Genomic DNA, 57671 nt, shown 5'->3' on the forward strand with positions numbered 1-57671 from the left:
ATATTCCTCGGCGCGAAGTCCCAGGCCAGGCCACGGCTAAAGCCTTCAATAGCGGCTTTTGTAGCCGCATAATCAGCCATGTGCGGGGTACCGATCTTTCGCCCGCCAACAGAGCCAATATTGATGATGCGCCCGCCGTCCGGCATATACTTTTGTACCGCTCTAACCGCTTCTGCAACAGCGCGAATGTTTACGTCTATCTGACGATCATAGTCCGCAGACCGATCTGCGGCAGTCTCGATTGGCCCAGCTACAGCAATTGCTGCGTTATTAACCAGTATATCTATCTTTCCAAAGGTCTTTGCCGCTTCTTCAATAGCGTTTGCTACGGCATTCTTTATTGCAGCATCGGCTTTGATCGCAAGAGCCTTGCCACCACGCTGCCTGATCTCCGCAACGATCGCCTGTGCCTTGTCATCAGATTTCGCGTAAGTAAAGGCAACAGCAGATCCCTCTGCGACCAAACGGTTTACGATTGCCAGTCCCATGCCGCGGGTACCGCCGGTCACAAAAGCCACTTTTTCATTTAATGTCAACATACTTGTTTGTTTTAGAATTATGATGTATCACAAGCGCCAGCTTCTTATGGGAAGCAGTAGTTGTGCGTTTATTTGGAATTGTAGTTCCAAAATTACAGACTATTTTGGAATTGTAGTTCCATAAATGGTTTTTCAGAGGAAATTTACATTTCTATGATAATTGGAATTGTAGTTCCATAATTCGTATATTTGTATGAAGCATTTAAACAAAGATGGCCAGATCAAGAAATTTTGACGAAAGCGAGGTGCTGGATAAAGCAGTCGGCATTTTCCGCCGACAGGGATTTAAGACAACGACGCCGGAGGAGCTGGTAACGCATTTAGGTATCAGCAGGTCAAGTTTATATAATACTTATGGTGACAAGCATTCACTGTTTGTAAAATCATTGGAGCGTTACCAGGAGCAGACATCAAAAGCGTTGAACGATATTGCACACAGCTATAAAGACGCTATGAGCGCTATCTGTCACATATTTGAGTTCACTGTGGATAATTGCCTGGAGGATGCAATGCCAAAAGGATGTTTCCTTGTGAATTCGATCGTTGAATTCGGGAATGAAGATACTGAGATAATCGCCATAGTTAAAGAGAGCATGGAAGCGAACAGGGCCACGCTATTGAGTCTCGTGAAGAGAGGGCAAAGGGAGGGATCGATCTCCAATATCGCCAAACCAACCGCATTAGCCGATTACCTGGTGAACTGTCTGTCCGGTATCAGTGTGTCCACAAAGGCTGGTGCCGACAGGGCCGCCTGTGAGGCGATCATTAAAAACTCACTGGCTATACTTAAGCCCTGACATCTGCAAATGTAATTGTTGGTTAGATAAGGCTTATAACTATTTTACCTGTTGTGTGATTATTCTCAATTTCTTTGTGTGCCAATGGTATTTCTTCCAGTCTGAAAACTTTCGACACGTGTGGTTTAACTATTCCCTTTCTTAACAGATCGGCAAGGGCGGCCATATCTGCTCCACTTGATTCTACAGCGTTGTAGAACGCATATATACCCCTTTGTTTTGCCTGTTGCGCCCATGTATTTCCATTAACATTAGTCCACAAACTCAATAACTTTCCTCCGCTTTTTACCAATCGCATGGTTTTGCTTACATGATCGTCACGAAGTCCTTCAATAACGTAATCAACAGGTGCCAGTACGTCAAGAAAGTCAGTAGTTTGATAGTCGATAAATTCATGTGCGCCGAGCCCTGTTACAAGGTCACGCTTTGAACCTGAAGCCAGCGCTATTACATAAGCTCCGAAATGCCTGGCGATCTGTACCGCAAAGTGACCAACTCCGCCGCCTGCAGCAGTAACGAACACTCTGTCTCCTGGCTTAATTCGCACTTTATTGAGCGGTTGCCAGGTGGTCAACGCAGCCATGGGCACCGCGGCCGCCTCTTCATGTGTGATGTTGTCGGGCTTTAACGTTATATCTTTAGTCCTGGCTATAACATATTCTGCGTATCCTTTTGCATGCCCCGGTGTGGTATGGGTGGGAAAATTCAATAAACCAAACACAGCGTCTCCTAAATTATAAGTGGTCACATTTTCCCCGCGATATACAACCTCGCCAGATACATCCCATCCCAGTATTTTAGGATCTTCATTATTAAAAATGTAATCTAAGCCGATGTTTTTTCTTGCATATACATCGGTTGGATTTATACCAATCGCATGCACCTTGATTAGCACTTCGTCTTTTTGAGGCTTTGGTATGGGGAGTTCAGCGACTGCCAGTTGATCAACATCTCCCTGTGACTTTAAAACAATTGCCTTCATGTAATAATATTTGAACTTTGTTTTTATTTACGCAACAAAAGTACAATGAGGCTGGTATAACTTTGTAACCAGTATCACCAATGATACCAATAATGTCTCTTAACAAATTAAGAATCAATTAATAATGATTTAGAGCATAGACGGCATCGAATTGCCAAAGAAGGTGAAATGATATAGCTTTGCAACATTCAAAACATAAATGCGCCCGAATTACTATGGCCAGGGGTAAGAAAACAGAAATCGATAAAAGCGATATAAAGGCTTTACAGGATACAATATTCGTGGTGGGAGGGAAATGGAAGCTGCCGATCATTTACTCCATTTGTAACGGCAATAAACGTTTCCGGGATATAGAACGTAGTATCCCCGGCATCACAACACGGATGCTTTCCCGAAACCTTAAAGAGCTGGAGGATAACAAACTGATCACCCGTAAGGTCTATACTGATCTTCCGGTCATTGTGGAATATGAGTTTACAGAATATGCAAAAGAATACGGGGCTTTAATAAAGCAAATGATTGAATGGGGAAAAAAACATAAGAAAATATTGGTTCAGAATTAGTGCCGCTTTTTTTCGATGACTGATCGATCAAAGCAGGCTTTACTGCTCATCAGCCAAACGATTGCCGGAACTCCAGTGGTGACAGATTTGTTTTTCGCTTGAACAGTTTATTGAATGATTGAGGATGTTCAAACCCCAACCGATAGGCTATTTCTGCAACCGAAAGGTCACTGATAGATAAAATTTCTTTGGCCTTTTCGATGATCTTGTTCTGGATATGCTGATTGGCCGCCAGCCCCGTCAGAGACCGAAGCATGTCGCTCAAATACCTGGGTGAATAATGAAGTTGTTCAGCCAGATATTGTACAGATGGCAAGCCCCTTTGCAGTGGTGAATCTGTGTCGAAATATTCGTTCAATAGTCGTTCAAGGTTGTCCAACAGGTCATTGCTAACTACATTGCTGCGGGTAATAAACTGACGCTTGTAATAACGATTACAGTAGGTAAGCAGCAATTCAATTTGGGCAATGATAAGATCATGCGAGAAATTGTCAATATTTTCTTTCAATTCATCGTTCAAATTCTGAAAAATATTGATAATAATGCCTTTCTCTTTATCAGAAAGATGCAATGCTTCGTTTGCCGAATAAGAAAAAAAGCCGAATTTGTTGATATTCTTTCCAAGCGGATACTTTCTGAAAAAATCAGGATGCACGAGCAATGAATAACCAGCATTTGGCAACTCATCTTCTACTGCGGTTACCTGACCGGGGGCCACAAACAACATAGTACCTTCTTCAAAGTCGTAATAATGTTGACCATATTTTATTTTGCCCGGCAGGTCAGCTTTATAAGAGATAATATAGAAATCAAACAGGAAGTTAGCAGGCAGTTTTTCCTTTGCCCCTTCTATTTGCACACTTTCCAACACGCTTACCAGCGGATGCAGCGGTTTCGGCAAACCTAATATACGAAGGAAAGCAGAAATGGAATCAAATAACTGAGGTTTCATAAAAAATGAATTCGCCGTATTAAAGTTAAATATATAGCTAATATCAAAAAAATCTCCGCCAACAGGCGGAGATCCGTGTTTATTGATTATCAAAATCCGTGGAGAGCGTTAGGTGTTTCCATTCCTCGAGATCTTTCATATCGGCTTCTGATTTTTCCTTTCTGATATGGTAAGCATCTGGCCCGGCAAAGAAGTGTACAGGGGGATTTTTTTCTCCTGTTATGTCCACGAGCAGCTTGGCGAGTTTTTGCGGATCACCCAATTGTTTACCGTCCATTTCTCTCATCCAACTTTCGATACCTCCGGTATTATACCCTTGGATCCGGTTGGCTGCCATTTTCATGGAACCTTTGTCCAGAAAGGAAGTCCTGAAAAATCCCGGGGCCACCACGGTGACATGCACACCGAACAACTTCCCTTCTTCTGCCAATGCTTCCGATAAACCAACAACAGCGAATTTAACTGCACCATATGCCCCTGCAGATCCATAACCTCTGTACCCGGCTATTGACGAAAAGTTAATGATGTGACCGCTTTTTTGTTGTCGAAAATAGGGCATTGCATTTCGTACGGTATTGACCATAGCAAAAAGATTGATCTCCACTGAATCCCTGAATTCCTGGTCAGAAAGTTCTTCTACGCTTCCATAAATGGCATAGCCCGCATTATTGACAACGACATCTAATTTACCAAAGTATTTTGCGGTCTGTTGTATTGCAGCTTTTACATCTTCGTTACTGGCAATATTTACCTGGAGAGCAAGGAAGTTTTTATTAGGCCCGCCTACCTGCTTCTCCAATTCTACAACATTCCTGGAGGTTGCCGCCACTTTATGTCCTGTATTTAATAATAGTTTAACGAGCGTTAATCCCATTCCTTTTGAAGCGCCGGTTACAAACCATACCTTGCTGTTCATAATTTGTGCTTTTAATTAATTGTTTAATTACAACACAAATTTCATTCATTGTGATATCACTAAAGTATCCAAAGGAGCGATAGTTGTATCTAAAACGCAGATTAACATAACGACAAAGCTTTATCGAAATCCCGATAAAGCAGTCATAATAGTAAGAGATGTAAAGGCCCGGGGAACGACAGATGTAGACATTTGTCGTTTCCCCTGACCTTTACCTTTATAGTTATTTCATATAAATAACTCTTTTCGTTAACTGTCAGCCCACTATTGCCAATACGATGTTGGTAGCGACACAGTCTGTTTTACACTCTCTTTTGGTCAGCCCCGTTTAAGCTGGCAGCTTGATTGACTTGATGAGATAAAAACGGAAAGCCCTGATTATAACCTCCTTCAGTTGCATCAGGCAGTGAAAGCCGCCCGGTTTTTATCTATGAACGCTGCTAAAGTCATGGGGCTTTTGCCAGTAATTCTTTCTATTACGTCATTGATATTCGGTGTGCCAAAAATGTCGTCGTTGATGACACATGCAACGTGTTTTTTAAAGTGATCAGCTTCCCCCAGGCCAATGGAATCTGCCATTGATTGGATGCTAATTTGTTTGTAAACAATGTCCTTGTTCAACGTACGACTGAATATTTCACCTATTTCAGCATAACTTAAAAGTTCCGGACCAAAAAGCTGATAAACCTTGTTAACATGTGCGGCTGGTTCGGCTAATATGCTAACGACAGTTCGGGCAAGATCTTCTCCGGCTACCGGCGCATGTTGGGCATTTTTGGGGAAGGACATCTGTAGTTTTCCTGCTTTAATTTGATTGGCGACATACAGGAACCATTCTGCGAAGAAAGTCGGTCTTAAATGGGTGGTTGGAATACCTGACCATTTGAATACTTCTTCTGATAAAAAGTGGCGTATCGTTGCGGGACTTTTAACTGTAGGTGCAACTTGTTTCTGCGACATATTGACGATGAATTCAGCGCCGGCCTCTTTTGCCGCCTGTGCGAAAATGACGGTTACATCTAATAGGTCGGGGCTTAACGGATAACAGAAGTATCCTCTTTTTGTACCTGCCCATGCTGCACGAACATCTTCCATGTTCTGCATATCACCCACAATTATTTCCGCGCCGAGGGCTTTTAAGCGATTTGATCGTGCATCCTCCTTATGAACCAGTGCGCGCACCGGATAATCCTTTTGTAATAACATCTCTACCACTGGTGCACCTGTTGAGCCAGTTGCCCCTGTGACCAAAATTTTTTTCTTTTCCATGTTTTTATTTTTTTCATATTTTCTGATTGAGTTATTGATAGAATAGTCCCAATGTTAGTATTCAGCAGGCGGCAAATATTAATATACCGATCGGTATATTGTTGTTTAAAAAAAATCAAAGCTCGTAAGATTCCAGTTCGTTCTTCAAGCTTTTGATCAATCCCTGCATTGGCCGCTCATCATTCATCGCACGGCACATAATAATAGCACCTTCTACCGCTGCAAACATTTTAAATGCATATGCGTCGGGATCAAGAGCAGATGAAAATTCGCCGTTTTTAATGCCCTGTCGTAAAATAGAGGCGAAGTTTTTTTGTGAAACAGATAAAATCTCACTGATCCTGGATTTAATACTGGAATTATTGTCATCAGATTCTACCGCCATATTGAAGATGGGGCAGCCACCTTTTATATAGGTATTCAATGGTTTCTTGTTAAAATCCAGATAAGCAAAGATCTTTCCTTTGGCAGTAGTCTGTTTTTGGATAACCTGTTCAATACCCTGACAGATTTTTTCCAGCAAATAGTCCGTCACCTGCATAGATAGGTCGTCTTTGTTTTTGAAATGACTATATATAGCCCCTTTGGTCAATTTTGTAGCCTCCAAAACGTCATCCACATTGGTTCCCGCAACTCCTTTTTCATTGTAAATGGGAGCGGCTTGTTCAATGATGAATTTTTTTGTTCTTTCTGCCTTTGTCATCGTTTAATTATTGCTCCTACAAAAATATACTAAAAAGTATATTAAATGAATTATTTTTGCCTTTCCAGTTTAAAAAAATCAAAAAGACAGCTAGAAAAGATGAGAAAAATCGGAGTTTGTATTGTTTTGACTTTCCTTTTGGCTAACACAGCACTGAATCACTTCCGGCAACATGGCATTGCCAGAAGCGGTGCTGGAACGTTGTTAACTTCAGCTACAGTTTGCTATCAGCTGCGGTTCGGACAGAAGGAATTCAAATCGGCAGTAGGTCTTATCTTCAGCTTTTTGTAACTTTTATTGTCTTTAGTTCCTGGCTGAACGTTCAATGAATACCCCGCCTTCGGTAAACACTAACTCATGTTAACATAAACTAAAAATTAATGCAGATCTCTGATCACTTTAGATCCTGAACCATTTCGTAATATATCCAGGTCTGCACCGAGATGTGCCTGTTGTACATGGTCAATATAAAATTTTACATACCCACGGGTAGCCATAGGAAGTGGTGCCTGCCAGCTTGCTTTACGTGCAGCCAGTACTTCTTCACTAACATCAAGATGCAGCTTTCTTGCAGCCACATCCAGCTCGATGATATCGTCATTCTTTACCAAGGCCAGTATACCTCCTATTGATGATTCAGGCGATACATGTAAAATCACGGTACCACCTGCTGTACCACTCATGCGACCATCAGAAATACGCACCATATCTTTGATCCCTTTTTTCAATAGTTTCATTGGTAGATCCATATTTCCGACTTCAGGCATACCGGGGTAACCTACTGGTCCTACTCCTTTCAAAACCATCACACATTGTTCATCAATATCCAGGTCCGGATCATCAATTCTGGCAAGATAATCTTCTATACTTTCAAATACGACTGCACGGCCGCGATGCTTTAATAAATGAGCGGAAGCTGCAGCTGGTTTAATAACTGCTCCGTGCTCGCATAGATTACCTTTTAGCACTACAATACCGGCTTTCGGTTGAAAGGGTTCCTGTAGTGTTGCGATTACATCTGTATTGTAGCAGGGGGAAACAAGACAATTAGCACCGAGACTTTTTCCATTGACAGTTAAGACGCTCGTTTGCAGATAAGATTCCATTTCACGGATAACGACAGGTAATCCACCTGCATAATAAAAATCTTCCATCAAAAATTTACCGGATGGTTTCAGGTTTACTAACAAGGGGATTCTGCTGCCTATGGTGTCGAAATCTTCCAGTGAAAGCGGAACGCCGATACGACCGGCAATGGCCAGTAGATGAATGATGAAATTGGTAGAGCCACCAATAGCAGAATTGATTACAATAGCATTTTCAAAAGCATTTCGGGTAAGTATGCGAGAGAGTTTGAGATCTTCCTTTACCATCTCTACAATACGACGGCCACTCAGCTGAGCCAGCAGTTTCTTGCGTGCGTCCACAGCTGGAATGGCAGCAGCACCGGGCAATGTCAATCCGAGAGCTTCTGACATACAAGCCATTGTACTTGCAGTACCCATGGTCATGCAATGTCCCTGGCTACGCGCTACTCCCGTCTCTACTTCCTTAATGTCCTGTGCAGTGTAATCTTCCACACCTTGCTTTTCCTTTATTATCCAGTTGAAAGTACCACTGCCAATGCATTCCCCACGAAAGCGACCGTTGAGCATTGCTCCACCGGGTACTACGATCGTCGGGAGATCTACACTGCAGGCACCCATAATGGTACTTGGAGTGGTTTTATCGCAACCCGTGAGCAACACCACTCCATCAACGGGATTGGCACGGATGGTTTCTTCTACATCCATACTGGTCAGGTTACGAAACAACATGCTAGTTGGACGCATGATCGTTTCTCCGAGAGATGTAACAGGAAATTCAAATGGAATGCCTCCGGCTTCCAGTATTCCACGCTTTACCACTTCAGCTATTTCACGTAGGTGTGCATTGCAGGGAGTCAGCTCACTCCAGGTATTACAAATGCCGATGACAGGTCTGTTCATGAAATAGTCATCGGGATAACCCTGGGTACGGAACCATGACCGGTGTACAAATCCCATTTTATCCTGTTTCCCAAACCAGTCTGCGCTTCTTAACTTCATGCTGGCTATTTTTATTGTTTATCCCACCAGATCCTTGTACTCAATTTATCAGGTCCCTGCCTGGAAATGGCCTCGTTCACATTTTCGCTATTCACACTCAATTCGGAGGTAGGATAGGTGAGTCGCCTGATAAAAGTGCCATTGGGCACATCCGGATTATTAGGTTGCCCGTATGGGTTAGGAGTGAGCGTCGGAAAACCACTTCTCCTGAAATTAGCAAAGGCTTCCGGACCATTTAGAAAGGAGGCAATCCAGTATTGGGTGTTGATCTGCTCCAGTTCATTGCCGGCTGTAAGCGGATTGGCGGCTATGTAAGCATCACGCGCTGCCGTACTAACAGCAGAATTCATATCATAGACTACCATTTGGTCCATATGGGCACTAATACCGTCAGCAAAATATTGAGCAGCGCTGCCGGAGTTGATCCAGCCCCGGAAACGGGCTTCTGATAGTAAGAGGTTGGTTTGTGCGGCAGTCACCAAAAACACCGGAGAAGAAATTTTGAGCATTCTTCGACGGTCAACCTGACTATACTCATAGAAGCTGGCCAGACCATCAGCTGCGGCTGCAGCAACAATGGTACCGTTGTCTTTGCCAATAGGCATACCAATTTGTTTAGTGGGGTCTGTAGTGCCTGCTGCTACGGTTTGTCCGGCACCGCTGGTAGCACCAACATACCTGATGGCTATGGCCGTTAGTCGCGGGTCGGCAGTGTTCTTCAGCTGATCTGCAAATGGTTTGGCAAGGTAAAAATTGGCAGCCTCACCTCCATTCAGTGTATTGCCAATGGGTTGAGTGTAATTGGCATCATGTCGTATATATGCATTGTCGGCATTAGCAGTAATTACCCCGCCTTCTACAGCTGCCTGCACGATACTTTGTGCCTGGATAGGATCTACTTTACTCAATCGCATACCGGCTCTCAGCAACAGGGAATTGGCAAATTTTTTCCATTTAGCCACATTGCCGGCATACAATATGTCGCCGGTTTCAATAACAGCCGTTGTGTTAAGCGCTGCTGCGGCATCTCTCAGCTCCTGAATGAGTAATGGGTAAATATCCTGCTGCCGGTCATATTTGGGAAACAGAGCGCCTTTAACTAACCCTGCGCCACCATCCGTATAGGGGATGTCTCCATATTCATCTGTCAGGATCATAAATACGTAAGTCTGGTAAATGCGTGCCATGTTATACATATTGCTCCTATTCGGCAGATCTTTAGATCGGGTAAGGGCATCATGGGTATTTTTGATCACGCTTTGATAGTAAACTGTCCACAGCGGTTGTGTGGTTATATCGCGACTGTCCTGGTTAAAATTGGCACCCGCCAGCACACCACCATTAGGTGATATCATTTGCTGTACTACTCCAACATCGAACACCAGGGATTTCACCGGGAAAGAGGTATTGATAATGGCCTGGTTTAGTAACAGGACAGGGTCGAGTGAAGTGGAATTTGTTCCATTTATATTCAGATCGCTCAATCCCTTGTCACAGGAAGCGAAGAAAAATATTGCAAAGATGAGTTTTTTCATGACTAGAGTTTAATATTCAGATTCAATCCAATGCTGCGGGTAGTAGGTAATCCGGGAGATTCAAGCCCTATTTGGTTGTCAGAGCCAAAGCCAAATGTTTCCGGATCAATATTATCTACCCACTTCTTTAATAGCAATACATTGTTGGCTACAAGGTCAAGCTTTATCCCTTTAACGGGCCATCTGACCGGAATATGTTTGGTAAGATCATAACCCAGGGACACCTGCCGCAATTTCCAGTAACCTCCGTTGTATACAGCAGGAGCGATAATCTGTTGTGAACGAAGGTGTTCCCAATAGGTTTGCACAGCTGCCACGGCATTATTGGGATTGCCACCAGCATCTACACCCACACCTTTTACACCGCCCTCACGCCCTTCCAGCGTCATTTTGTGCAGTCCATGTCGCACTGCATTGAAGTTGGTGCCCGACAATATTTTATTACCAAGTTTGTAATCTATGAAAACGCTTAGTCTAAATCCTTTGTAATTGACAGTATTCAGAAAGCCACCTACCCATTTTGGTAGGGCGCTGCCATATAACATAAAGTCGGAGCTACGCTGCGGCAAACCGTTTGATTGAAATATTTGCTGGCCTTTTTCATTATACGCATACCCATAGCCGGCAATCTGCCCTATTTCCTGCCCTACTACATGTCTGGTTTCTCCGTTAAATACATGTGTACCGGTGGTGATACGTTCGCCTGGTTTATTAGTAATAATGCTGAGTACTTTGGTAATATTGTAAGAGGTATTGGCGGTAAACTCCCAGCTCCAGTCAGCGCTTTTAACTGGTACCAGGTTCAGCATAGCTTCAAACCCATGGTTACGGCTTTTGCCACTGTTGATTGGTCTGTTCAGATAACCAGATGCATCGGAGATTTGTACCAGTACAATCTGATCGCTGGTAATCTTTCGGTAAACTGCCAGATCAATATTTACCCGGTTGTTGAAGAGCCGCATTTCCAAACCGGCTTCCACTTCGGCTATACGGCTAGGTTTCAGATTAGCATTAGGTAGGGTAGTGCCGGTCACATTATTACTGATGGTACTGGTGCCAACAGGTACCGGCTGTCCATTGGGGTTGTTAATGAAATTGGCATTAGGAATATAAAACAGTTGGTTGGAATATGGAGCTACATCTCCATCGCTGCCCACCTCGGCATAACCAATCCGGAGTTTACCAAAATTCAACCATTTAACATGAGTCAGGTGTTCAGAAAAAATATAACTACCGGAAACAGATGGATACATAATACTTCTATTCTCCGGTGAAAGAGTAGAAAACCAGTCGTTGCGCAGGGTACCGGTCAGGTAGTAAGTTTGATTAAAATTCAATTCAGCAGAACTATACAGAGAGTTCACACCCTGTTCTATCAATGTATACACAGGGTCTTTGGATCGTCCGTTTTGTACGGTATATATTCCCCGGGTAATAAAATCGGTTACAACTACATTGTTGACGTCAGTCCGTTTGCGCATGCGGTTACCACCGGCATTCAGGTTCACTTCAACTACACCGAACTTTTTATTTGCATTTACCAGGTAGTCAAGGTTGGTTTCCCGGAAACGGCGGGACTCCTGCGTATATAAGCCATTTACAAAACCCGGTGGCGCGGCCGCCCTGGAAGCCTGACCGGTAGGGAAGTTGTTTACGTCTTCGTCCCTGGACCAGTAGTCCTGCCCAAACCGACCCTGCACACTCAGCCACGGCCGTAAATTGTATTTCAGGGTTACATTACCGAAAATGCGATCCCGTTTTATATTATGGAATTGTTCTGCCATTACCCAATACGGGTTGGTGCGGTTGGTGAACCTTGACCAGTTGTATTCATCACCCGTTGCATTGTATTTGTTTTCATCCAGCACATGCAATGGCATAGAGGTAGACATCGCCATCAGCGTAGTAGGAATGGAATTATCCTGGTTGGCAATGTTTGGAGGGTTTGTATTGATTTCCCGTGAATAATTTACATTACCTGATATCAGAAATTGTTCAGACAGATTGTAACTAAAGCCGAGGTTTATGGATTTGCGGTTAAACTTATTATTGGGCATTATTCCCTGATTACTGGTATTGTTTAATGACATCCGGAAACCACCTTTATCGCTGCTGCTTTCAAAGGCAATCGTATTAGCAATATTTTGCCCATGGCGATAAAATTCTTTTATGCGGCTGCCCTGCGGTGTATAGGGGACAGTTAAATTGTTAAAAAGGACCTGCGTCATACCTGGCTGAAATTTTTCACCAAACGACCATTGGCCCGAAGTAGGGTTGGGCACTGTAGGACGAACGCCGTTTTCACCCTGACCGTATTCATGCTGGTAATCAGTGTAGTCAAGTGGTGTATCGTTAGTATAATTGAGGTTATAGGTAACACCTATCCCTTTCGTTTTGCCTTTCGTTTTTGTCGTGATCATGATCACCCCATCTTTGGCACGTGACCCATAAAGGGCAGAGGCCGGGGCCCCTTTTAAGATGGTCATGTTTTCAATGTCGTCAGGATTAATGCTTGACAATCCGTCTCCACCATCTGCAAACACACCACCACCTTTTACACTAATGGTATTGTCGTTAAAATTGGTGTTGTCAACCGGAACACCGTTTATAACGATCAGCGGATTATTCTGTCCTGAAATTGAAGACTGGCCGCGGATGCGGATCTTTGAAGTACCGCCGGGGCCTGTGCCCAGCGAGGAAATATTTACGCCGGCCACCTTGCCCTGCAATGCATTCATGACATTACTGCTGCGGTTTACACTTATTTCTTCGGGTTTAACGCTGGTTGCAGCATATCCGAGACTACGTGCCTGTTTTTTAATACCCAGGGCGGTTACGATCACCTCCCCCAGGTTCTGGTTATCCATAATCATGGATACGTCTATCACCGTTCGGTCTGCAATTTTTACTTCTGTTGTTTTAAATCCTACAAAACTGAACACGAGCGTAGCATTAGCAGGAGCATGAATGTTGTATCTGCCGGTGTTATCAGAAGTGGTTCCCAGCGAGCTGCCTTTTACTATAACTGAAACCCCTGGCAGTTTTGTTCCCTTATCATCCGATACAATGCCTGTAATATTTTGTGCATACGTAGCAGCGTAGATTAAATTGAAAATGATAAATAGCCAGCACCTCGCAAAACGGGATGCACTACAGTAGAAATACTTTTTCATAACGCAACTTAGTGTGGTGAGGAATTCTTAGGGCTACAAATTATCTGGTATTACATTTAAAAACTTCCAAAATAGAACGGTGGTGAATTTTGTACGTGCAATTAGAACAAATTTCTTTTCTTTATAGAAGCCTATACAGCGAATTAAGATTCCATGACAATTTGTATATAACCTATATGAATCAATTTGTGCTACAACATGGTAAATCGGCAGAAATGCTTCTGTTTCCGCATATTCTGGAGTTGGGCATGAAGAAGAATGACTCCATCCAGCTGAATATGTTTCCTACCACGATTATGGAAGGATTACGCATATATCATATATTAGAGGGGCGGTTTGAGTGGCACATCAATCATCAACCATATGTTTTTTATCCCGGTGATGTGGCGCTGATAATGCCTGATATCCCATTTGGTTGTGACAATGATGTACTGAAGATCGGTTCTTTCACCTGGATACATCTGGCCTTACCTAAGAAGGATGGACATATACAACCAGGTAAATGGAGTGGGCTGTCTGATAGTGAGGCTGCCGCCATCGGGAAGATCCTATCATTAAACAATTTGCCTGCATTGAGTCGCTTCAATGAAGTGGGCAGGATTATTAAATGCATTTATACGGAATTATCAGAGATGGAAGTGGCTTTTCAGGCTCGTGTCAATCACCAGATAGATGAATTACTGATACAGATTACCCGTAAAATGACGCAACAAACACATTCTACCCGTGATTTCCCTAAAACTTTTACGCAGCTGGAAGTATTGTTACGTCAGGATCTGGCACATCAGTGGACGGTAGAAGAAATGGCTGGTCTGGTAGGTATGGGCACAACGTTGTTCACGGAGAAAGTAAAAAGCTATTCAGGTTTTTCACCTATTAATTACCTGATTAATGTCCGCATTTCAGAGGCTATTAAATTATTAAAGCGTGCAGATATTACGGTAACTAATATAGCGCTGGATACTGGATTTTATTCATCCCAGCATTTTGCAACCACTTTTAAAAAACTAACTGGTTACCGTCCCAGCGAATTCAGAAAAAATCATTTGCGTAATATATAATATCCATTAATATGGAATGCATCATAACAGTTGAGTTAGGAACAAATGGGATACGGGTATTTGCCTATGATCTCCATGGCTGCATCATTGGCTATATGAAGGGCCACTATCCTACATTTCATATCGAACCTGATCACAGTGAGCAGGATCCCGAGCAGATCTTTATTACAACTTTATATGTACTAAAGAATATTCTGAACGAACATATACACCCGAAAAAATACAAAGTGGCCAGTATATGTTTCTGCGCATCCATGCACAGCGTACTGGCTGTCGATAAGAATGGGAATCCAATCGGCAATGCTATTACCTGGGCCGATAACCGGGCCAAAAAAGAAGCGCAGGAGTTGCGTAATTCGCAGCTGGGGAAAAAGCTCTATGAGTTGACGGGTACGCCTATACATCCCATGTCGCCTCTGGTGAAAATAGCATGGATCAGAAATCGTGATGCAGATCGATTCAGGCTTACCAGCAAGTTCCTGTCCATCAAAAGTTATGTTATTTATCAGCTCACCGGCGAATATATGATCGATTACAGCATTGCTTCTGCCACAGGTTTATTGAATATTCATACAGTGCAGTGGGAAGATGATGCATTACAGTTCGCAGGTATTACCGCAAATCAATTAGCTATGCTGGTGCCTGTGTTTACAAAAGCAGGTAAACTGAAAAACGCGTATCAGCAATCATTACGTTTGTCTGCAGACACGAAGATACTTATTGGTTCCAGTGATGGTTGCATGGCTACTTTAGGCGACGGCATCATAAAAGGAGAAGAGAAAGCCAGCATAACAATTGAAGACAGTGGTGCTGTAAGGGTAATGGGGCCCAATATATTGAAAGATGAACAAATGCGGTTCTTCAATTACCTCCTTACTGATAATTGTTATGTATCAGGTGGACCTACGAATAATGGCGGAAATATTTTTGAATGGTTCACCCGGCAATTCGGAGAATTTACTAATCCGTTTGATATGGAGAACAGCATACAGCAACTGATGGAAGAAGCAGCCAATGTGCCAACGGGATCAGATGGATTGTTGTTCCTGCCTTATCTTTTAGGTGAACGTGCGCCGATCTGGAATGCGAATGCCCGTGGCGCCTATTTCGGACTTAACATTAAACATGAACGCAGGCATTTTATAAGGGCTACAATAGAAGGTATTTTGTATGAAATTTACAGCATCGGTAAAATACTTAGCGAACAGCAAACCATCAACAGTCTTTCAGTAAATGGTAGTTTTGGTACGATTCCTTTTTGCAGCCAGCTGATTGCTGATATATTCAGTAAGCCAGTGCAGGTTAGGCCACAATTTCATAGTGTAAGCTTTGGTACCTATTTGTTAAGTGCTACCGAAATGGGAATTTATACATCACTGGATAATGTAGCACCGGTGGCTGAAATTCCCAATGTTTTCAAACCGAATGAACAGCGTCATACAATCTATGCTGATTACTTCTGCATATTTGAAAAGTTAAGTGTCAAATTGTTCGATGAATTTGAAGCGATCGGCAATCTGCAGCAAAAATATGCTCATCCATAAAACACATATAAATGAAAACCCATCACTCAAGAAGGTCTTTTATAACTCAGACCGCTATTACCGGTGCGCTGGCTCCTCTATCCATTTTCGGCCAGGTTTATGAAACAGCAATTGACCGGACACCTAAAGCGTCCTCGCCATCTGATCTGAAGATCACAAAAGTCAAATGCGGTTATATTAGAGGCAGTTTGTTTGTAAAGATTTACACCAACCAGGATATCTGGGGGTGTGGGGAAGGAGTGGATGCTATTGCCGGTACATATTACCTGGTAAAGAATTTTGGCGAACGCATAGTAGGGAAAAGTCCGCTGAATGTGCACCGTTTGTTTGAAGACATCCGGAAATCAGGCTTTTTTCAGGGTGCTCAGTCAGGGATGTATGTAGCAGTATTGTCGGCCATAGAAACAGCGTTGTGGGACCTTGCAGGCAAAGCTCTGCACCTTCCCGTTTACCAGTTGCTGGGTGGTAAGTTCCGTGATAAGGTACGCGTATATTGTGATACCGCGCTGTATCAACATAATTTGCCTACACCCGGTGATTTTGCAGAAGCAGCACTTAAGGCCAGAAAAATGGGATTCAATGCCATCAAGTTCGATCTCGATCAGGCAAACGATCCCAATAAGTATGATCTATATAACTGGACAGCCAGCCCGGCAGAGCTGCAACGTATGTATGATCAACTGGCAGCTGCCCGTCAGGCGGTAGGCCCGGACATTGATATCTGTGCAGATATGCATGGCCGTTATGATGCAGTCACTGCCCGCACCATTGCCAAACGACTGGAACCCCTGAACCTGATGTGGCTGGAAGAACCAGTACCGGCTGAAAATATAGAAGCCTATAAATTAATTGCTGATGCCACCAGTACACCTATTTGCGTTGGCGAAAACCAATATCTTGCTTATGGGTTCAGAAGAATGCTTGAGACAGGTGCGGTAGATATCGTTATGCCTGACCTGCAAAAATGTGGAGGGCTAGGCGAAGGCCAACGGATTGCTAACCTGGCCAACCTTTACTATGTGCCGTTTGCACCACATATGGTAGCATCTTTTCTTGGCGCTATGGCCTCGGCACATGTCTGCGCTGCTGTACCTAATTTCATGATCCTGGAATGGCAGAGTTATTTTCATACACAACCTATGTTCAGAGAAATCGTATCGTATGACGGCGAATGGGTAGATAACGGTTTCATCACCGTTTCAGAAAAGGCTGGTATTGGTGTAGAGATCAATGAAGAAGGAATGAAAAAGTACGCGATAGCGGGAATGCCGTTTTTTGAATAAGGATTTAGCGGACATAAGAAACAGGAAGAAGCCGGAGGTATTACGTCCGGCTTTCGCCAATTATGTGCCCAGTAGCGGAATATTATCGAACCATTTGCTTGAGATAATTAATAAGCTAATTCATATATAACTTATAATACTAGTGTCTGGACATAATTTATTAGCCGTTTAACCAATTTTCAGATTCAATTCTGATGGGTGGGGGATTTTTCCTGTATTCTTGTAGGAAACTACTCAAATTTGTTATGATGCTTTAGCTTTGAAACATAAACATCAAGATGTTAATTAAATTAATCCCGGATTCCGAAATTTAATCCTTCGTGTAAGAATAGTTCCTTACTGATAAAAATTTGAATGTATGTCATTGATGTCCTTGGAAAAAAGTTAGCATTTCTCTATTTAAAAAACGGTTTAATGATTGATAGAATAAAACTATTTATTATTTCACTTTGGTTTTTGTTTTTGATACTCTTCATCATAAAGGCAGATATACCTATTTCCTTTGCGAAAGAGAGTAAATTTATTGGTTTTAAAAGGTTGATTGCTACTAATGGTATTCCTTTGTTTGCGCTAACATTTATGATTTTGGGAGCATTCTTTTATTTTGATTTTAATAACAATTTATCTAAAGGAGCTCCACTATTACCCCGAAGGATCTTAACCATAAAAAACATTAACTCTAAAACATTGGCATTTCTGGCTACTTATGTAGTCCCTCTTGCATGTATTGATATGGATAAATCGAGAGCCTTGCCACTATTAGTTCTATTAATTTCTCTGATTGGATGGATATATATCAGCACTAACCTGTTTTACACTAATCCCACGTTGGCAATAATCGGATTCAAGACTTATCAGATTGATACCGAAAGCGAGAAAGATATTATAATTATTACTAAACATACACTGAAAGCCAATGACTCAATTCTACCTAGGCACATTAGTGAAAATATTTACTTTGTTAAAAAGTCACGTATATGACCTTAGAACAGCTAAGAAGTAGACTCGCATTTTTAAATGATGGAAATGAACATATCGGACTATCGATGTATATTATTTTTAAGAATGGCGATATACGTTTTTCAAATTTGGGAGATTCTGCAAGGGAGGAATTAAAAGATAACTTTATTAAATATTTGAACAATAGAATTAATAAAGGATCCGAACTGCACTATTCCAGTTTGACTGATTATACCGACAAGACGAATTCGGTTTGTCACTATGATTTGCCTGAACGGTTAGATGGGTTTGAGCCTCTGAATGTAGTCACAACCGAGGAAAAACAAAAAGAATTTTCGTTTAAGGAAGATAATTTCAGTGATATCCAAGCATTTGTTTTTTTAATAGGAAATGAAGGAAATAAGGTCGCTTTGTATAAGAAGCAATATCCTTTAAGTTTAATAAAGAGAGATAGTTCATTTGTTGGATTAAGAAAATCTCAGACGGGATTGGTGAAAATTGAGAGTGATATATTGAAGATTAATGAAAAGTTTGAATTTCTTCAAGTAGATAATCAGGTTATCGTTTTCGATGTAAGAAGCTTGGAAAACAGTTTTGGCTACAATGGTATTTTAATGCGAGCTGCTAAAACTAAGTTTGAATTGATTCAAGAGGCGGAACTAATCGACAATGTTGAGGAGTTAGAGGAGTTGATTAAAGAGAAGAAATATGCTAAAAAAATTAATAGAGTTAATGCGAGTACGCCCGTATTAGCATTGCCATTTAATAAATTAAAAAGTTTTATTCTCGCGCATCCCAAATTGAGGAAGAAAATAAGGTTCAATAATGTAGGTGACAAAATTAAGTTTCATACAAAACGCTCAAAGGAGCTATTCTTGAAGTTGTTGAGCGATAATTATTTGAAATCAGAATTAACAGAGCTTCTTTATGAATCTGACGAAAAGGAACAACTTACCAACGATGAGGAACACTGAATATCGTGAATGTCTGTAATTTCCCGGTTGGTCACGTGGGACGGGTATTGCTTGTGATGTAAGACAAATTCTGCTTGTCATTGACTGTCAATAATAAAGATAGAAAGGGTTAAACCTGTGAAAAATTGACAAGCATAAATTAAAAATGTCGCTGTAAATCAATTGATTACAGAGCCATTACGTGCCTGGTAGGGGAACTCTTTCGAACCAACTTGCATTGATTTTTAAGAAGTTGAGTGCGTAAATTCAGGAGATTATTTTTACATGGGTGCGTTATCTAATATGGGAACGAATATCTTCTATAAAAGATTTTTTTTCGCTTATTGCATATACTACAGAAGATAATAGACCATTATCGCCAAGTACTTGCGTACCACCTGCAATAATAAACTTCCACGTACTTTTGTTGGGATCATCAAAAGATTGCATGCCTTTGTATTGAAACATGCCGTCCCCAAGACTAACACTTGTCAGCTTGGTAGCATTAAGACTAAGATTACGTTCAAAAAATTCCTCGCCGCCCTTTGCTGTGGTAATCGCCATAAAATCATAGTCCAAAGGAAGGTGTAGATTCCAATGATGAACAACAAGTCCTCGAGCGATAAGAGCAAACAGATCATGATATTTTTTTCCATCGAAGGGAAGTGTCATTTGTCTTGCTAAGATGCCGTCCTTTTCAACCCATCGATACTCCATACTGCTTGCCAAACTACGATCCAACTTATTATTTCTTTTAAGTCTTTTTGAAACATTATATCTCAGATTAATTTCAGCATTCTTCGTTTGTGATCCGAATGGTAAAACAGTCGTAAGGTAATGTTCGAGTTTTGATTTCTCATTATTGCAATTTTCACAGGGAGGAATTTTGGGGAGATTGTGACGATGTTTCTCATCGAAAAATTCCCGTGCAAATACATGATCTCCAGTAGTTGCAGAATTCGGAGTACTACAATAGGCGCAAGTTTTATTTTTAAACTTCTTACTCATTGTTATCTTCTGTTATGGAATAATTAAAAAAACGAATTGTTATATGTTACATGGTATCCGCAGTGAGGTTGATTTATTGACTCATGGGTTGTCTTGATCATACATTGCGCCACCAAAATAGTAACCTCTCTCTATGCTTTCCATAACCATTTCAATTGCCCGATCAATACCAGGAATTCCATTGCGTAGTTTATATCTGTCACTTTCTTCGTAAGTAATAGAGAAAAGGTCCTTCGTCGCCCGATTGCCATTAGCAAAGTAGGTGGTAAGAACATAGGCATGATCAAGCGGCTCCACTTCAATCACGAATTCAATGTCAGAATGTATAAATGACTTTCTCTTGTATGCTGTCATTTAGGACTATTTAAAAAATATTTATTAAATAAAAATCCCTTATTGTTTGCCGTGATTAAATTAAGCAGCTTCACACCCTACATTCAACGGTGGCTGAAATGAGACACGGCTGACAATCTTTAGGAGATAGTGTTTATATAATTTCTCAATCTAAAGCTAAAAAGCTTGTGGTTCTTCCTCAGATCGCTCAAGCTCCTCCTGCTCACGCCTGCGCTCTTCTTCTTCCTCTTCCTGTTGTTGCCGGCGTTCGCGCCGATCCTCCTCCACACGTTCCTCTTCTTCTTCTCTTTCTTCCCTTAACCGCTGCCGCTCTTCTTCTTCATCTTCCTCCTGCTGTAGAAGGTTATCCTCATCTTCAGCGTAACCGGAAAGCCCACAGTCACCTTCTTCACCAATAATTTCTACAGTATAGTCTACTCCACGGTCACTGGTAAAAGACGCGGAACCGTCGGATATATCAGGCGGTGTAAAATGTGTATTATCCAGCCATCCTCCATTAGGCCAGTGAATGACTGTAAGCTCGTTGTCTTCCACTTCTACTTCAAGTGTGTAGGTAGACCTGGTGCCGGTAGCAGCATAGTAGTATTCTACGGTGGCACAATAGGTGCCATCAGCGTATCCACCCTCCTCATTTACATTTTCATAACTTCTATAGTAAATGTGTGGTGGAGGAAAGGCAGTGGTGCCTTGGTTATTATTGCTGTTCTGCTGTGAACAGCCGCTGACGATGGCCGAAAGTAAACCGGCAATAATAGGGAAGGTATGCTTCATGTTGGTTATTTGAATACATGCGCTTAGCATAAGCGCTTATTTTTAACAAAAACCCACTACGTTTGCATTCCTGCATGCCACGGAAGATAGTGAGGGGGTTATAGTAATAAATATAAACTAAATCTTTCCGATTTCATAGGAAAAGTAAAGTGAAGTATTGACTGCTCCGTCTGGGAAAAGTGTGTGTGTACCAAATAGCGGAAATATTTCGCAATATGAACCCTACCAGTTAATCTAGAGATACCTCTCCCTAATTCGTGCACGAAGCCTTATAGTGAAAGATACTTTAAAGGATAAAGTAAACGGGGCTATTTTTTTAATTAGTCATTGTTATACTATGCAAGAAAATCAATACGATCGAAAAAACTCCTTATTTGATGGTGAATTTCGCTTTGTTTAAGCTCCGGAGCATTTTTTATCTATGTCAGTGTGTTAATAGGGAGGAAATTTAAATATTTAAGTTTGATCCTTTAGATATTTGGGACAGCGATGCGTCTCGACATATTTAAGGAGGTTTGTTTTCTTTATTCGGGCATATTCTCCCTTGACTCTAAATATCCATAGAGTTGTCGGGGGGCGGCTTATAACTCATCTTTTAAAACTATTATATTGTATTGATCGAACCTTTTTCTGATTGATTATAAACAATTTAGTAAAGGGCTTCAAATATGCTAAAACACTAAACCCGCTCATAGAGCGGGTTTAGTGTTTTAGTGCCCAGAACAGGAATCGAACCTGCACTCCTAAAACGACGTTTTAGCCCCGATCCCCGATCTCCATCTAAGCAATACCTATCTCCCCTCAACCAATGCCCCAGGACATCCCCCAACCACATCCTGTCCCGAATGACAGGCTACCCAGCTCAATCCTCCCCTCCAAACATCCCATTTTTTAATAATAATATAAACCCCACCCCAAATTATATAACACATTCTCGCATATTACCTCTATTTTTGCCCTGTATGAAGAAGCTACTCACACTCATACTGGCTATTCTTTACATGGGTTCGTCTACCGGTGCGACCTTCCACATGCATTACTGCATGGGAAAGCTGGTAGAAGTGAAGCTATGGCATAAGGAAGACCAAAAATGCAGCAAATGCGGCGCCGAACCTAAGTCGGCATGTGCTAAGAAATGCTGCAAGGATGAGCATAAAACGGTAAAACTGGAGAAAGACCAGAAAGCTGTTGAGAATAACTTCTCTTTTATCCAGGCGCCTGCTGTAATTACGCCTGTTATTTATCCTGACCAGCCGGAAGTATATATTGTCTCCCTGCTGGAAGAGTTCCCGGTCGGTAATGCTCCGCCACGAAGTAGCAAAGTACATACACATATATTGAACTGCACATTCCGCATCTGATACCCCATCAGGCGTACAACCCATATCTCCTTATTCGTACGCCATCATCTCCACTAGTATAATTATCTGATATCAGGCCCGCGCCTGCCGGATAAACGTCCTCAATTAATTTTTAGCATATTCACGCACATGTGCGTTCAAAAGCACCTGTATGGTACATAGAATAATAGAATGGTCTTTACGCAACCGGTTCATCGTGTTGCTGATGGCAGCAGGCATATTTGCCTGGGGGATCTTTGCTGTAAAAAAGAACCCTATTGATGCCATTCCCGATCTCTCAGAAAACCAGGTGATTGTATTTACTGAATGGATGGGCCGTGGCCCGCAATTGATTGAAGACCAGATCACTTATCCACTGGTCACGAACCTGCAGGGAATGCCCCGTATTAAATACGTGCGCGGTACCTCCATGTTCGGCATGAGTTTTATCTACGTGATCTTCAACGACGATGTCGATATCTACTGGGCCCGGGAAAGAGTACTGGAAAGATTAAGCACCGTTACCCGCACATTGCCAACTGGTGTAACGCCTCAGCTGGGACCTGATGGAACCGGGGTAGGGCATATACTGTGGTATACATTGGATGCTCCTGAAATGGACCTCGGTGAACAACGCGCGGTGCAGGACTGGTATGTAAAATTCGCTTTGCAGAACGTGGAAGGTGTCAGCGAGATCGCTTCCTTCGGCGGGTTCCAGAAACAATACCAGATCACGGTAGATCCTAATAAACTGCTCTACTACCGATTGTCGGTAGCAGAAGTCATCAACGCGGTACGCACCAATAACAATGAATCAGGTGGCCGTAAGTTTGAGCTCAGCGACATCGGCTATATCATCAAAACTTCCGGCTATCTGAAATCAGTAGCCGAAATAGAGAATATCCCTGTCAAAACGCAGAACAGCATTCCCATCAGGGTAGCAGACGTGGCCACTGTACAGATGACGGGCGAAACACGCCTGGGTATCTTCGACCAGGATGGCCAGGGAGAACGCGTGGGTGGTATTGTTGTCATGCGCTATGGCGAAAATGCCGACGCCGTAATAGATAAGGTCAAGGAAAAAATGAAGGAAGTGGCCAAAGGCTTTCCCCAGGGTGTAAAGTTCGACATTGTCTACGACAGGGGGGCGCTTATCAAAGAATCGGTGGATTCCATCAAACGCACGCTCATTGAAGAAATGATCGTTGTATCGGTGGTAGTGATCATCTTCCTTTTCCACTGGCGCAGCGCACTAAGCATTATCATACAGATTCCTATCACGCTGGCTGCCAGTTTCATCCTGCTGAATGCTTTCGGTATTTCTTCCAATATTATGTCCCTGACAGGCATCGCCCTGGCTATCGGCGTGATAGTCGACAATGGCATCATCATGAGTGAGAACGCCTACAAACACCTGGCAGAACGCTATGCAGGATGGCAGGAACAACAAAAAAGTAAATAACATGAACTGGCTCAAAAATAAATTTAAAAGATCACCGGAATGGATCACGGAAGAAGAGCGCTTAAAGGTGATAGAACAGTCAAGCAAACAGGTATCCCGTGGGGTATTCTTTGCCACTATCATCATTATCACCTCGTTCCTGCCTGTTTTTATGCTGACAGGGCAGGAGGGTAAACTCTTCCATCCACTGGCATACACCAAAACATTCATCATGATCGTGGATGCCCTGCTGGTCATCACACTGGCGCCGGTGCTTATCTCTTTCTTCATGAAGGGAAAGTTCAGACCGGATCATGATAATCCGGTGAACAGGGTATTGGAAAGGGTCTATGAGCCCATCATCAACGGTGTCTTAAAATGGCGTAAAACGACGATCGCTATTAACGTTATCGCACTTGTGATCACCATTCCCTTACTGAAAAGCCTGGGCAGCGAATTTATGCCTCCGCTTGATGAACAGAGTATCCTCTTCATGCCGGTTACACTCCCAGATATCTCCAATGCGGAAGCAAAACGTATCCTGCAGGTGCAGGACAAGATCATCAAGTCTGTACCCGAAGTAGATAAAGTACTGGGAAAGGCTGGACGCGCCAGTACCGCCACCGACAATTCCCCCATCAGTATGATAGAAACCATCATTATGCTGAAGCCAAAATCGCAATGGCGGGACGGGAAAACAAAGAAAGACATCATCAATGAACTGGATGCCAAACTGCAGATACCAGGTGTTGTGAACGGCTGGACACAACCGATCATTAACCGCATTAACATGCTGGCCACCGGTATCAGGACAGATGTGGGCGTCAAAATATACGGACAGCAACTCGATTCTATTGCACTTGTATCCGAACGTGTGAAGAAAGCGCTGGAAGGAACGCCGGGCGTTATGGACCTGTACGTGGAACCGGTTACCGGCGGAAAATACCTGAGTATAGATGTGCGCAGGGCCGACCTGGCCAGGTATGGCCTGAACGTGGACGATGTGAATCAGACGGTGGAAACGGCCCTGGGAGGCGCGCCTGTTGGCAACACGATAGAAGGCCGTCAAAGGTTTTCTATCAGCGTGCGACTGGCACAGGATTACCGCAACAGTGTTGAGCGTATAAAACGTATCCCACTGATGTCTGCATCCATGGGCGAAGTGCCTTTGTCATCCGTAGCAGATATAAAGTTCACCGATGGTCCTCCTATGATCACTTCTGAAAATGCCATGTTGCGCGGCGCCGTATTGTTCAATGTACGCGGACGTGACCTGGGCAGTACAGTGAAGGAAGCCATTGATAAAATGAGCCAGGCCAAAGGCATACTGCCTGCCGGTTACTACCTGGAATGGAGCGGTCAATATGAAAACCTCATCCGTGGTCAGCAAACATTGATGTGGATCGCACCGATTGTGCTGCTCATCATTTTCTTCTCCCTCTATTTTGCTTTCAAATCGATCAGGGAGGCTTTCCTGAGCCTGATCACCGTGCCTTTTGCACTGATTGGCGGCGCGTATATGATCTACTTCTGGGGCGTGAACCTCTCTGTAGCAGTAGCGGTGGGCTTTATCGCCTTGTTTGGCATCGCAGTAGAAACCGGGATCGTGATGGTGATCTATCTCAACGATGCCATGCAGCAACTGGTGAAAGCGAAGGGCAACTCTTCGCAGACTATCACGAAAGAAGATCTCCGCCAACACGTGATATATGGCGCAGCGAAACGTTTGCGCCCGAAACTGATGACGGTATGTGTTTCCCTGTTTGGTCTTGTACCAGTGTTGTGGGCCACCGGAGTGGGAACTGATGTCATGAAGCCGATCGTACTGCCGATGATCGGTGGGGTGTTGACCTCCTCCACACATATATTGCTGGTAACACCACTGATCTTTTTAATGTCGAAAGAATATGAATTACGCAAGTACGGAAAATTGGAGATCCATGAAGTACATCACTAAATATATCGTATGGATGCTGTTATGCGTTCCCGCTGGTTTATCTGCACAACAGGCGCCGGTGCTGACGCTGGACAGTATCATACAACGGGTTGACAGGAATAATGTCCTGCTGCAATCCTACGGACTAAAAGCGGAAAGCTATAAATACAACGCAGACGCGGCTACTGCCTGGATGGCGCCCATGGTAGGAGTCGGCACATTCATGACGCCCTATCCCGGCCAGAAGGTAATGGATGAAAGGGATAAAGGGAACATTATGCTGCAGCTGGAACAGGACATTCCTAATCCGGCGAAATTGAACGCAAAGAAGCGCTACATCGCTTCACAGGGCAATATTGAACTGGCGACAAGAGATATCACCCTGAACGACTTTAAAGCCCGCGCCAGGCTACTTTATTACAGCTGGCTGGTGGCCCGGCAACGTATTGCAGTACTGCAGGAAACAGAGAAGATCATGCTGACGATGAAGAAGATAGAAGAGGTCAGATACCCTTATAATCAATCGCAGTTAAGCGGTGTATACAGGACTACTGCGAAGATTGAAGACAACCGCAACATGATCCGGATGCAGGAAGGTACCATTGCCAAAGCAAGGTCCTGGCTCAATAGTCTCATGAATGCCCCGGGCAACGAGGCCTTCGAAATAGATACCACCTACGAGCCGCGTTTTATGCCAGCTGCTTCGTACGACACCAGCAGCCTGTCTGCTGTGAGAAAAGATATCGTCAGGATGGATGCAAACATTCATTCCATGCAGCTGAATATCGAAAGCATGAAACGTGAGAAGAAGCCTGATTTCAGGATACGCTTTGATCACATGTCTCCCCTGGGCGACATGATGCCGAAGGCCTACAGCGCTATGGGCATGGTGAGTATACCGATCGCTCCCTGGGCCTCGAAGATGTACAAGTCCGGTATAAAGGCCATGGAATACAATGTACAGGCAATGGAGAAAGAAAGATCCGCTATGCTGCAGGAAACGCAGGGCATGTTGTATGGTATGCAGTACGAGATACAGACCATGCAGAAACGTATTGCCACAATGGAAGAGAAAGTGATCCCTGCCTTGCAGCAGACGCTCGATGCCAATTTCCTGAACTATCAGGAGAATAAACTGGCATTGAGCAATGTGATCGACTCCTGGGAAGCACTTACCATGATGCATACCAACGTACTGGACGAAAAATTAAAACTCTACGAAATGATAGTGGATTATGAGAAACAGCTATATCGTTAGTATCATACTGGGCCTGGCCATTATCCTTTCAGGTATGGCGGGCTGTAAAGGCAGGACAGGAAAAGACACGCATGCCGGTCATGCGCAGCATCAGCAATACACTTGTCCCATGCACCCGCAGGTCGTGAAAGAGCAACCTGGACAATGTCCTATCTGCGGAATGGACCTGGTGTTGAAAGATGCCAATAAAGAACTGGTGATTGACAGCGATATCACACGACTGACAAAGCCAGTGAATGAACACGTAATTGCCAGCATTCCTGCTATCAGCGCAGAAAGCGGTACGCGTATCTATTCGTCTGAAGTGAACGGTGTTATCACTTATGATACCCGTCGCCAGACAAGTATTGCCAGCAGGGTCGGCGGACGCGTGGAAAGGTTATTGATAAAGTACAATTATCAGCCAGTCAGAAAAGGGCAATTGATCATGGAGATCTATTCACCTGACCTGGCCGCCGCACAACGGGAGCTGTTATATGTAGCTAAGAATAGCCCGGAGATGTTACCCGCTGCCAGACAACGTTTACAACTGCTGGGTATGCAGCCGGCACAGATCGCGCAGGTGCTGCAGTCAGGTAATATATTGTACCGTGTGCCGGTATATAGTAACAGCGACGGTTATATCCTTGAAAAGTCTGCTCAACCTGTTACTGCCGCAACTACAGCAGCTCCCGCTGCCTCTTCCGGCGACGGTATGGGCGGTATGCAAGGTGGTGGAACGACTCAACCGGCAGCAAGTCCTGCGCCCGCAACTTCGCCGGTATTGCTGCGCGAGGGACAGTATGTAACTGCTGGTCAGTCCTTGTTCACTATTTATCAGTCCTCCGGACTGGTGGCGGAGTTTGCTTTTCCACCTCAACTGGCGGCCCGGATCAGGAAGGGGCAGAAACTGCTGTTCTACTCCGGGAATGATATCAACAACATGCAGGTGGGTAATATCGGCCTGATAGAGCCTGTCTTCCGTAATGGGCAGAATTTTACGCTGGCCAGGGTATACCTGCAGGATGGTCGTCTCCAGGTAGGAACGCTGATCACTGCTAACATTCCACTGATGTATACAGACGGTTGGTGGCTGCCGAAGCAGGCCGTATGGCGACTGGGGAACAGGTCTGTTGTCTTTAGACAACAGCAGGATGTATATGTGCCAGTTGAAATTACAATTGCTGCGGAAACGAAAGACATGATACAGGTAACGACAGATATCAGTAACTGGAAAGTAGCAGCCAATGCTTCTTACCTGGTGGACAGTGAGAGCTTTATCGAAGTAAACAGGAACATACAGCAGTAGCTTGTTAGCGATTGGAAGTAGCCGACAATCCGTTCTACCTGGTAGACAATGAAAGCTTTATCGAAACAAACAAGAACACGCAACAATAGCGATATATGGAAAGAAAGAAATTTATCAGATCAGTTGCAGTCGTTGCATTAATGCCAGCCTTACTGCTGACAGCCTGTAAGGAAGCCTCTAAACAAAAGGCGGCCAAAGTGCAGGAGCAGACATATACCTGCCCCATGCATCCGCAGATAGTGCAGAACAAACCCGGTACCTGTCCCATCTGTGGTATGGACCTGGTACCGTTTGATAAGAGTAACAAAGATGCTTCGCTGACACTGGGCGAAAGCCAGATACAACTGGCCAATATCACCACCATAACGGTGGGCAGCGCTGCCTTGTCTGACTATAAACAACTGAACGGGCGACTGGTAACTGATCCGGAACAGACGGCCGTCATCTCCAGCAGGGTGCCCGGACGCATAGAAACACTGTTCATAAAAGAGACCGGAGTGAAAGTAAGTAAAGGTCAACCTTTATACCGCATCTACTCCGAGCAGTTGGCATCCCTGCAACAGGAATACCTGCTGGCAGCGGCCCAGGCAAAACATTTTCCGGAAGATGTTCGCTTTCAGCAGATAGAGAAGGCGGCGCGACAAAAGCTCGCATTGTATGATCAGTCAGACCGGCAGATCAGTCAGTTGCTTCAATCAGGTAAAGCCAATCCTTATATAACTTATCCGGCCAGTGTCAGCGGCGTAGTGGCGGAACTATCCGTATCGGAAGGGCAGTATGTGGCGGAAGGCGGCGCCGTCATGCGACTGGAAGGATATCACCAGCTATGGGTGGAAGCAGATGTTTATCCTGCAGAAGCCACAGCCGTTCGTGTGGGGCAATCCGTGAAGGTGGTTGTTGCCGGCTGGGAGAACGAACCGCAAACCATGAATATCGCATTCATCAACCCGGTATTACAGAGTGGCAGTCAGCTGATGCAGATCCGGGGAACGGTAGCTAATCCTGATAATCGTTGGCAACCCGGATTACAGGCGAACATTTTCCTTCCCCTGAAAACCGGCGGAGATGTATTGAGCCTGCCTGTAGATGCTGTGATCAGGGACGGTAAGGGCGCACATGTCTGGATTGAAACTGCCCGCGGAAAATTTGAACCCCGTAAGGTGACAACCGGCATGGAGAACTTTGACAAGGTAGAGATCACCGACGGGCTGGAAGACGGCGATAAAGTAGTGATCTCAGGCGCTTACCTGTTGTACTCAGAATTCGTACTGAAGAAAGGCGCAAATCCGCTGGCTGGCTTGTAGGGCTTATGTCCTGCATAATGCCTGAAAGTACCAGACAGGTACTGAAGCCTTGCGATCCGTAGTAAACAATATTAAACAACAACATTAATCTATCAGTAAAATCAAAACTATGAAACAATTAATCAGAGCGGCAGTACCCGTATTCACAGTTATCTTATTCGCGGCGTGTAATAATCCCGAAGCAGGAAAAAGCGAACATACAACAGATACCATGGCTCATGAAGGTCATCAAGGTCACGACCACAGCAGCATGAGCGAAAGCAGTGCCCCTGCTGCCGCTGCTGTACAGCTAAAAGACGATAAGCTGAATGCTGTGTACCAGCATTATGTACATCTTACCACCGCACTTATCAATGGTGATGCGGCAGAGGCAAAGATTGCCAGCAATGCCATTGAAACCGGCGCCGCAACAGTGGCAGACGGTAAGGCACTGGGTGCATCAGCAGCTAAGGTTACTGCAGCAGGAGATATTGAGGCACAAAGGGCGGCATATGCAGATCTCAGCAACAGCTTCATTTCACTGGTAAAAAAGTCAGGTCTGAACAGCGGTGCTTTGTATGTTGATTATTGCCCGATGGCCATGAACGATAAAGGCGCTTACTGGTTAAGTGCAAACAAAGAAGTAAGGAACCCTTATTTCGGAGAAAAGATGATGACCTGCGGGGAAGTAAAAGAAACGATCGAATAAGTATGGCAGCCAGTATTAAAATCCTATCATTTTTAAAACCCATAGTATGGAACACAAGCATGAACATCACGAACACCGGCACGAGCCGCCACACAGGGAAGTGGCTCATCAACATGATCATACCAGTAATGAACATGCGCCTGCGTCTGCGAAAGGACATGAACATCATAAGGAACATGACAGCAAAGGTGGTCATGACGAGCATGCGGGTCACCATACTATGGACTTTCTCAAACGTTTCTGGCTGTGTATCGTTTTAACTGTGCCGGTGCTGTTGTTATCGCACGTGATACAAATGTGGCTCGGTATCGAAATATCCTTTCCGGGAGATAAATACTTACTGCTGGCCCTGAGCAGCTTTATTTATTTCTACGGCGGATGGCCTTTCCTGGTGGGCATGATACGCGAACTGACATGGAAGAATCCCGGTATGATGACACTGGTAGCGGTGGCTATCAGCACAGCCTATATCTATAGTGTGGCCGTGGTGTTTGGCCTCCGGGGGATGGACTTCTTCTGGGAACTGGCTACACTGATCGACATTATGCTGCTGGGACACTGGCTCGAAATGAAGTCGCAGATGGCGGCGTCAAGGGCCCTGGAATCGCTGGTGGAATTGCTGCCTGCTGTGGTGCACGTAGAGCGCAATGGGCAGGTATCAGATATCCCACTGAAAGACCTGCAGCAACAGGATATCATTCTTATCAAACCCGGTGAGAAAATACCTGCAGATGGAATTATCCTGGATGGCAGCTCTAATGTGAATGAGAGTATGCTTACCGGGGAAAGCGTTCCTGTCAGAAAAAGCAAAGACGCCAGAGTGATTGGCGGAGCCGTGAACGGAGATGGCGCCTTAAAGGTGCAGGTAACAGGCACGGGTGGCGACAGCTATCTGAATAAGGTGATCAACCTGGTACAGTCAGCGCAGGGTGCTAAATCCAACACGCAGAATCTGGCCAACAAAGTAGCGAAGTGGCTGACCATCATATCTATCAGTGTAGGTATCATCACTTTCATCGTATGGCTGGCGAAGGGCAATGAACTGTCTTTTGCCCTGGAACGCATGGTGACCGTAATGGTGACCTCCTGTCCGCATGCATTGGGTGTGGCCATTCCGCTGGTGGTAGCCATTTCGACCTCATTGTCTGCCATGCATGGATTGCTGATCCGTAACCGTACCGCTTTTGAGAATGCCCGGAAGCTGACCACCATCATCTTCGATAAAACAGGCACCCTTACCAGAGGGGCCCACGAAGTGCAGCAGGTTATTCCCCTAAACGGGCAGTTTTCTGCGGATGACCTGTTGCGTTACGCAGCCGCTGTTCAGCAGAACTCAGAACATCATATTGCGCATGGCGTCATGAAGGCACTGAAAGCACGGAAATTGGAATTATGGGTATCCACTGACTTCAGGTATATGCAGGCAATGGGCGTTAGCGGCACCGTAAAGGGCAGAAAAGTAGTCGCGGCAGGTCCTAACTACTTCAGGGAAAAAAACAGGCAAATACCGGCTATTCCTGCCGAAATTGACCAGTCCACCGATACAGTGAATTTTATATTGATTGACGATGCCCCTGCCGGTATCATTACCCTGGCCGACAGCATCCGTGAGACCGCAGCTGAAGCTATTGCCGATCTGAAAGCCATGAACATCCGCTCGTTCCTGCTAACGGGCGACAATGAGCAGGTTGCGGCCGCCGTAGCCCAAAAACTGCAGATGGATGGCTATCTGGCCAACGTGCTGCCTCACGAAAAGCAAAGCAAGGTGAAAGAATTCCAGGACAAAGGAGAGATCGTGGCTATGACAGGCGATGGCGTAAACGATGCTCCCGCGCTGGCCCAGGCCGACGTTGGCATCGCTGTCGGTTCAGGCACCGATGTAGCGGCCGAAACGGCGGATATTATCCTGGTAAATTCCGATCCGAAAGACGTGGTGCAGATGATCGCCTTCGGAAGGGCTACCTACCGCAAAATGGTCCAGAACCTGGTATGGGCTGTCGGTTACAACGTTATTGCTATCCCGCTGGCCGCGGGTATCCTCTATCCTGCGTTTATGCTTAGTCCGGCAATGGGCGCCGTATTGATGAGCCTGAGCACCATTGTGGTCGCTGTCAATGCAAAGCTCCTGACGGTAAAATAAGCTACTCATTCAGTTGGAATGTAAAACCGTCCTCCCCGGGCGTACCCGGCTGTAAGTATGAGCCCTCCGCAATGCGCCCTTGCCGCGGAATAATCCCGGCATCAGTATAGTATGTATTCGGTACCAATCCGGTACCAATGGCCTCATCTTATGTTCATCCTACGTTTTGAACGTAAGATGAACATAAGATGAGGCCATTGGTACACCGTTGGTACCGGATTGGTACCGGAATGGGTCAGGTAACTTTTATGTACCTGAGATATAGTCAACCTAGTGTCAAGGTAGGCTCATCCTCCCTTCATCTTCCGTTCCGGAACGGAAGATGAAGGGAGGATGAGCCTACCTTGACCGAATGTCGACCGAATGTCGACCGAATGTCGACGGAAGGTTAACCCCGGATTTTGGCCCCCCGAAACCCGGTTTCTGTGTCTTGACAGCCATAACAGGTGGCGTCTTGTTGGAAATGTGGGATAGATATCGTGCTCGTAAGAGAGACTGATGTTTACAGTAGTTAATTGAAAATTAGCATATTTATCTTTGAGGAAAGCGGAGCAATTATTCGCCCATAATAGGCTTCATCAAGAACCTCAGGATTTTGAAGAGAGGCGACATCTGATAATAAATCATGCTGAAATTCGTCATGTATCTTTTTTACAGATACTACAAGAAAGGCAGGGGATCGGCTTATTTTAACGCGTTGACTGCAGTCGCGTTCCAAATATATATACATATAATTCAGCTATTTATAGTTATTAATTGGGTTGACTCGGTGTGGATGAGAGACTACTTTTCACATCAGACAACCCTTGAGGAACTATTGTTACTTTTTTTACCAACAGTGCTAATGGTAGCCTGTTTAGTCACGCCTTCCGACCTAAAAGGAGTTAACTATTCGGATGACAAGAGCGCAAATGGAGGTATGATACTGGTAGCATACTGTATTATGAACCTCCTTCTACTTTTTACCTTAATGTGCGTGTTCGGAAACAAAACGTCAATAGGCCCCGTTAGGAGCCTCAGTTTTGTAGCCCGGGGATGAAACCCCGGGGTTCGTGAAATCATTACCCTACAACCCTACATATGAAACACATTAAACCTGTGACCATCAGGATCAGCAAACACAAAACCATAATACCCTTTCCCGAATTCTTCCGGCTTTGAAACTATCGTCCCGCCGGCTTGCTGCACCTCTTTTTCCCAATTATTAACCTCCTCCTTACTGTCAGCAGAAAGGGTGAATATAATTTCATTCCCCGCCTTTGTATCAATTATTTCACCCTTCATGCCGGATAGAAGTGCATCCTTTAAAAAGAAGTGGATGATAAAATCTTCGTCGCCAAAGAAGAAGCTGGTAAGCTGTTCAGACGCTCCATTGTGTTTAAAGCCGAGCTGTTTATAGAAAGCAGTCGTGCGGTCTAAATCCTGCACACTGAAATTGGCCCAGATTTTTTTTGTTTTCATAAACTAAAGGTTTTTGGTTAATGGCTTTCTTTCAATATCTGCACAAGCCTGATTCCCGTAATGGGCGACGATGAATCTTCACACTTATTAAAAGACTATCCCACTCTTTGTATTTACTGCAGGCTGAAATATGGTTTCGACATCCATTGGGCTGAGGAGTTCCCTTTGCAGCCATCAGGAAAGATTGCTGAGATTGTGTTGAAGGGCGTCGATAATTCCTTCGCTGCTACCACTAAAAATACAATATTTGTTTGAAAGAAATCAATCGCAGAACACAGACCGTCCGACTGATAGACTGATTAGAGATGGACATAGGGACATAGTACTATCCTGGTTAAGAGAAGCTGGAATGAACTATGCTGATATTGGTCTTACTATGATCAATTCGGGTATACGTCCGAAAGCGCAAGTTTATTTACTGAAAAATATTTATAACAAGAATGGCCAAAAAAAGACTTTTCCGAGCATGTCTCAATAATTAACCGCGACTATTATAATTGTCGGATATATGTTATCTTTATTGTCCAAAAAAAGTATATCTATGTCCGTTAAGAAAGTTTTTATGCTGGCGCTTCTTACCTGCCAGATACTTACATCCTGTAATCTGACAAGCCCTGAAAAGTATTTTGATGTAGCTGTATTAAACTGTAATTCGATCACCGGCATTTCGGGTGATGGCCTGATGAACGAGCTGAAGTCTCCGTCTGTAAAACTCAAAGAAGGCAGCAAAAGTGATGTCGTGCCTATGACCAGAAAGGAGACTATTGATCTGAAAATATTAGTCATAGAAGACAATCTTAAAAAACTGAGAGAGCTGACAGAGGCGGCGGAAACAAAAGAAATGGTTCAAACTTCTACGTCCTTACATGAATATGTACTGGCTATCTATAAAAATGAATACAGTGAACTTGCCAGGATGTATGATGAGGGTGCTCCTCAAGAGCAGATACAGGCAAAAGGACAGGCTATTCATGATAAATACAATACCAGGTTTGAAGAATTATTTAGCAAACTTACGATGCTTGGTAAGTCTTATGCAGAAAAGCATAATATATCTGTCAGATGGGGCTTTGGTTCTTCTTCTGCTAACTAAAAGCATTTTGTAGGTGAGTCCTCGGTGCATGTCAATTGTATTTATTGTCGTTGAACGGCATATGAACAGCGGCAATAAAGGACAGACTGCTTAAAACATATAAAACCGCAAGCGCCATCCGTTTGCGGTTTTTTATATCGATTCGTTGGTTGTTGCTGAGGAGACTTCGTTTAGCCATCCTGATCGGCATGCCCATCGTGCATTTATATATCTTAATGTTTGGAACATGCACCACTCGGCACGCAGGAAAGGGGAGATATTCGTCTGCTTTTTTTAATTCTCTCCAACCATTTTTCAAACAAGTGTTCTGACCTGGACCAATTTAACTGGAATGTATAGGGATTTTTCCCTTCTTTCGTTGTTCGAATTTATAAGCCAGGCCCTGCCGTCCCCGCCACCCCATCAATGATAATAAATTTTAAACAACTCGGTCTTTGTTTTAATATCCAGCTTAAGAAAGATATTCTTCATATGATATTGAATCGTATTTAGACTCAGGTGTAGCCCGGCCGCCACCTCTTTATAAGACATGCCCTCCAGTACCATTTCTATGATCTCCTGCTCTTTTCTTGTCAGCTGATCTGTTTTGACCGGTTTGTCGCTCTTGTTACGGAAAAGCATGTACCGGAAGATCTGCTGGCTCATGGCGGGTTGTCCATATTCAAGCATATGGATGATCTTACGCTCGAGGCTGTAGAAGTTTTCCGTCTTCATCAGGTAACCATCTGCGCCCTGATCAAATGCCATCCTGATAATATGCTTGTTCTCTTCTTTGGTAAGCAATACTACGAGCATTTCAGGTTTCAGCTCCTTGAACTCTTTTATTTCTTCCAATCCTTCAGCATCTGCAGCCTGTGTGCTGAGTAAGAGCAGATCAGGGTTGAGGGTCGGATGATTGTACAGGATCCTGAAAGCATTGGAGGTGCTGTTGGTGTTGAGGCAGGTAGAAAAATGGCTGGTTTGAGAGATGTGCAAAATAAGGTCGTCACTGAATTGAATGTCATCTTCAATGATACCGATCTGGTATTTGCGATTCAGCTGAATTGATAACATTGGTTTTTTAGATTTTGGATCATTGGGAGTTAAATAAAAGTGTATTTAATCTACTGGTGAAGAGATTAGAAACAACAGAACATTCACATAATTTATCCTTAGAACAAAATAGGGAGCGAGGTGAGCTAGTCTGACCTTTCTCAAAAATAATGAAAATAAAATTATTGATTCGTCGCTGAATGAGGTGTATTCAAATTGATCGGGTGTAAAATAAGTACTATCCTAATAAGATATTCATAGACTACACTTTTATGTGGTAAATAATAGCAATAATAGCACGAATTTTATTTAAACGAATATCAGTAAAATTTAGATAAAACAAAGCAATGAAATATCACTGCTCGTGCGCAAGCCACCATTCACCTGCTGAGTATGATAGATCCTTATTCCCTTAAAGAGCAGCCGTTTGGGGTTGCGTTTGTTGTTTGGGAACATCAGAAAATATCTCCTGGAACGTCCCGGTTTAAGCCGTGATGGCCATTTTACTATACGTGTGTTATGCATGTGTCGGGAAGATAAATCATAAAGCGTATTGATAATATGATAAAACCCATTAATGATAATAAATGAAAACATCTATTTGGTCCCTTCACTTTCCGTCAGTCATTTACATGTATTTCATTGGCTAACCAGTTTAAATAGTCTTGCAGAGGGCAGGTTATGAAAAGAAAATTTACCCCAACAGAACGGAATGAAATCTTAAGAAGGGCGGCTATCGTAGTACTGGTGCTCCTTTTTTTTATTGTGTTTTTTCATAAACGGATCTTCATAGTGATCAAATCAGGTGAGGCGGGTGTTTTATATACCGTGATGAATGGTACCGATATAACGCGGACGTATGGTGAAGGCCTGCACATTATCAGTCCGTTCAGTACAATGACCATTTACGATGTCAAAACGCAAAAGCTCACGTTCAGTCAGTCTATTATCAGTAAAAATGGCCTTAAGGTAGATCTGCAATACGCCGTATTGTTCAAGCCGGACCGCAATTTCCTGCCCCTGTTGCATCAGCAGGTGGGGGTGGATTATAAGAACACGCTGATCGCGCCCTGTATACAATCCAAGATCAGAAAGGATATAGGCTCACTTAGCCCGGAAGATATCTATATGACGGAAAGAAGCGTCATGGAGAAAAATGAAATAGATAGTCTGAGGAAGATCCTGGTCAACAATAAAGTCCTTATTGAAGGATACTTCATATCAAGCGTAGTGCTGCCTGACTCTGTGAATAAAGCTATTACGGCCGTATACAGCCGGCAGCAACAGAGCGAGGAGTATAATTACAGGCTGGTCATAGAGCGAAAGGAGCGGCAGCGTAAGATCATTGAAGCCCAGGGTATAAGAGATTTCAGTACCATCCTGAATGTGTCGCCTGCTCAGTGGAGGGCGCTCGATGTAACACAGCGACTGGCCATGTCGCCAAACTCAAAGATGATCATTATGGGTAACAATGCAAGCGGCCTGCCTATCATCATGGGAGATCAGTTTACAACAGTGCCCAGCAACACTATCCCCGGAGCTACACCACCTGACCGAAGGAGGTTACAACGATAAAATAATTTTTCATCAGTAAATAAAATTAACATGGCAGAAAATCAACAAATTGAAGTTGCCACCGCTGAGAAAGCAGATGCAAGGGCAATTATCAAAAAGCATGTACTTATTTCTATGGGCGTAGGCGCCGTTCCTATCCCGATAGTGGATGTGGCAGCCGTTACCGGGGTGCAGCTTTCCATGATCAGTAAACTGGCGAGGGCACATGGTGTACAGTTTGCAGAAGATCTGGGCAAATCCCTGCTGGCATCCTTAGTAGGAGGTGTAGGCAGCAAGGCGCTGGTGACCAGCTTCCTGGGAAGTGCGCTCAAGGCCATTCCGGTTGTAGGATCTGCTATTGGCGCCGTTACATTCCCCGCAATTGCCGGTGCTACCACTTACGCTGTAGGAAAAGTGTTTGATAAACATTTTGCTGAAGGCGGTACCATGCTCGATTTCAAACCTAACGATGTAAAAGAATATTTCTCAGAAGAACTCGATAAAGGAAAAGAAGTTGTAACCAACATCACCAAAACAGTCAAGAAACCCTTTACCAGAGGGAAAGGAAGAGATGTGGAACCGGAGTCTGATATTGACATTAACTAACTGACCCCGATTATGTTCAGCATCATATTTAGCCCCTTATTTATCGGTTGGATAATTCTTTCAGTGGTCTGCGGAATTGTCGGTGCCCGCTCGCGCACCGGCTTCTGGGGAGCATTTTGTCTGGCCCTTGTCGCAACCCCTGTTGTGGTACTCGTACTGCTTTATTTGTTTCAGCCGATAAATAAGGGCAAATAATTTTTACATCCTACAAACAACATTAAAGCGATGCGTATTAGCGGCGTACAGCTTTTTATTTTCCCCCACGCGGGTGGAAGCGAGATCTCCTATGTTTCTGTAGAGAAAGAGCTGCTGCCTGAAACTGTGACAGCTACCATCTGTTACGCGGGAAGGGGTAGGAGGATACATGAGCCCTTTCAGAAAGACATGCATGCTATGGCAATGGACTGTATGAAGATAGTGCAGCAGAAAAGAAAGGAAGAACTGCCACTGGTGTTCCTCGGCCATAGCCTCGGTTCTCTCATTGCCTTCGAAACGATGAACTGTATGCGGCATTATGGCGTAAATCTGCCGGAACTGGTGTTCTTTTCCGGGAGAAAAGGGCCCACCGCTACAGAAAGAAGCAACAGGTCTTTATTGCCCGATGAAGAACTGCTGGCCTGTCTTTCCCGCATGGGAGGCATTCCTGAGTCTTTTCTGCAGCATCCGGACTTTCTCTCCTTCTATCTGCCGATCATCAGAAATGACCTCCGCCTGAATGACACCTATTGTTATGAGCAACGTGAATCGTTCGATATACCCTTCGTTGTTATGAATGGAACGGAAGACGAGCATGTAGGCCCCGAGCCTGCGCTTTCATGGAAAGAGCACACGACGGCGGCCTGTTACCAGGAGTGGCTGGAAGGTAACCATTTCTATTTTTCGGATGCCGCAACTTTCAGCCGGACATTATCCAAATACTTCAGTATGCATTTCCCGCATTTGCAGCTGTCCCGCTATAAAGAATGTATTTAACCCTCTATCAACCAATTTAACTATTGTGAAAACAGCAACCCAGTCTACATCCCATGATACGCTTAGCAGTCTACAGAAGTCGTTTCTGATCATCCGGAACCTTGAAAGAAAACTGCAGGAAGAGAAGAACCGTGACCCCTTGTCAGAAGAAATAGCGGTGGTAGGGATGGCGTGTCACCTGCCCGGTGGCATCCGTTCAGTACAGGACTTCTGGGATGCCTTGCTGACGGGGGAAGACCTGATCGCTGACAATGGTTTAACCGCCCGCTGGCAGGACATGGGACAGTCCGAAAGTTCTGTCCATCGCGCTATGCCGCATGCGGGCCTGCTTGACGACATCACATTGTTTGATAACGAATATTTTCACATTTCCCCGGCAGAGGCCAGATATATCGATCCGCAGCAGCGGCAGCTGCTGATGACGGTAGCCAATGCCCTTGCCGATGCAGGTATAGCGCCGGAATCGCTCAAAGGGTCTGATACCGGCGTATTCACCGGCATCAGCGCTTTTGACTACAGCCTGCATATCATGCAGCAGGATGACAAGTACAGGGTGGACCCTTACCTGGGCAGTGGCAATTCGCTCAGTGGCGCCAGCGGCCGTATATCTTACTGTTACGGTTTTCATGGTCCCTGTCTGAGTATCGATACCGCCTGCTCTTCTTCACTTGTAGCTTTGCACCAGGGTGCTGAAAGCCTGAAAAGGCATGAATGCGGGATCGCTATTGTGGGTGGCGTAAACCTGGTATTATCTCCTTATCTGCAGGCCAGCCTTACAGATGCCGGCATGTTATCGCCAGACGGGCGTTGCAAGGCCTTTGATGACAGCGCGAATGGTTATGTGCGTTCTGAAGGTTGCCTGACCGTTGTATTAAAAAGATTATCGGATGCGGTAAAAGACGGAGACCGTATCTATGCATGTATTAAAGGTTCTGCCGTGGCACAGGATGGCGCCAGCGGCGGCCTGACCGTTCCTGACCCTGCGAGCCAGGCGAAGGTGATCCGTAATGCCCTGCGTGCCGCAGGCATGCAGCCGGAAGAGATCAGCTTTATTGAAGGTCATGGTACCGGTACGTCACTGGGCGATCCGGTAGAGGCAGAAGGCTTAAAACAGGTATTCGGCAGCCGTAAAGGAGGAGAGAAGCTGCTGATGGGCTCCGTGAAGAGTAATGTAGGCCACCTGGAAGCGGCCGCCGGACTGGCAGGTTTTATGAAAGCCTGCCTGAGTATCTATCATAGACAATTGCCTCCTCATTTGCATTTCCAGCAGCCGAATCATCATATCGATTGGGAACATATGCCTTTCCGTGTCAATAAACACGTATACGGATTCACAGATAAAGATGCACGTATAAGCGGAGGCGTTAGCTCCTTTGGTTTTACCGGCACTATCGCTCATTGCATAGTGACCGCCTGTGAAGCAACACCTTCCATCAAGGCAAAGCAGCTACCTGCGCCGCATTTCCAGCAGAAGTCGCACTGGCTGGGAAATCTGCCCGGAAAATCTGCCGCTGCTTGTTTTAACATACAGTGGAAGCCACTGACTGCGCTGGAAGAGAAAGGCACCCCGCAGCAATACATATATATCGAAACTGGTGCAGGAACAGCTGTCGTCAGGGAACAGTTCATGCAAAATAATGAGAGCAGTACATTGGCGCCTGAGCAGGTGCTGATGCTGGATAGTATTGTGCCAGCTCCCCGCCCGTACCCGCTTTGCCTGGTATACGATATCAGCACATTGCAGGAGACGGATGCCGGGGAAATGAAACATGTTTACCAGCAGTTACTGCACTTCCTTCAAACTGTACAACAGCTTAGCCATATACCGGAAACCATTCTTTTTATTACCCGTCATGCGTTCAATGCACCGGGCACCAATGATGTAAATGCATTACAATACAGCCTGACCGCTTTCATCAGATCAGCGTCTCTGGAAATGCGTGGCCCCGCTATGCTGGTGCTGGACATAGATACGACGCTGCCAGATCAGGCTTTCATCAACAACTACATACAGCAATCCTATTACAGGGAGATAGCCGGCAGGAATGGCGGGATCTGGTATCCCGCTCTCGGGGTCACAGGACTTTCACCTGCAGTGGAAATTACCTGCGATCCGGATGGTACTTATCTCATCACCGGAGGTAAGGGCTCTTTGGGAGCACACCTGGCCGAGTGGATGCTGCATAAGGGTGCAGGTACGGTAATCGTTACCGGAAGAAGCGCAGGCAGCCCGACGCATAATGATCGTATTGTTTACAAACAACTGGACGTAACGGATGAAAACGCAGTGCGAGACTTCGGTGACTGGCTGCGCATGGAAAGGAAAGTACTGAAGGGCATTGTGCATGCAGCTGGTACGAACAGCCGGTGTTTGCAAAGCAGGATGTCTGCCGATGATATCATGTATGTGGCCGCACCCAAGGTCACAGGTTTGCAGCACCTGACCACTTATCTGCCTTTGGAAGGACTGGATTTCCTGGTGACCTACTCGTCCATTGCCGCCGTGTGGGGATCGGGCATGTTGTCTCATTACGCTGCCGCGAATGCCTATATGGATGCTTTTGTGCTCCAACTCAGGAAACGTGGTATTCCGGCGAAGACCATCGACTGGGGCCCGTGGAAAGACAGCAATATGATGCTTGAAGCGGAGAACAGTGCTGACCTGCTGAAGGAGTCTGGTGTGCCGCCTTTTAATGCAGGCGCGGTACGCAGGGTATATGCTTCTCTGCTGGTAGCAGATGCTCCGCAGCTGGTGTATGTATGCCTTGACAATGCCCGTTTTATTGCGATGATGGAAATGCAGGGCGCTATGGCCTTCTGGGAGAATCTGCGGCCTGTGGAAGAGGCAGTGGAAACGCCGGCAGCAGGAAAGACAGATCTGTCATTGATCGCAGATGATGTAGAAAGAGAAGACATCATAAAACAGGAATTACTCCGGCTGGTGAAACAGGTGCTGGCAATCGGCGATGATGAACAGGTAGACCTCAGCAGGAGCTTCAGTGATATGGGTATGGACTCTATCCTGCTGGTGAAATATGTACAGTGCATCAATGCACAGTTGGGACTGAACGCAACCACCAATATGCTGTTCAATTATCCCACCATCAATGGCTTGTCGGTTTATGTGAACAGCCGTTTTAAAAAGGCTGTGACAGCACCGGTAAAAGCAACCATCAGCAGTCTCTATGATATGAGTGATGAGGAGGTATTAAAAATGGTTAGTGAAGAAATGCAAAAATATTAAGCACCCTATGGAAAATATTGAGCTGGTAAAAAAGTTATACGAAAGGCTGAAGATAGCGGAAGAACGTATCGTAACGCTGGAGAAAAAGGAGGACATGCCTGTTGCCATTGTTGGCATGTCCTGCCGTTTTCCCGGCGCGGAAAATATAGCGGCATTCTGGGATAATCTGTGCCAGGCTAAGGACGCCGTTGCCGAAGTGCCGGCAACACGCTGGAATGCGGCGCGCTTTTATGATAAGAACCCTGATGCGCCAGGCAAGTCTTATTGCACCAAAGGCGCTTTTATTGATGATGTAAAAGGATTTGATGCGGCCTTTTTCCGGATCAATCCTGCCGAGGCCAGGCAGATGTCGCCTCAGCAGCGTATACTGCTGGAAACCACCTGGCAGGCGCTGGAAGCAGCGAACATCCCGCCGGGTAGTCTGAACGGTACAGACACTGCAGTATTCCTGAGTATATCTGACGATCAGTACAGACACCTTGCAGCAGGTGGGAATGTGGACGGTATCTCACATTTCTCTGTAACAGGTAATGCGATATCTACCGCTGGTGGAAGGATCGCTTATCAGCTGGGACTGACCGGTGCAAACATGGTGGTTGATACCGCCTGTTCTTCTTCCCTGGTAGCGGTCGACCTCGCGGTACGCGAGCTCCGTTCCGGTAAGACCAACGTTGCCATAGCCGGTGGGGTGAACCTTTTCCTGACACCTTTCGGACATATCTCTCTTTCCAAAACCAGGGCCCTCTCAGAAGACGGGCGTTGTAAAGCGTTCGATGCATCGGCAGATGGATACGGACGCGGCGAAGGATGTGGTATAGTGGTGCTGAAAAGATATGATGACGCGGTGAAAGATGGCGATCATATTATCGCCGTAATCAAAGGGACGGGGGTAAATCAGGATGGCGCGAGTAATGGTATGACGGCGCCGAATGGACTGGCGCAGGAAAGATTGTTACAATCAGTGCTCAATAAAGCGAATGTAGATCCTACCGATGTGCTGTACGTAGAAACACATGGTACAGGTACTAAACTCGGCGATCCTATTGAAGCAGAGGCATTGCAACAGGCTTATATCAGGGACAATAAACGGAAACATCCGCTCTACATAGGTAGTGTGAAGACCAATATTGGTCACCTGGAATCGGCTGCTGGTATTGCGGCGCTGATAAAAACGGCCTTATGCCTGTATCATAAAAAAATACCGGCCAGCCTGCACTATCACAACCCTAATCCTGTTATCAGCTGGCATGAGCAGGTAAAAGTGGCGACAAGACTTATTGATATGCCGAAAGCCGAAAATCGTCTGGCAGCAGTCAGCTCATTTGGGTTCAGTGGCACGAATGTGCATATGATATTGCAGGCGGCAGAACAGGAGTATAGTAATCCCTATCCGGATGAATGTGCAGTGTTACTGCTCTCTGCCCGTTCTGCAAAAGCGCTGAAGAAGCTGGCAGCGGCATATGTTGATTATCTTGGGAACACAGCCGCTGCTTTGCCTGATATAGCTTATACAGCCCTGCATTGCAGGGACCATTTCGAAGAGCGGGTAGCAGTGATAGCGGAAGATAAGCCGGCGGCTGCGCGATTGCTGGAGTTGCTGATAACCGGCGCTGATGAAAGACTATTCGTATCACCCGGAATGACACACAGTCATTGCACATTGCTGCAGGAAGACGCACAGCAGTTCCTGTCGGGTAAAAAAGAACATAACTATTCGCTACGCGGTACGCAGGTACCTATTCCTGTTTATCAGTTTGATCATGAAGAGTTCTGGGTGGACGACAGTCTGTACCGCTCAGCCGAAGGGCCCACCCATGAAGTGGCTAAGGCTACACCTGCGGTAGCGGTGGAAGACGCGTCAATTGCATTGTACGTGGACAGGATCGTTGGGGAGATCACAGAAATGAACGCGGGCACATTTGGAGACGCGGATGATTTCTTTGGCATGGGCATGGACTCTATTATGATCATGCACCTGCGCGAACGCATCCTTGAAGATAAGCAGGTGAATATTGACATATCCCTGTTTTATGACAAACTAAATACACCCGGTAAATTAAAAGAATATCTGTTGGCGGCAGCACCCGGCGCCTTGACAGTAAAGAAGACAGTGGAAGCTGCTTTTGTACCTTATAAAGTGCCGGAGATAACAGCAGATCAGACTACAGATGGCAAAGACGCTGCATTACAGGCTTTGGTGAATGATGTAGTAAAGAACAGCAGCAGCTCCAAACAACAGACACAAGCTTACCGCCAGTACCTGGCTAATAACCGCAACATAGCAGGCTTTAAGCCCCGCTGGAAAGAGATGGTATACCAGCCGGTGGCCGCAAAAGCGGAAGGGGCTTATATATGGGATAGCGAAGAGCATCGCTACCTCGATTTCACCATGGGATTTGGCGTACACCTCTTCGGTTACAACCCCTCATTTGTCAATCAACATCTGCAGGAAGTACTTGAAAATAAATTGTTTCTCGGTGCTTTGAGTCCGCGGGCAGGGGAACTGGCCATGCGCATCTGTAACATCACCGGCAACGAGCGTGCGGCCTTTTATAACACAGGAACAGAAGCTGTGATGGTGGCCCTCAGGCTGGCCAGGGCCGTGACGCAGAAGAACAGGATCGTGCTCTTCTCCGGTTCCTATCATGGCACCTTTGATGGCATACTGGCGCGGCAGGGCAAAGACATCTATGGCGAACCGCTGGCGCCGGGTGTGAGCACTTCGGTTAGTCAGGATGTGCTGGTATTGCGTTATGGTAATGAGGAAGACCTGGAAGTGATTGCAGGCATGGCGGAAGAAATCGCAGCTGTACTGGTAGAGCCGGTGCAGAGCCGCCGGCCGGATTTCTTCCCCGAACAATTCCTGCAGCAGCTGTCAGGCATTACAACACAGCACAACATTGCGCTGATATTTGATGAAGTGATATCCGGGTTCAGGTTTGCCATCAATGGCATTCGTGCCTTTACAGACGTAAGGCCTGATATTTCTGTATATGGTAAGATCATCGGTGGTGGAGTACCCATCGGTGTAGTGGCAGGAAAGAGGCGTTTCCTGGATGCTGTGGATGGCGGCTTCTGGACTTACGGCGATCAGTCACATCCTACAGTGATGAATACGTTTGTAGCAGGTACTTTCTGTCACCATCCTCTGGCCATGGAAGCAGGTATCCATGTATTGAACCACCTGGAAGCCAACCCTGACATCTACCGGCAGCTGGAGCAAACCACCGGTAGCATCTGCGAAGAATTGAACACCTTCTTCAAAAGCAGGCATCTGCCTGTCAGCATGGTGCATTTCGGATCACTGTTCCGTTTTGTGCTGAAAGGTAATTACGAACTGTTGTTCTATAAACTGCTGGCGAAAGGTATCTATATCTGGGAAGGCAGGAACTGTTACGTGTCCACCGCGCATACTGCTGCCGATATCCGTTACCTGATCGATGCGGTAAAAGAAAGTTGTATGGAGTTGCTGCAGGACGAATTGATCACCGCAACGGAAGAAGAAGCGTTGCCTGAAATAAGACTCTCTGCTGCGCAGCAGAACATCTGGTGGGCATGGCAACTGCAGCAGGAATCGGCATTGTTTAATCTGTCGGAAACCATGTTGATTGAAAATGGTTTCCTGCCTGATAAATTCGAAGCAGCCTGCCACCTGCTGACGCAAAGACATGAAATATTACGCACTGTCTTCTATGAAAAAGACGGTGTGCCCTGGCAGCGAACCGTATCTGACAGGCAATTCAGGCTTACCTGGATGGACCTGCCGGAAGACGACAGTGCAGCAGAACAGCTGCTGCAGGAGAAGGGCCAGGAGCCTTTCAGGCCGGATGACGACTGGTTATGGCGGGTGGCAGTCAGTGAAAGGAAGAATGGCGCATACCTGGTGACGATCACCCTGCACCATATCATTTGTGATGGGTGGTCCATGGAGGTGCTTTTCAATGACCTGATCGATCTGTACAATGCATTGATAAAAGAAGAGACCATTAAAGGTGTTGGTGCATTACAGTACCGGCACTATGTGCAGGAAGAGCAGGAAAGTATGCAGAATGAAGCGCTGCGTACCTTTTGGCAGCAACAGGTGAAAGATATTGAATTACTGCATATTCCGGGATCGACCACTGAAGGTGCCCCGGGAAATGGAGAGTTCTCGTTGACGATCAAGGGCCAGCATTACGCCGGTATCCGGCAGCTGGCCACTGATCTTAATCTGAGCGTGTTTACCATCATCACAGCGGTGACCCAGTTACTGTTATACAGTTATACCGGCGCAACAGACATTACCACCGGCACGCCTGTTACAGGTCGAAGCAAGGCGAAGTGGCATAAGCTCATAGGGCATTTCCTTAATATACTGGTACTGCGTACGCAGCTTAAAAAAGAAGAGACCTTCACTGAACTGCTGCAAAGACTCAAGCTACACCTGCTGGAGATGTTCGAGAAGCAGGATTACTCTTTCGAAACACTAAAAAACGAGTGCTGGGACCGGCGTGATGGCGAACAGCATCCCTTCTTTGAAATAGAAATATCACTGCAGAACTTCAGGCTGAAGCGGCACCATACTTCGAGGGACTTTAGTGGCTTGTCGGTGAACACGTTGAAGGGATTGTCCGTAGACCCGAGAAAGTACCCGATGGAATTCCGCTTTGATGAAGGGCATGACGATATCGAGCTGCAGATACATTACGATACTGGTCGCTATCCCGCAGCATTGGTGAAGGAAATGCTGGAAGACTGGCAGTTGTTACTGGAGCTGGCCTGTACAGGCAGAGACGAATCGCTGGCCGCATTGACAGGAAAGCTGAAGGAACTCCGTGCCGGCAGAACTAAACAGGCATTGCATTCCCGCCGTAGTGAGAACTTTTTGAAATTAACCACAACAAAATAAACTCCCCATGCAGTTTCAGAGACAGCAATTTTCATTAAAAGATGTGAAACCAAAACCCATTGATCTGGCGGGTGACCTCATTGATAAAACACCAGGTTTCCCTGTGCGTTACGAACCCGCTATGGATGGCGTCTCGTTAAGATCATGGCTGGCTGGGCACCAGGATGAAGTGGCGGAAGATCTGAAAGTGCATGGCGCTATCTTATTCAGAGGTTTTGACGTGCCGGACAGAAATGCGTTCCAGGATGTAATGGGGGCGTTTAATGAAGAATTCCTTTCTTATAAAGACCGCTCTTCCCCACGAACGGAAGTAAAAGAGAACCTGTACACGTCTACAGAACATCCGGCTGATCAGGTCATTAATATGCATAACGAATTGTCTTATTCTCATACCTGGCCGCTGAGGATCGCTTTTTATTGTTCCAAAGAGCCAGCTGAGAAAGGCGAGACACCTGTGGCGGATGTACGCAAAGTATTGCAACGCCTGCCTGCGGAACTGGTAAGCGTGTTCAAAGAAAAGGGAATACTATACCGAAGACTGCTGCAGAAGGGCGTAGGCTTATCGTGGCAGGAAGTATTCCAGACAGAAGACCGCGCAGTGGTGGAGGAACATTGTAAAGCATATGGACAGGAATTTACCTGGAGCGGTAATGACCGGCTGGAGATCAGGTGGCGCCGTCCGGCTGTGAGAACGCACCCGGTCACCGGAGAAGATATCTGGTTCAACCACGGATACTTCTTCAATTTCCTGGCCCTCGCGCCCGAGATAAGGGCTGCCTTTTCCAGCAGTGATGAATTGCCTTTTAATACCTATTACGGAGATGGTTCTTCTATCGAAGCCGAATACCTGGAGCTTATTCACGCCGCCTACCAGGAGGAGTGTGTCTATTTTCCATGGAAAAGAAAGGATATCCTGCTGATGGATAATATGCTGGTTGCGCATGGGCGTAATTCTTTCAAAGGTGCGCGAGAGATCAATGTAATCATGATGAAACCTATCAGATAATAATGGAGCGTTTACCCGATGCAATCATCCTTCCTGTTACTGAAACACAGAAAGGATATTTTCAACAACACATATCCCAGCAGCCAGTTACTTTCTCCTGGCAGATCAATTGTGAGCCGGTACAGGACATGAAAGCGCTTGCGTCAGCGCTGCGGCAGCTTTTTCAAAAGCAGGAAGCCCTGCTGGTACGCTTCGTAAATCAGCCTGACATGGTTTACCCTTTGCAGGAGATCGGTACTGCGGAAGATGGACACATACATATTTTCCTTGAAGCACAGCGCAAAGATGCCCGCTCATTTTCAAATGATAGTAAACAGTATCTTGAACAGTTAAGTGAGCTGGTGGTGTTTGCCGCCTCACGCGACAGTGAAGACGCTTGTTATCATGCCTACCTGCAGCTGCCTTTTGGTGTTGCGGATTTTCATAGTATAGGTAAGTTGTGCAGTGCCATACAACATGTCTTTTCTGCTAAGCCGGCGGCTGATGCAGCTATATCTTATTCACAATACGTAAGCTGGCAGGCGGAGACGCTAAAACAGCAGCCGGAGGAAATAACCAACTGGTTCAAACAACAGCTGCCCACCCGCGTAAAAGCGACACCGTTTTTATTTGAAACAGCAGGTGTTACGGATAAACCGGTATATGAAAGCACCGCTGTCAACCGGAAAGGAAGGGCGTTGCAGCTAGAGGTGGAAAGGATAGGGTTTTCCGTGAGGGATTGCTGCTATGGCATCTTCAGTATCCTGTTAAGTCATTTTACCAGCAGGGACCTTGTGACACCCGGCGTAGTGCTCAGCGGCAGGGTGTATGACGAATTGGATAATACAGTGGGGCTTATCGACCAGGTGGTTCCATTACCACTGACATGGGAGGACAGGTTTAAATTGCTGGTCAACACGATCTCTCAGCTAATGGGAGAGCGTCAATCTGTAGCTGAATATTTCAGCCATGAATTTATACAGGAAGTTTCCGGTAGTGGATTGCCTTATGTGGTGCAGTACGTACAACTGCCTGATGATGTCGTGCATTACAGTGACTGGCAGGTGATACTTCCTGGTGTGGCATTGCAGCTGGACATCCTGGATACACAGGATGGATTGGCTACCCGCTGGATTTTTGACAGTACGCGGTTCAGCCGGCCTGCGGTAGAACAGATAGACCGCGTATTGCAAAAGCTGCTGGACCTCGCTGCAGTTAATCCGAAACAGCTCACAAACATTAATTTACTGGCGGATGAAACGCCTGTTGATATAGATCTTCCGACCACTGCACAACAGGACTTTATCACCCTGTTTCAGGCAAGCTGCCGGCAGTACCCCGACGCAGTGGCCATTGTGGAGGGCGACATAACATATACCTATAGCGCATTGGAACAGTTGGCCAATAAACTGGCGCTTGTGCTGATGAAAGAAAAGGGTGTACAGCCCGGAGATATTGTAGCTATCAGTGCGCCGAGAAGTGCCCGGGTGCTTATTGCCCTCATTGCCATTATGAAGGCAGGAGCAGCTTTCCTGCCACTGGACAGGTCACAGCCGGCAGTCAGGGTACGGGCTATTCTGGATGATGCGGCCCCGGTGCTTGTGCTGACGGAGAATGCAGATGACAGGATCGGTTGTTCGATAGCGGCCTTGCTGGAGACAGCAGACAGCGTATCTGGTGAGATGGCGTATCCGCAACTGGATGGCGAAGCGCTTTCTTATGTGATCTATACGTCTGGTACGACAGGCAAACCAAAGGGTTGTATGTTGTCAGTGAATAATCTGTCGCATTACTTACACTGGTGCGCCAAAACCTATACTAAAGAAACCATCTGCGGCAACTTCCCCTGGTTTACGCCATTGTCCTTTGACCTTACCATCACCGGCATCTTTTTGCCGCTGATAACCGGAAAGAAGGTGGTGGTATTTCCGGAGGAATTACAGACAGACCTCATCCTGCAGCAATGTTTTTCAGGAAAGTATGGCGTTGACAGTATTAAACTGACGCCTTCGCATATCAGTCTCTTAAAACACCTGGAACTGACAGAAACGCCTATACAGGTGGTGATCACAGGAGGAGAGCAGTTACAGGGTTCGCAGGCAGCGGCCTTGTTCCGGCTGAACAAAGACATTTTGCTATTCAATGAATACGGGCCAACGGAAGCTACTGTTGGCTGCATAGTGAAGCTTATCAGTCCTGACGATCAGCTGATCACCATAGGACGTCCGATAGATGGGATGCATGCGTGCATCCTCAATAATGCGGGACAGCCGCTATTGCCGGGATTGGCCGGAGAACTGTTCCTGGCAGGTAAGGGAATTGCCATGGGCTATCTCAACAACCAGGCCTTGACAGATGAGAAGTTTATACTGTCAGGTAATGATCGGGTGCTTTACAGAACCGGCGACCTTGCCCGGCAATTGCCGGACGGAGAGCTGGTGTTCCTGGGCAGGATGGACCAGCAGCTGAAGATCCGCGGATACCGTATAGAAGCAGAGGAAATCATACACCATTTACAATATATTCCGGGCGTAAGGGCGGCACATGTACTGGCGGAGCAGCATGGGGATGACCCCGAGCTGGCGCTGTTCTTTGAGGGCGATGCAGCCATCGCGGCTGTGGCAGCGTTGCTGAAAACGCATCTGCCGGCATACATGGTGCCGCAACATTTTTATAGGGTGAAGCAAATACCACTTACCATCAATGGAAAAGTGGATACCAAACGGCTGTTGTCCCATAGCTTAACCATTAAAGAAGACACAAGACCTTATGAAGCCCCTGTTAACGATACCGAAGAACAGATAGCGGCTATCTGGAAGGAGCTGTTGCAGGTGGAGCAGGTGGGCAGGCATGACCACTTTTTTGCTTCCGGCGGACAAAGCATCAAGGCTTCGGCATTGGTGGCCCGTTTAAACAGGCATTTTAAGGCCGGATTTTCGCTGAAAGATATTTTTGACTATCCGGTATTGTCCGAACAGGCAATACGCGCTGTAAAAGCTAAAAAGGCCCTTTTAACGGATCCTGTAGAGCTGCCCTTGCGCGAATCGTATGAATTGTCGGGGCAGCAGCTGCGGATCTGGACAGAACACAAGGGGGTCCGTTTTTCTACTGCCTACAACATGCCTGTTGCCTACCGGATCCACGGTCCGTTTTCGGTACAGCGTTTTGTGGCTGCCTTTGAGAAGGTCATTGAACGTTTTGAATCATTGCGCACCACCTTTGTTTGCGGAGACGATGGTATACCCAGGCAGGTGATCCATCGTGATACGGCTTTTGTCTATCACTATGAAGAGGGACCTGTTGATGTTGAAACAGTGTGCCGGCAGCATGCGCAGCTGCATATACTGCTGGATGTGCTCCCGCTGTACAGAATAGCCTTGTACAAACTGGCTCAGGAAGAATGGCTGTTGCTGATCAACCTGCATCATATAATTGCGGACGGATTGTCGGAAGAGATCCTGTTTGCGCACTTACTGAAGGAATATGATGAGTTGAACGTACATGACACTTCCTCCGGTTTGCAGTATAAAGAGTACGCGGCCTGGCAGAACAGCCTGCAGCAGGACAAGGCAGCCCGTGATTACTGGCTACAGCAATTCAGGGACCCGCTGCCTGTGGCGGCATTAACGGCTCCTGCGAATAGTAGCCGTCAGCAGCAGACGATGGCCGGCAGTCACAGCATAACATTGGGAAAGACGCTTTCAGGCAGGATACTGGCGTTCTCGAAGGAGAGAAAGATCACCGTCTTCCCGTTATTGCTGTCGATAGTAGATATGTTATTATACCGCTATGGCGGTGGCAACGACAGGGTGCTGGCCATCCCGGTAGATAATCGCCTGCACGAAGCTTTTATGCAACAGGTAGGTTTTTTCCTGAATACACTGCTCTTAAGAAATGAGCTTGATCCTAAGGCATCCTTTCATCAGTTAACTGACAGGTGGAGCCGTCGCCTGGCCGAAGGCCTGGAGCACCAGCAATATCCTTATGAGCTACTGGCAAAAGAACTGGTGGCGCTGCACGGCATCTCCGGCGATAGCCTGTTCCATGTACTGGTCAATTTCCAGGAAAGGCAGCAGGGTAATACCATTGAAACAAATGAACTAAGGTTGGAGAAACTGCCGTACGACGGGCATACACAGGCCAAAGTGGGACTGGCATTCAACTTTTCTCAGCATAAGGATGAACTGAGCCTCACGGTCGACTATGACAGCACCCGTTATGAAGCGTCTTTCATCCGCCAGCTATTAAGGCATTGCCTCTTCCTGGCAGGGCAGCTGATAGACCAGGCAGAAAGCGCTGTGGGAACAGTGAGTATGCTTTCGCCCGACGAAGTGGCGCAATGGAAGAAGTGTGGTACAGGGCCTGTTGTCAATATCGCACCCGCTGAAACGATCATTTCCCGCTTCCGTCAGGTGGCGGAACAATATCCCGACTGCACGGCTATTGTTGACCAGGGCAGGAGGGTGAGCTATCGTACGCTGTTAAAACGAGTGTTGACCATGGGTATGGGCGGGATACTGCCCGGTCAGATCGTGCCGGTGCTGGCGGCGCGTAATGAACTGACGGTAACGGCTATGCTGGCCATTATGAACCGTGGGGCGATATACCTGCCTGTCGACGTGAAATTGCCGGAGGAAAGGGTCCTGGCTATCATTAGAGAATGCGGTGTACAGGTTGTGCTGAATACCTCCGGGCAAGCCTACGAGCTGAAAGATATTGCCGTACTGACACCTACGTTTACCAGCAGGGAGAGCCAGCCGGTACGCATTACAGGAGAAGTACCTGCTTATATGATCTTCACTTCCGGTTCTACCGGTAAGCCTAAGGGACTCAGCATATCCCATACAGGGTTGTTAAACACCATCACTGCGCAGATCGCGGGATTTGGCGTGAGCCAGGATGATCATTGTCTTTGGTTCTCATCACCCGGTTTTGATGCATCCCTGTCGGAAGTATGCCTGGCACTATTATCCGGGGCCGCTTTATATACAGCTGGTCCTGAGCTGATCAATAACCAGTATGTATTCCTCGACTGGCTCACAAACAGTGGCATCTCGGTAGCCACCATTCCCCCGGCTTACCTGTCTGCATTACCGGCAGCGCTGCCAGCTACCCTACGTGTGCTCATTGCTGCGGGAGAGGCCCTGCCTGAAAGGACAGGACTTGCACTGGCCGGTCAGCATATGCTGTTCAATGCATATGGTCCTTCGGAGAATGCTATCTGTACCACTTTCACCCGGATCTATCCTGCAGATCACCTGATGCCTATAGGTATGCCGATAGCCAATGTGCAGGTAAAAGTACTGGATGCTGACCAGCAACCGGTGCCTGCAGGGGTAACAGGAGAACTACATATTACGGGCGTCGGACTGGCGAAAGGGTACTACAATAATGAAACAGAAACTGCATTACGTTTTTATAAAGCTGGAGAGGAGACATGGTACCGTACGGGGGACTTCGTACGTTGGCTCGATGATGGCAGGATGGCCTTTGTGGGGAGGAAAGACGAGCAGGTAAAGATCAATGGCAACAGGGTAGAGCTGGAAGACATCCGGCATTGCCTGACTGCCCACCACCTGGTGAAAGATGCCGTGGTAGTATACAGGGCATTTGAAGGGACTGCACATCCCATACTGGTGGCGTATGTTGTGCCGGAAAATGCTACCTGCGACAGCGATATGCTGATGGCGTATGCCAGGACGGTATTGCCGGCTTATATGGTGCCTTCTTTCTTTATCACCGTACCGCTTATACCGCTTACCGGCAATGGAAAGAAAGACAGCAGCAACCTGCCTTCGCCTGTTATTCATGAGCAGGGGCATACCGCTGGGCCGCTATCAGAAAGTGAGCAGATGATAGCTATGCTGTATACTGGCCTGCTAAGTACACTTGCCGACCGGCATACACATTTCTTTGCCGCCGGTGGTAACAGTCTTCGCGCTATTCAGCTTATTTCGGCTATCTACAAGTTATCTGAAAAGTCTGTCACACTGGGAGAGCTTTACAGGCATCCACAGGTAAAGGAACTGGCCCTCCTGCTTGATCAGAAAACGCCGGAGCTTTCTTACGAAAAGTATCTGGAGGAGAATGAATGGTACAGGGCTACTCCTATGCAGCAGCGCATATGGGCTGATATGGAGGTGAGCGGCGGAGGCAAATATCTCATGAAGGGGTCCTTTGAGTTGAGTGGTCCGCTGGATGAGGCCCGTTTCAGCAAAGCGCTTCGCCATGTGCTGGAAGTTCATGGTATGCTGAGATGCCGCTTCCGGGTATCCGGAGAAGGCCTGCAATATAAACTGTTCCCTGTAGATGAAAGTCAGATACAGTATGGTGATGGCTCCAGTGTGGAGATGAACCCTGAGCAGGATCCCGTATGCCGGTTGTTCTTACAACAACATGATCAGGACCGTTACGTGTTCACATTTGTGTTACATCATCTTATTGCAGATGCATGGAGTATCAAGGTACTCATGACAGCCATCCTCGACCATTATGGGAATGCGCTACAGTATAAAGAAATTACACCCTATAGTAAATATGCACAAAGTATCAGTCAGCTGCTGCCCGTTAAAACCGACAGGGTTGCACTGGCCCGTCATTGCCTTTTGAAAGAAAAACAGGAGGTAAATACAGCAGAACAGGGCACCGGGTATTTCAGGCAGATATTTCATAAGTATTCAGGTGACACCATCACGGAGTTGTCTGCGCAATACAAGGTATCTCCCTTTGCACTGATCACCGGCTTACAAACGCTGGCATTTATGGATGATGCGGTGCAACCGGTATTGACGGTGTTTGCGCCGCTTCACGGACGCTTTGATCCGGCCTGGTACAATACGGTGGGGCTGTTCATGAACGTAGTGCCCTTCACTATCTACAAGCAGTTATATACACATATATCAGACCTGATCGAGCATGTGCAGGCACAGTGTACTGCTTATCTTGAGCAGCCTGAAAGGTATGTGGCGCAATGGGTACCGGCTGGCGCAGAAGAAGTGGAGGGCCGGGGCATCCTGGAAATTCATATAGATGATTTAGAAGGGCATTACCGGGATGAAGCTGTAACGCCACCGGATATTACTATTCGCCCGCTTCATACTGCCATGAGCAGAAAGTTCAGCATGGAAATACATTTTACCTCAGACAGCCAGGGACTTTCAGCAGAATGCCTGTATGATCAGGGCGCCTACAGCGGAAAGTCCGTACAACGGGGCATCGCGCGGTTTGAACAGATGCTGTCTGCACTTAGCAGTGAACCTTCACAAACGATGATTGCCCTGGAACTTCAATTACATAACACGGAAAAGAACTTGATGCAGTCCGCACAACAGGACAGCATCCGTAGCTTCCTCAAAAAGAATTAAGCGTTTAATATGAGTATCCATTGTATATCTCCTGTGCAGAAAAAGTACTTCAGTCTCAAGTGGGAGCAGGCATTGTTACACAGGGCTTTATTCAGGATCACTACACCTGTTACACACGATATTGTTAGTCGCTGGCGAGACCTGGTAAGCAGGCATGGTATACTGAGAACTGTCAGTACCTGTACCAGCAACGTCAGTGTCCCTTTCCAGGAAGTGAAGGACGAAGATCAAACCGTGCTGACTGTTATTGCAGATAAGGGGCATGATGAAGGAGCTGTTATCGCCGAATGGCAGCGTGTATCGTCACTGGATAATACGAAGATCCGGCTGATTGTCTTTAATGACGATAAAGGCATGCCTGCCTACCTCGGTCTCGTAGCGCCGACGGTATGGCTGGACAGCTGGTCTTTACGTTTTCTCGTACAACAGCTGATCACAGCAAATACACCGGAAGAAGAGCCGCTTCAGTTCATCCAGTATGTGGAATGGCTGGAGAGTATTTCAGATGAGGGCACGGACTTACCGCAGGACCTGGAACAGGAGCCTGTACAGACTACCGGAACGCTTACCTTGCAGCACGGCGTGGGTAACGGTATATACAGTTCCTATGTCACCACAGACCTGAAAGCAGGTGACGCATTGCTTGAGCAGCTGGAGCAGGTAGCCATACAACAAAACATTACACCCGCTGATATCTGGTATTGGGCATGGACGAATGTAACTGCCCGGTACCTGAAACAAGGTACAGGTGCAGCTGCTTATATATCATCCGGTCGGCAGTTCGATGAGTTCAAACAGATACCTGGTGCTTTTGCAAAAGGCATCTACAGCAATTTCCGCAAGGAAGACGCGCAGGATGTGGTGCGATTAAAGGAGAGGCGGGAACGTTTTGATCTGTACCGGGAACAGCTGGAAGCAAATGCTGCTTACAGCAATTGTACCTGTAGCTTTGAATACCTGGAACGCGACCATTTCCCGGAAGGAGTACTGGCAGAGATGCCGGTTTGCGTAGAGAGTCTTTCCTGCCATGAGCCGTTTATACTGTCTTTTTTTGCAGAAGATACCGCAGGCGCCACCAGAATAGTATTGCAGGCAGATGAAAATGCAATCACTGCCGCTTCTCTGGAATGGATCCGGCAGACCTTACTGGATGACGTGAGCCGTTTTGTAACTGGAGAGGCAATAAGCAACCCGACGGACATACAGCCATTGTTCGGTGCACAGATACCGTTTGAGTTCGTGCCTGTAACAGATACTTTTATGGCCACCGCTGGCCGTTATCCCGACCATATTGCGTTGGAATGGGATGGGGGTAGTATGAGCTATCAGGAATTACTCCGGCAATCAAGGCAGCTGGCGGAGGTGCTGATCGTACAGCATCGCATCCAGCCGGGCGACAGGGTGCTGATCAACATGGCCCGTACAGAGAAGTTGATACCTGTTATGTGGGCTGTGATGCTAAGCGGCGCCACGTATGTACCGGTCGATAAACAGTATCCTGAAGCCAGGATCAAATATATCATGCAGCAGTCTGAAGCCAAACTGGCTATTACAGACGGCCCGCGAACCGACAGGAGCATCTCTCCGGAGAAACTCTTCAGGGCAGCTGACCATATTGAGATCAACA

The 57671-nt window shown here is 46.0% G+C and carries 38 protein-coding genes (2 of these 38 cut by a window edge); 24 read left to right on the forward strand and 14 right to left on the reverse strand.

The window, feature by feature from the left end; genetic code table 11:
* Positions 1-539: the 5' portion of a 3-oxoacyl-ACP reductase family protein gene (locus L3C95_RS33085; RefSeq protein ID WP_236394946.1), read on the reverse strand. 208 nt of this gene lie to the left of the window's left edge; the window shows 539 of its 747 coding nt (coding positions 1-539); it begins with the start codon at positions 537-539; its stop codon lies off the left edge, out of view.
* A 212-nt stretch (positions 540-751) separates the two neighbouring features.
* Here L3C95_RS33085 and L3C95_RS33090 point away from each other — a divergent pair, with 212 nt between their 5' ends.
* Positions 752-1336 (forward strand): TetR/AcrR family transcriptional regulator, encoded by a 585-nt coding sequence (locus L3C95_RS33090; RefSeq protein ID WP_236394947.1) that lies wholly within the window; start codon positions 752-754, stop codon positions 1334-1336.
* Positions 1337-1358: 22 nt separating this feature from the next.
* On the opposite strand, the gene L3C95_RS33095 is transcribed toward L3C95_RS33090, so the two are convergent.
* Entirely contained in the window at positions 1359-2318 is a 960-nt protein-coding gene (locus L3C95_RS33095) for an NADP-dependent oxidoreductase (protein ID WP_236394948.1), read from the reverse strand.
* Positions 2319-2533: 215 nt separating this feature from the next.
* On the opposite strand from L3C95_RS33095, the gene L3C95_RS33100 reads away from it, so the two are divergent.
* On the forward strand, positions 2534-2881 hold the full coding sequence (locus L3C95_RS33100) for a winged helix-turn-helix transcriptional regulator (protein WP_236394949.1): 348 nt from the start codon (positions 2534-2536) through the stop codon (positions 2879-2881).
* Between the two features lie 49 nt (positions 2882-2930).
* On the opposite strand, the gene L3C95_RS33105 is transcribed toward L3C95_RS33100, so the two are convergent.
* The 7 genes from L3C95_RS33105 to L3C95_RS33135 all read right to left on the reverse strand — a co-directional run bounded on the left by L3C95_RS33105 (position 2931) and on the right by L3C95_RS33135 (position 13516).
* The gene (locus tag L3C95_RS33105; protein WP_236394950.1) at positions 2931-3833 is read right to left on the reverse strand and encodes a helix-turn-helix domain-containing protein; all 903 of its coding nucleotides are present in this window, start codon (positions 3831-3833) and stop codon (positions 2931-2933) included.
* 79 nt (positions 3834-3912) lie between these two features.
* Positions 3913-4749 (reverse strand): SDR family oxidoreductase, encoded by an 837-nt coding sequence (locus tag L3C95_RS33110; protein WP_236394951.1) that lies wholly within the window; start codon positions 4747-4749, stop codon positions 3913-3915.
* 399 nt (positions 4750-5148) lie between these two features.
* A complete protein-coding gene (locus tag L3C95_RS33115) occupies positions 5149-6018 on the reverse strand; it encodes an NmrA family NAD(P)-binding protein (protein ID WP_236394952.1) in 870 nt (289 codons plus the stop codon).
* Positions 6019-6133: 115 nt separating this feature from the next.
* Positions 6134-6721, reverse strand: a complete 588-nt coding sequence (locus L3C95_RS33120) for a TetR/AcrR family transcriptional regulator (protein WP_236394953.1) — start codon at positions 6719-6721, stop codon at positions 6134-6136.
* Between the two features lie 377 nt (positions 6722-7098).
* The gene (locus tag L3C95_RS33125; RefSeq protein ID WP_236394954.1) at positions 7099-8808 is read right to left on the reverse strand and encodes an IlvD/Edd family dehydratase; all 1710 of its coding nucleotides are present in this window, start codon (positions 8806-8808) and stop codon (positions 7099-7101) included.
* An 11-nt stretch (positions 8809-8819) separates the two neighbouring features.
* Positions 8820-10343 (reverse strand): SusD/RagB family nutrient-binding outer membrane lipoprotein, encoded by a 1524-nt coding sequence (locus L3C95_RS33130; protein ID WP_236394955.1) that lies wholly within the window; start codon positions 10341-10343, stop codon positions 8820-8822.
* A 2-nt stretch (positions 10344-10345) separates the two neighbouring features.
* The gene (locus tag L3C95_RS33135; protein WP_236394956.1) at positions 10346-13516 is read right to left on the reverse strand and encodes a SusC/RagA family TonB-linked outer membrane protein; all 3171 of its coding nucleotides are present in this window, start codon (positions 13514-13516) and stop codon (positions 10346-10348) included.
* A 215-nt stretch (positions 13517-13731) separates the two neighbouring features.
* Here L3C95_RS33135 and L3C95_RS33140 point away from each other — a divergent pair, with 215 nt between their 5' ends.
* From L3C95_RS33140 to kwaB, 5 genes are all read left to right on the forward strand, one after another.
* Positions 13732-14577, forward strand: a complete 846-nt coding sequence (locus tag L3C95_RS33140; RefSeq protein WP_236394957.1) for a helix-turn-helix transcriptional regulator — start codon at positions 13732-13734, stop codon at positions 14575-14577.
* An 11-nt stretch (positions 14578-14588) separates the two neighbouring features.
* The gene (locus tag L3C95_RS33145; RefSeq protein WP_236394958.1) at positions 14589-16121 is read left to right on the forward strand and encodes a gluconokinase; all 1533 of its coding nucleotides are present in this window, start codon (positions 14589-14591) and stop codon (positions 16119-16121) included.
* Between the two features lie 11 nt (positions 16122-16132).
* Positions 16133-17404, forward strand: coding sequence for a mandelate racemase/muconate lactonizing enzyme family protein (locus tag L3C95_RS33150; protein WP_236394959.1), 1272 nt, complete (start codon positions 16133-16135; stop codon positions 17402-17404).
* A gap of 354 nt (positions 17405-17758) precedes the next feature.
* Positions 17759-18385, forward strand: coding sequence for an anti-phage protein KwaA (kwaA, locus tag L3C95_RS33155; RefSeq protein ID WP_236394960.1), 627 nt, complete (start codon positions 17759-17761; stop codon positions 18383-18385).
* Complete coding sequence (gene kwaB, locus L3C95_RS33160) at positions 18382-19338, forward strand: anti-phage protein KwaB (protein ID WP_236394961.1); 957 nt, start codon at positions 18382-18384, stop codon at positions 19336-19338. The genes kwaA and kwaB overlap by 4 nt, the downstream gene beginning before the upstream one ends.
* A gap of 273 nt (positions 19339-19611) precedes the next feature.
* Here the strand turns inward: kwaB and L3C95_RS33165 are convergent, their stop codons facing one another.
* The 3 genes from L3C95_RS33165 to L3C95_RS33175 all read right to left on the reverse strand — a co-directional run bounded on the left by L3C95_RS33165 (position 19612) and on the right by L3C95_RS33175 (position 21450).
* Positions 19612-20325: a hypothetical protein gene (locus tag L3C95_RS33165; protein WP_236394962.1), complete on the reverse strand. Its 714-nt coding sequence runs from the start codon at positions 20323-20325 to the stop codon at positions 19612-19614.
* Positions 20326-20406: 81 nt separating this feature from the next.
* Entirely contained in the window at positions 20407-20679 is a 273-nt protein-coding gene (locus L3C95_RS33170) for a hypothetical protein (RefSeq protein ID WP_236394963.1), read from the reverse strand.
* Positions 20680-20835: 156 nt separating this feature from the next.
* Complete coding sequence (locus L3C95_RS33175; RefSeq protein WP_236394964.1) at positions 20836-21450, reverse strand: hypothetical protein; 615 nt, start codon at positions 21448-21450, stop codon at positions 20836-20838.
* 962 nt (positions 21451-22412) lie between these two features.
* Between L3C95_RS33175 and L3C95_RS33180 the strand changes: the two genes are divergently transcribed.
* The 8 genes from L3C95_RS33180 to L3C95_RS33210 all read left to right on the forward strand — a co-directional run bounded on the left by L3C95_RS33180 (position 22413) and on the right by L3C95_RS33210 (position 32845).
* Positions 22413-22811, forward strand: coding sequence for an HYC_CC_PP family protein (locus tag L3C95_RS33180; RefSeq protein ID WP_236394965.1), 399 nt, complete (start codon positions 22413-22415; stop codon positions 22809-22811).
* Positions 22812-22962: 151 nt separating this feature from the next.
* The gene (locus L3C95_RS35045; RefSeq protein ID WP_262916021.1) at positions 22963-24252 is read left to right on the forward strand and encodes an efflux RND transporter permease subunit; all 1290 of its coding nucleotides are present in this window, start codon (positions 22963-22965) and stop codon (positions 24250-24252) included.
* A 1-nt stretch (position 24253) separates the two neighbouring features.
* The gene (locus L3C95_RS35050) at positions 24254-26188 is read left to right on the forward strand and encodes an efflux RND transporter permease subunit (RefSeq protein WP_262916022.1); all 1935 of its coding nucleotides are present in this window, start codon (positions 24254-24256) and stop codon (positions 26186-26188) included.
* Positions 26172-27425 (forward strand): TolC family protein, encoded by a 1254-nt coding sequence (locus L3C95_RS33190; RefSeq protein WP_236394966.1) that lies wholly within the window; start codon positions 26172-26174, stop codon positions 27423-27425. Before L3C95_RS35050 ends, L3C95_RS33190 begins: the two co-directional genes overlap by 17 nt.
* Positions 27403-28713 (forward strand): efflux RND transporter periplasmic adaptor subunit, encoded by a 1311-nt coding sequence (locus tag L3C95_RS33195; RefSeq protein ID WP_236394967.1) that lies wholly within the window; start codon positions 27403-27405, stop codon positions 28711-28713. Before L3C95_RS33190 ends, L3C95_RS33195 begins: the two co-directional genes overlap by 23 nt.
* A gap of 95 nt (positions 28714-28808) precedes the next feature.
* Positions 28809-30017: an efflux RND transporter periplasmic adaptor subunit gene (locus L3C95_RS33200; RefSeq protein ID WP_236394968.1), complete on the forward strand. Its 1209-nt coding sequence runs from the start codon at positions 28809-28811 to the stop codon at positions 30015-30017.
* Positions 30018-30126: 109 nt separating this feature from the next.
* Positions 30127-30705 carry a DUF3347 domain-containing protein gene (locus L3C95_RS33205; protein ID WP_236394969.1) on the forward strand — a complete coding sequence of 193 codons (579 nt, stop codon included), beginning with the start codon at positions 30127-30129 and terminating at the stop codon, positions 30703-30705.
* 46 nt (positions 30706-30751) lie between these two features.
* On the forward strand, positions 30752-32845 hold the full coding sequence (locus L3C95_RS33210; protein ID WP_236394970.1) for a heavy metal translocating P-type ATPase: 2094 nt from the start codon (positions 30752-30754) through the stop codon (positions 32843-32845).
* Positions 32846-33919: 1074 nt separating this feature from the next.
* Here L3C95_RS33210 and L3C95_RS33215 read toward each other — a convergent pair.
* Positions 33920-34306, reverse strand: a complete 387-nt coding sequence (locus L3C95_RS33215) for a VOC family protein (RefSeq protein WP_236394971.1) — start codon at positions 34304-34306, stop codon at positions 33920-33922.
* A gap of 541 nt (positions 34307-34847) precedes the next feature.
* Between L3C95_RS33215 and L3C95_RS33220 the strand changes: the two genes are divergently transcribed.
* Positions 34848-35399: a hypothetical protein gene (locus L3C95_RS33220; RefSeq protein ID WP_236394972.1), complete on the forward strand. Its 552-nt coding sequence runs from the start codon at positions 34848-34850 to the stop codon at positions 35397-35399.
* Positions 35400-35801: 402 nt separating this feature from the next.
* Here the strand turns inward: L3C95_RS33220 and L3C95_RS33225 are convergent, their stop codons facing one another.
* On the reverse strand, positions 35802-36452 hold the full coding sequence (locus L3C95_RS33225) for a response regulator transcription factor (RefSeq protein ID WP_236394973.1): 651 nt from the start codon (positions 36450-36452) through the stop codon (positions 35802-35804).
* A gap of 660 nt (positions 36453-37112) precedes the next feature.
* Between L3C95_RS33225 and L3C95_RS33230 the strand changes: the two genes are divergently transcribed.
* The 8 genes from L3C95_RS33230 to L3C95_RS33265 all read left to right on the forward strand — a co-directional run.
* Positions 37113-38006, forward strand: coding sequence for a prohibitin family protein (locus tag L3C95_RS33230; protein WP_236394974.1), 894 nt, complete (start codon positions 37113-37115; stop codon positions 38004-38006).
* Between the two features lie 30 nt (positions 38007-38036).
* On the forward strand, positions 38037-38591 hold the full coding sequence (locus tag L3C95_RS33235) for a YcjF family protein (protein WP_236394975.1): 555 nt from the start codon (positions 38037-38039) through the stop codon (positions 38589-38591).
* 225 nt (positions 38592-38816) lie between these two features.
* Positions 38817-39563: a thioesterase II family protein gene (locus L3C95_RS33240; RefSeq protein WP_236394976.1), complete on the forward strand. Its 747-nt coding sequence runs from the start codon at positions 38817-38819 to the stop codon at positions 39561-39563.
* 25 nt (positions 39564-39588) lie between these two features.
* Positions 39589-42807, forward strand: a complete 3219-nt coding sequence (locus tag L3C95_RS33245; protein ID WP_236394977.1) for a type I polyketide synthase — start codon at positions 39589-39591, stop codon at positions 42805-42807.
* A 7-nt stretch (positions 42808-42814) separates the two neighbouring features.
* Entirely contained in the window at positions 42815-47695 is a 4881-nt protein-coding gene (locus tag L3C95_RS33250; protein WP_236394978.1) for an aminotransferase class III-fold pyridoxal phosphate-dependent enzyme, read from the forward strand.
* A gap of 7 nt (positions 47696-47702) precedes the next feature.
* Positions 47703-48701: a TauD/TfdA family dioxygenase gene (locus tag L3C95_RS33255; protein ID WP_236394979.1), complete on the forward strand. Its 999-nt coding sequence runs from the start codon at positions 47703-47705 to the stop codon at positions 48699-48701.
* Positions 48702-48703: 2 nt separating this feature from the next.
* Positions 48704-56044 (forward strand): non-ribosomal peptide synthetase, encoded by a 7341-nt coding sequence (locus L3C95_RS33260; protein WP_236394980.1) that lies wholly within the window; start codon positions 48704-48706, stop codon positions 56042-56044.
* Positions 56045-56053: 9 nt separating this feature from the next.
* Positions 56054-57671: the 5' portion of an amino acid adenylation domain-containing protein gene (locus tag L3C95_RS33265; protein WP_236394981.1), read on the forward strand. The gene runs 2645 nt beyond the window's last position; the window shows 1618 of its 4263 coding nt (coding positions 1-1618); its start codon is at positions 56054-56056; its stop codon lies off the right edge, out of view.

The sequence above is a fragment of the Chitinophaga filiformis genome (assembly GCF_021646545.1).
Taxonomy (GTDB): domain Bacteria; phylum Bacteroidota; class Bacteroidia; order Chitinophagales; family Chitinophagaceae; genus Chitinophaga; species Chitinophaga filiformis_A.

Coding starts and splice junctions, on each gene's coding strand:
- L3C95_RS33140 (WP_236394957.1), top strand. CDS start 13,732: ATGCTTCTGTTTCCGCATATTCTGGAGTTGGGCATGAAGAAGAATGAC.
- L3C95_RS33170 (WP_236394963.1), bottom strand. CDS start 20,679: ATGACAGCATACAAGAGAAAGTCATTTATACATTCTGACATTGAATTC.
- L3C95_RS33260 (WP_236394980.1), top strand. CDS start 48,704: ATGGAGCGTTTACCCGATGCAATCATCCTTCCTGTTACTGAAACACAG.
- L3C95_RS33180 (WP_236394965.1), top strand. CDS start 22,413: ATGAAGAAGCTACTCACACTCATACTGGCTATTCTTTACATGGGTTCG.
- L3C95_RS33190 (WP_236394966.1), top strand. CDS start 26,172: ATGAAGTACATCACTAAATATATCGTATGGATGCTGTTATGCGTTCCC.
- L3C95_RS33230 (WP_236394974.1), top strand. CDS start 37,113: ATGAAAAGAAAATTTACCCCAACAGAACGGAATGAAATCTTAAGAAGG.
- L3C95_RS33240 (WP_236394976.1), top strand. CDS start 38,817: ATGCGTATTAGCGGCGTACAGCTTTTTATTTTCCCCCACGCGGGTGGA.
- L3C95_RS33255 (WP_236394979.1), top strand. CDS start 47,703: ATGCAGTTTCAGAGACAGCAATTTTCATTAAAAGATGTGAAACCAAAA.
- L3C95_RS33205 (WP_236394969.1), top strand. CDS start 30,127: ATGAAACAATTAATCAGAGCGGCAGTACCCGTATTCACAGTTATCTTA.
- kwaB (WP_236394961.1), top strand. CDS start 18,382: ATGACCTTAGAACAGCTAAGAAGTAGACTCGCATTTTTAAATGATGGA.
- L3C95_RS33135 (WP_236394956.1), bottom strand. CDS start 13,516: ATGAAAAAGTATTTCTACTGTAGTGCATCCCGTTTTGCGAGGTGCTGG.
- L3C95_RS33225 (WP_236394973.1), bottom strand. CDS start 36,452: ATGTTATCAATTCAGCTGAATCGCAAATACCAGATCGGTATCATTGAA.
- L3C95_RS33235 (WP_236394975.1), top strand. CDS start 38,037: ATGGCAGAAAATCAACAAATTGAAGTTGCCACCGCTGAGAAAGCAGAT.
- L3C95_RS33175 (WP_236394964.1), bottom strand. CDS start 21,450: ATGAAGCATACCTTCCCTATTATTGCCGGTTTACTTTCGGCCATCGTC.
- L3C95_RS33210 (WP_236394970.1), top strand. CDS start 30,752: ATGGAACACAAGCATGAACATCACGAACACCGGCACGAGCCGCCACAC.
- L3C95_RS33090 (WP_236394947.1), top strand. CDS start 752: ATGGCCAGATCAAGAAATTTTGACGAAAGCGAGGTGCTGGATAAAGCA.
- L3C95_RS33215 (WP_236394971.1), bottom strand. CDS start 34,306: ATGAAAACAAAAAAAATCTGGGCCAATTTCAGTGTGCAGGATTTAGAC.
- L3C95_RS33125 (WP_236394954.1), bottom strand. CDS start 8,808: ATGAAGTTAAGAAGCGCAGACTGGTTTGGGAAACAGGATAAAATGGGA.
- L3C95_RS33100 (WP_236394949.1), top strand. CDS start 2,534: ATGGCCAGGGGTAAGAAAACAGAAATCGATAAAAGCGATATAAAGGCT.
- L3C95_RS33195 (WP_236394967.1), top strand. CDS start 27,403: ATGAGAAACAGCTATATCGTTAGTATCATACTGGGCCTGGCCATTATC.
- L3C95_RS33110 (WP_236394951.1), bottom strand. CDS start 4,749: ATGAACAGCAAGGTATGGTTTGTAACCGGCGCTTCAAAAGGAATGGGA.
- L3C95_RS33165 (WP_236394962.1), bottom strand. CDS start 20,325: ATGAGTAAGAAGTTTAAAAATAAAACTTGCGCCTATTGTAGTACTCCG.
- L3C95_RS33220 (WP_236394972.1), top strand. CDS start 34,848: ATGTCCGTTAAGAAAGTTTTTATGCTGGCGCTTCTTACCTGCCAGATA.
- L3C95_RS35045 (WP_262916021.1), top strand. CDS start 22,963: ATGGTACATAGAATAATAGAATGGTCTTTACGCAACCGGTTCATCGTG.
- L3C95_RS33250 (WP_236394978.1), top strand. CDS start 42,815: ATGGAAAATATTGAGCTGGTAAAAAAGTTATACGAAAGGCTGAAGATA.
- L3C95_RS35050 (WP_262916022.1), top strand. CDS start 24,254: ATGAACTGGCTCAAAAATAAATTTAAAAGATCACCGGAATGGATCACG.
- L3C95_RS33130 (WP_236394955.1), bottom strand. CDS start 10,343: ATGAAAAAACTCATCTTTGCAATATTTTTCTTCGCTTCCTGTGACAAG.
- L3C95_RS33150 (WP_236394959.1), top strand. CDS start 16,133: ATGAAAACCCATCACTCAAGAAGGTCTTTTATAACTCAGACCGCTATT.
- L3C95_RS33095 (WP_236394948.1), bottom strand. CDS start 2,318: ATGAAGGCAATTGTTTTAAAGTCACAGGGAGATGTTGATCAACTGGCA.
- L3C95_RS33120 (WP_236394953.1), bottom strand. CDS start 6,721: ATGACAAAGGCAGAAAGAACAAAAAAATTCATCATTGAACAAGCCGCT.
- L3C95_RS33115 (WP_236394952.1), bottom strand. CDS start 6,018: ATGGAAAAGAAAAAAATTTTGGTCACAGGGGCAACTGGCTCAACAGGT.
- kwaA (WP_236394960.1), top strand. CDS start 17,759: ATGTATGTCATTGATGTCCTTGGAAAAAAGTTAGCATTTCTCTATTTA.
- L3C95_RS33145 (WP_236394958.1), top strand. CDS start 14,589: ATGGAATGCATCATAACAGTTGAGTTAGGAACAAATGGGATACGGGTA.
- L3C95_RS33105 (WP_236394950.1), bottom strand. CDS start 3,833: ATGAAACCTCAGTTATTTGATTCCATTTCTGCTTTCCTTCGTATATTA.
- L3C95_RS33200 (WP_236394968.1), top strand. CDS start 28,809: ATGGAAAGAAAGAAATTTATCAGATCAGTTGCAGTCGTTGCATTAATG.